Below are 55,445 nucleotides of genomic sequence, written 5' to 3'. Positions count from 1 at the left end.
CGGCCTGCACCACCTCGCCCGCGGTGAAGCTCAGGTTGGCGAGCGCCAGGACGTACCAGAAGCGCGCGTGCGCGGGGCGGTTGAGCCGGACGCCGAGCCCGATGGCGGCGACGCCGCCGAGCCCGATGCCCGTCCACCAGACGATCCGCTGGCCCGGATTGGCGTAGTAGATGCCGGTGAACAGCACCATCCAGAGCAGGTAACAGACCATCAGGCGTTGTCGCCGGCGTGTCAACGAGGCTACCTCCTCCACGACATCACCCCGCCGGTCGGGCGGGGGAGTTCGGGCGAGGGCGGCGCCGGGGCGCTCCGGGGCCTTCGGGTGGCCGGGGTCTCCGGGTGTGCCGGAACTCCGGTTCTCCTGGCGCCTCCGGGCGTTCCCCGGCGGGGGACTGGGCGCGTGTCCGCGCGAGGACCCGTCGCGTGTCCGTGCCCGGTGTCGGGCGCGTCCTCGCGCGGGTGTGCGGCGTCCGGTCGGGATGCGACCGGACGTTCTCGATGTGTCGTGAGTGCGTATAGTCGGAAATGTCGCACTCCCAAGCATTCTGCCGCCACAGCACGAGGTCAAGCCGGTGGACGACGCAGCAGACAGCGCACAGGGCGTACCAACGGATGCGAGGTCCGGGCGTCACGCCGTGGTACGCAACGAGAACGGTCAGTACGCGCTCTGGCCCGGGGACTTGACCGTCCCCGCCGGGTGGCACACGGTCCACGGGCCGGCCGGACGGGACGAGTGCCGGGCCTGGGTGGAGCGGGAATGGCGGCCCTCGGGGCTGGGATTCACCGGTGCCGGGGGCCTTTCGGGCCTCCCGGGAGACGGCGGTCCGGGCCTTCCGGGGGAAGGTGGTCCGGGGGCGGGCCCGGGGGGCGGCGGTGGTCGCGAAGCGCCGGCGGCCGGATTCGCGGACACCGTGCACGGGTTGTTCCGCACGCGGGCGGTGCATGACCCCGGGGCGCTCGCCGTCATCGCCGAGGACGCCACCCTGAGTTACCGCGAACTCGACCTGCTCAGCGACCGGTTGGCCGCCGAGCTGCAGGCGCGCGGCACGGGGCCGGAGCAGGTGGTACCGGTCTGCCTGGAACGCGGGACGGACCTGATCACCGCCTGGCTGGGCGTGCTCAAGACGGGAGGAGCCTTCCTGCCGCTCGACCCGGCGCACCCGCAGCGGCGGCTGGCCCGGCTGGTCGAGGACTGCGGGGCGCGGGTGGTGGTCACCGACGGTCACGAGTTTCCGGGGGTGGCGGTGGTGCGGCCGGACGGCGCCGGGGCGACGGCGGCCCCGCCCGATGCCGGCGCGGGCCGGGGTGGGTTTCGGTCCGACGACGGCGCGGGCCCGGGTGGGTTTCGGTCCGACGACGGCGCGGGCCCGGACGATCTCGCGTACCTGATCTACACCTCCGGGACGACCGGCCGGCCCAAGGGGGTCCCGGTCACCCACCGTGCGCTGGTGTTCACCCTCGACCGGATCGTCCACGCGTACCGGCTCGCGCCCGGCGAACGCGTCCTGCAACTGGCCGTGCTGGGCTCCGACACCGCCCTGGAGCAGGTCTTCGGCGCCCTGCTCGCGGGCGCGACGGTCGTCCTGGGCGGCGGCGGGACCGGCGGCGGCACCTGGGCGCCCACCGAACTGGTGCGTCGGCTGCCCGGGCTCGGCCTCGCCGCCGCCGACTTCACCCCCGCCTACGGGCACCACGTGCTCGACCTGCTCCCGCCCGGCGGGCCCGGCCCGGACGGCCTGCGGCTCGTGGTGGTCGGCGGGGACGTCGTGCACGCCGACGACTGCCGCACCTGCCTGGACCGGCTGCCCGGCACGCGGCTGCTCAACGCGTACGGGGTCACCGAGGCGGCCGTCACCTCCACGCTCTGCGAGGTCACGGCGGAACTGCTGGGGGACGGGGCCGGGGGAGGGAGCGGGGGCCCGGCCGCCCCCGTGCCGATCGGACGACCGCTGCCGGGCGTGCGGGTGCACGTGCTGGACGCGCGGCTGCGGCCGGTCCGGCCCGGGGAGAAGGGGCAGATCCACCTCGGTGGGCCCGGCCTCGCCCGGGGCTACTGGCGCAGCCCCGGCCTGACCGCGGAATCCTTCCTGCCCGACCCGTACGCCCCGCTGCCCGGCGAGCGGATGTACCGCACCGGCGACGCCGGACGCTGGCGGGAGGACGGGCAACTGGAGATCCTCGGCCGCTTCGACGACCAGGTCAAGGTCCGGGGCCACCGGGTCGACCCGGCCGAGATCGAGGCGGTGCTGGCCGCCCACCCGGACGTCCGGCAGGCGCGGGTCGCGGCCGACGGGGCGGCCGCGGACGGCAGCCGGGCGCTCACCGCCTACTACACGCTCGCCCCCGGGTCGGTCGGCGGCGCCGAGGCGATCCGGGCGTTCCTGGCCGAGCGACTGCCGGAGTACCTGGTGCCGGCCGCGTTCGTGCCGCTGGAGGCGATGCCGCTCACCGTGGCGGGGAAGATCGACCGGCGCCGGCTGCCGCACGCCTCGGTGCGGGCGGCGCTCCGGGCGGCGCCCGGGACGGCGGGTGAGGGCGAGACCCGGGGCGGGACCGGGACCGGCGGCAGGGAGGACGCCGAGGGCGGTGCCGGGGGAGCGCGGGACGCGGTCCAGGAGGCGGTCGGGCAGCTGTGGGCGGAACTGCTCGGTGCCGAGACCGTCGGCCCGGACGACGACTTCTTCGCGCTCGGCGGCACCTCGCTGCTGGCGATGGAGATGCTGGCACGCGCCCGGATCCTGTTCGGCATCGACGTCGGCCGGGTACGGACGCTCACCCGCACGCTGCTGCGCGAGCCCGTGCTTCGGGCCTTCGCGAGGGCGCTGCAGGAGGCCCGGGCCGACGGCGGGACCGGTACGGGCGGCGGGGCTCGTACGGGACCGGGCGGCGGTGCAGGTGTCGGCGCGGGTACTGACGTGGGCGCGGGTGCGGGCAGCGGGGAAGCGGCCGTCGACTGGTTCGCGGAGGCCCGGCTCACCGAGCCCGTCGGGCAGTCCTGGAGCCCGGCGCCCTCCCGGGCCGAACCCGCCGAGATCCTGCTCACCGGCGCCACCGGCTTCTGCGGCGCGCACCTGCTGCACGCGCTGCTCGCCACCACCCGGGCCCGGATCCACTGCCTGGTCCGGGCACCCGACGAGGAGCACGCGCTGGAACGGCTGCGGGCCACCCAGCAGCGCTTCCTGCGGCACGACCTCGCCGACAGCCGGGTGGTACCGCTGGTGGGCGACCTCACCCGGGCCCGGATCGGGCTGACGGAGCGGCAGTTCGACTGGCTGGCCGGCAACCTGGACGCGGTCTACCACCTCGGCGGGCAGGTCAACTTCCTCTACCCGTACCACCAGCTGCGCGACGCCAACGTGGGCGGCACCCGGGAGATCGTCCGGCTCGCCGGGCACAGCCGGGGCATACCCGTGCACTACCTCTCCACCCTCGCCGTGCTGGCCGGCTTCGGGGCGGCGGGCGTCGACAAGGTCACCGAGCGGACCCCGCTCGCCCACCCCGAACGGATCGGCGTCGGCTACGTCGAGAGCAAGTGGGTGGCCGAGCAACTGCTGCACAACGCGGCCGCCGCCGGACTGCCGGTCACGGTGCTGCGCACCAACGACGTCACCGGGGACCTGGCGAGCGGGGTGATGAACACCGGTACCGAGCTGTGCGCGCTGATCAAGTACCTGGCGGACAGCGGCAGCTGCCCCGACGTGCGGCTGCTGCTCGACTTCGTCCCGGCCGACCGCTTCACCGGCGCCATCGCCCACATCGCCGCGCACGCACCCGCCGACGGCGAGGTCTACCACCTCACCTCCCCGCGGCCGGGCGTCCTCGCCGATCTGGCGGACCGGCTGCGGGCGCGCGGCCACCGGATCGCCCAGCTGCCCTACGGGGAATGGGTGCAGGGACTGGTCCGCTTCGCCGCCGGGAACCCGACGCACCCGATCGCGCCGTTCGTCCCGCTGTTCGTCGACCGCGCGCCGGGGTCGGAACTGTCGATCAGCGAGATGTACTTCCGGCCGACGTTCCCGCTGTTCGACCGGGCCAACGCGGACGCGGCGCTGGCCGGGAGCGGGATCGAACTGCCGCCGGTGGACGCGGGGCTGATCGACCACTATCTGGCGGGGCTGGAAGGGGAAGGGTTCTTGGGGGTGGCGTCATGAGCAAGCCTCATGAGCGGCGACATGAGCGGGCTTCATGGGCCGGCGTCATGAGCAGGTCTCATGGGGTAGCGCGATGAGCAGGTCTCATGAGGGGGAGTGATGAGCAAGTCTCATGGGAGCGGCACGATGAGCGGAACTCATGGGCCGGTGCGATGAACACGTCTCATGCGGGCAGTGCGATGAGCAGCGCTCATGGGGCGGCGTCATGAGCTGGGCTCATGACGCCTTCGGCGCCTTCGGCGCACTGGACGTCCGGCATGGCCTCGCGGACGGCCCGGTGGCCTTCGGCGGCACGCTCGGGCCGCAGGAGCTGCTGGCGGCGTACCGGTGCGGGCTGTTCCCGCTGCCGGCAGGGGACGTGTACGCGAGCGCCTACAGCGAGGCGCTGTACGGGGACGCCGTCGAGGCGGGCGAGGTGGCACTGATGCCGGGCGGGGAGGATCCGTACGCGCTGGCGTGGTGGTCGCCCGATCCCCGGCCGGTGATCGCGCCCGACGGCGTGCGGCTCGGGAGCCGGCTCGCCCGGCGGCTGCGCAACCACTCGGAGTGGTGGACGAGCGCGGACCGGGCCTTCGGCAGGGTGCTGGCGGAGTGCGCCGACAGGCGCCGGACCGTCTGGCTCACCGAGGAGTTGTCGACGGCGCTGGAGCACCTGCACGTGCTCGGGGCGGCGCACAGCGTGGAGGTGTGGGAGGGGGAGGAGCTGGTCGGCGGGGTGTTCGGGGTCGCGGTCGGGCCCGTGCTGAGCCTCGACTCGATGTTCCACCGCCGTCCGGACGCCGCCCGGGTAGCCGTCGCCGACCTCGGCGCCCGGTTCGGTGCGGCGGGAGGTCGGCTGCTCGACGCGCAGTGGGACGGGCCGCACGTGCGCAGCCTCGGGGCCGAGCCGATGGCGCGCTCCCGGTACCTCGCCGAACTTTCCTCCGCGGCCGGGACGGGCCCGCTGTCGATGGAGAGGCTGCCGGCGTCGCGGCTGGGATGACCTGTGGTCGAGCCCGCGTCGGGCGTCCGCTTGGCCTGTCTTCGACAAACTTATTCCTCGTCAGTAACATGACGCCGCGTGTTCAAGAGCTCCATAGGCAGGGCCGCAGGCCCCGCCGTCCTCACCCTCATCCTCGCCGGGGCCGCCGCGTGCGGGCCGACCAGCCCCGGTACCTCCCAGAACGGCGCCGCCCCGGCGGCCGCCACCGTCGCCGACGCGAGCGCGACCGCCGCCGGGGGCAGCCCGGCCGCAGCCGCACCCGCCGGCGGCACCCCGCGCGCCAAGGCGGCCTCGCCCGCCACAGGCCGTCCGACCGCGGGCGCCGTGCCCGTCACCGCGGCGCCCGCCGACGACCGGCAGGCCGCGATCGGCAGCCCCGGCAAGGACGGCGGTGCCGTCACGGCGGCGACCAAGAGCCTGCAACTGACCGCCTACGACCCGGCGGGCGGCACGGCGGTCCTGACGGCGGCCGGCAGCCTGGCGGCCTCCCCGAGCGCGGCGCCGACCACCAAGCCGAGCGCCGCTCCAAGCGCCGCCCCGACCACCGCCGCCCCGACCACCACTGCCCCGACCACCACCGCCCCGACCACCACCGCCCCGAATGCCGCCGCTGCGGCCGTCCAGCCCGGGCAGCTGATCGCCAGCCCGCCGACCGCCGCCGCGCCGCAGGGTGCGCTGGTGGCCGTCACCGGCGTCCGCCCCGGCACGGGCAACACCGTCAACCTGACCACCCGCCCGGCCACCCTCGCCGAACTCCTCGGCGGTACCGAGGCCGACGGCAGCGTGCCCGTCGACCCGCACGGCATCACCGTGACGCCGCTGGTCAAGGACCTCAAGGCGACCGTCGGCGCGGACGGCAACGGCGTGCAGGCCGACGCCTCCGGCACCCTGGAGGTCGACCTCAAGGCCCCCGTGCCGCTGCCCGAGGGCGCCAGCCTGGACGCCTCCGGCTCGCTCCAGCTGCACCCGGCCGTCCACTTCGCCTACCACGGCGCCGCCGCGGGCAGCCCGCGCACCGCGTCCATCGGCTTCGACCTGGGCGCCCACGCCCAGTGGAAGGTCACCGGCGACGTGGCCCGCAACACCGGCGCGGCTCCCGTCCGGGTGCCCTTCGCCAAGCTGCAGGCCAGCCCGGTGCTGACCGTCGCCGGCCTGCCGGTGGTCGTCAACCTCGGTCTGACCTGCTACCTGGAGGTCAGCGCCGACGGCCAGGTCCACCTGGAGGCGGAGCAGGACGCCGCCGGCACCTGGGCCGTGCGCGCCGACTACACCGGCGGCAAGGGCTGGACACCGGTCACCAACGCCGAGACCAAGGTCAACCCGGTCCACGTCCGACTGAACGGCAAGGCGGGCGTGCGGGCCGCGCTCGGCGCCGAGATCAGTCTCGGCCTGTACGACACCGTCGGCGTGGAGACCACCGTCGCCCCCTACCTGAAGGCCCAGGTCGAGGGCTCGTTGGTCGCCGACTCCTCCGGCAACCCGCCGCAGGCGCAGGGCAGTTGGTCGCTGGTCGGCGGCGTGGACCTGAACGGCTCGCTGCTCGCCCACCTGAAGGTCTTCGGCACCCCGATCATCGAGGGCAAGCTGCCGCTGCCGCCGTTCCACCGCGAGTGGCCGCTGCTGGGCGGCTCGGCCGCGCTGCCGTCCCCGCGTCCGAGCAAGAGCTGACGCACAGTCACAAATGCCATCCTTGAGGCCCCTTGACCGGTTCTCCGGTCAAGGGGCCTTGTCATGGGTGGGCTCTGGTCCCGTCCGACGAGGGCGGGGTGAGGGACATCAGGCGGACCTTGGGCGTTCTGGCCGCGCCGCTCCTGCTCGTGTTCGCGCTGGCCAAGGTGGCCAAGGTGGCCGGCTGGGGGGCGGCGCTGGCGGGCCTGGCAGGCCTGACGGTGGGCCTGCTGGGGGCGGTGGCCCTGCTGTCGCTGGGCCGAAGCCGGGGGTGGCCTCGCGGTGCCCGCCGGGTTCGCGTCTACGGCAGCGGGCGTGATCCGATCCCCGTCCACGCAGGGGCGCGCACGCCGCAGGACGTCGAGATCTCGGAAGCCGAGTTGAACGGGACCGTCGTCGAGCTGGAGATGGGCGACGTCGGGAGCGCGATCGCACCCGCCCGGCGGCCCCGGGGCGCTGCGACCGCGCCCCGGCACCGTCAACTGCACGAGTGCGCCGATGATTCACTCACCCCCCCCCGGGCCGCCGCGAGCGTCGCCGACGGGCTGGAGCGGCTCTTCCTCCTCCTCGGCCCGCCCCCGGGCGCCGCCGGCCCCGGCCCCAGCCCCGGCGACCCCGTACCCACGCCCCGAGGTGACGACAGGCGACCACCTCCGAGGAGAGCCGCACCCGGCGTCCCGCGGCGCCGGAGATCGCCACCCAGTGGGCCCAACTCCCGCCCGAGCACCTGCGCGTGGCCCTGGAGCACCTCGAACTGGAACTCCAGCGCGAACACGCCCGCGAGACCGCCCGCTCGCGCCACCGGCTGAGCCTGGACACGGCCCGGATACGGGAGGAGCAGACGATCGAGCGGGCCCGGAGCGCCGCCCAGGAGCGCAAGGACGAGCGCGCCCACCAGCTCTACCTCGGAGGCCTCATCGCGGGCTTCGTCCTGGCCGCCGGAATGCTCGCCGGCTCGGTGGCCGTCGACCTCGACGGCCGTCAGTGGCTCGCCGGGCCGAGCCTGATCGCCCTGCCCGTGGTCTTCGTCCTACGCCGCACCGACCGCCCAGCCCCCACGCCCGCGTCACCCCGCCGCCGGACCGCCTGCCGCCGGACCAGCTGCCGGGCAGTCAAGCGGCTTAGCCGTGTGCCCGGCTCCTTCCGCCGCCGCCGCCCACCGGCATCCTCGATCCACAGCGGCCTGACGGGGTGGGGACGGTCGGCCCCGCCTCGGCCGCTCTGGTCGGGGCGGGTAGTCACCTGGCGGGGCAGCAGCCGGGGGAGACCGCGGACGTCCCGCGTCTCCGTGGACGCCATCTACGCAGAGCGGCCCCGGACGGACGGGCGGACCGGCGGATGGGCGGGTGCGGTGCGGGGCTGTTCGGGGGGCGGGCTGGCAGGATGGCGGCATGGAACGTGTGCTTGGAATCGGTGGGTACTTCCTGCGGGCTGCCGACCCGGCGGCGCTGAGTGCCTGGTACCGCGACCGGTTGGGGCTGGATGCCGACGAGTACGGCCTGTGGCGTCAGGAGGCCGGCCCGACGGTGTTCGCGGCGTTCGAGGCCGGGACGGAATACTTCGGGTCCCGCGCCCAGCAGACCATGCTCAACTTCCGGGTCCGCGACCTGGACGCGATGCTCGCCCAACTGCGGGCCGGGGGCGCGGACGTGGCGGAGGAGACGCAGGACATGGAGGGCGTCGGCCGGTTCGGCTGGGTCACCGATCCCGAGGGCAACCGGATTGAACTGTGGCAGCCCGTCTGAGTGCGCTAACGCCGGCGGCATGAGGGCCGCCGGCGGGCCGGGCGGCCGTCCGCAGGTCTGCACGCACGGTACGGCAGGACCAGTGTGACGGTATGTCAGTAGGGTGGGCGGCCATGAGCATCGAGGAGCCGGGCGGCCGAGTCGAGCGTGATCCGAGTCTGTTGCGTGTCTCGCACGCGGACCGCGACCGGATGGTGGAGATCCTGCGGGACGCGGCGGCGGACGGCCGGTTGGACGCCGACGAGTTGGAGGAGCGGGTGGAGCGGGCGCTCACCGCGCGCACCTTCGCGGATCTGGCGCCGCTCACCGAGGACCTCCCGGTCGCTCCGCCCGCTCCGCCGAGGGTCCTGCCGCCAGCCGTGCCGGTCGTGCCGATCGCGTCGGTCGTGCCGGATGGCGAGGTGGAGCGGTGGCAGGTCAGCGGCCAGCGGTTCCGCCGGGAGGGCGCGTGGGTGGTGCCGCGCGCCATCGAGCTCGGCATGTACGGCGGTTCGGCGCGGCTGGACTACACCGTGGCGCGGCTGCCAGAGGGCGGGCTGAGCGCGCTCCGGATCGCGATGTACGGCGGCAGCGTGCGGTTGACCCTGCCGCTGGGGGTGGCGGTGGACCTGAGCGGGCTCGCGACGCACGGCGGGCGGGTCCGCGACCACGCCTCGCGGCACACGGTGCCGGGGGTGGCGGTGACGCACGTGGTCACGGTGTCGGGGTTCACCCACGGGGGAAGCCTGCGGGTGGTCGCCTCTCGCGCGTGACCGCCGGGCGGGGTACGTCGTGTACGGCCCCTGGGACTACGCCTACACCGGCTCGGCCACCACCCGATCCGCGGCCGCGTCGACCAGCAGGTCGTCGAGGAGATCGGTGCCGGCGCCCGGCTGCTGGTCCTCGACGTGACGGATCCCGACGGCATCGCACGAGCCGTCGCGCAGGTGGACCGCCTGGACGTGCTGGTCAACAACGCCGACATCTCACCGTCGCTCGCTCCGCCGGCCGCCACCCCCGTCGAGTAGTACCGGCGTACCTACGAGACGAACGTGTTCGGGGTGGTGGCGGTGACGGATGCGTTCCTGCCCGCCCTGCGCCGGTCGCCGCGCCCGCGGATCGTCAACGTCTCCAGTGGCACCGCGTCGCCGACCTGGAGCACCCACCCCAATCCCCAGTTCACCGGCCCCACCGGCGGCTTCTTCGCCTGGGACGGGACGCCTGTGCTCTGGTGACGGGTGATCAGGCAGCCGGGCGATCAGGCGGCCAGGCGGATCAGGTGACGATCAGAGCGGCTTGAGGCGGGACTTGAGCAGGCAGAACTCGTTGCCCTCGGGGTCGGTCAGGACGTGCCAGGACTCCTCGCCGGTCTGGCCGATGTCGGCCGGGCGGGCACCGAGCGCCAGCAGGCGTTCGAGTTCGGCGTCCTGGTCGCGGTCGGTGGCGTTGACGTCGATGTGCAGCCGGGACTTGCCCTTCTCCGGCTCGTCCTGGCGGCTGAGGAAGATCGTCGGCTGTGCGCCGCCGAAGCCCTCGCGCGGCCCGATCTCCATCGAGCCGTCGTCCTCGCGACCGAGCACGACGAAGTCCAGGACCTCGCACCAGAACCGCGCCAGCACCTCGGGTTCGCGGCAATCGAGCACGAGTTCGCTGATTCGACACGCCATGAGGAAACCTGCTCTCAGCCTGGGGACTGCCGGACAACCCCGCGACCGTACCGGACGAGGCGAGCGTGGGCGAAGGGGATTTCGGGGCTGTCGAAGCGATGTCGGGCAACGGCGTTGATCGATTGTCTGCCGGGGGCTGGTCCACTTGCCGCACTGACCATTTCGGAATGTAGGAGGACCATCGTGATCAAGCGTGTCGTTGTGGGCGTCGCAGCAGCGGCCGTGGTGTTGGGCATCGGCGCGGGCTCGGCGTCCGCGGCCACCGGTGGGGGCGGATCCACGGACGCCTGGATCGGCCACGAGGAGCACCGCGTCCTGGCGGTCGGCGGCGGGGTGACCACGGACAGCTGGCTCGACAAGCCGCGGCCGGGCGAGCTCTGATCCCTCGGGAGCGCGTCGGAGTGGGAAGTCGGATCGGCCGACTTCCCACTCCGTTCCCGTTGTTACGGGGTGGTGGTGGGGGTTGCGTGGCCTTGGTCTTGGCCCTGGCTATGGCGGGGCTCAGACGGCATCGGGGGTGGTGAGGTCGATTTCGGCCCAGACCGTCTTGGAGTTGGGGTGGCGGGGGATGGTGCCCCAGCGGTCGGAGAGGGCGTCGATGAGGGTGAGGCCGCGCCCGGTCTGGGCGTTGGGGACGTGGACGGTGGGGAGGAGGGGAAGCCGGTCGCCGCGGGGGTCGGAGACCTCGATACGGAGGGTGGTGCCCCGGCGCGTGGTGGTGGTGAGGGAGAGGTGCAGCTCGAACCCGCGCCCCGCAATGCGTCCGTGCGTGATCGCGTTCGCGGCGAGCTCGGTGACGATGAGGAGCGCCGAGTAGAACGGCTCGGTGTGCGTGGAGTTCAGCTCCCAGGCGGTGAGTTGACGTCTGGCGACGCGTCGGCAGATCGCGGCGCCCTTGGGTGTGGCGGCCAGGATGGCGGTGTGGCTGCTGGGGTTGTCGAGGGGGATTTCGGTCGTCATGGGAGAAAGCGTGGTGGCGCGGACGTACCCTGACCATGCATTCGGCGAGTACGGAGAGTGCTTGTACCGGTGCGGACAGCTTTTTGTCTCGTGGCTCAATCACAAGCGGGGTGGTCGCGATGGGTGCGGCGCGTAACAGCGAGTCGGGCGAGGGCCGGACGGAACTGCCGGAGGACCTGACGGAGGTCTCGGACTTCTTCCGGGCGATCGGCAAGCAGATCAGGCTCCTGCGGGAGCAGGCCGGGCTGTCGCGGAAGGAACTCGGCGAGCGAGTCGGGTACGGGGAGCACCTGATCAGTGCGGTGGAGCGCGGGGTGCGGACGCCGCAGCCGGAGTTGCTGGTCGCGGTGGACAAGGTCCTCAATGCCGGCGGGCTGTTGGCGGTTGCGAAGGACGATGTGGTGAGCGCGCGGGCCAAGGCGAAGGTTCGGCACCCGGCCTGGTTCAGGGGCTACGCGGCCCTGGAAGTCGACTCGATCGAGATGCACGACTTGGCCACCCTCGACATCCCTGGACTGCTCCAGACCGAGGCACACGCGCGAGCGGTGTACGCGATGAGGCAGCCACCCTTGTCGGAGGAGGTAATCGAGATGCGGGTGGCATCGCGAATGGCGCGACAGGAGGTGCTGACCCGCTGGCCTCGCGGGATGTTCAGCTGGGTGATTGATGAGAGCGTGCTGCGGCGGCCGCTCGGCGGCTGGGACGTGCACGCTGCCCAGCTTCGTCACCTTCTGGAGGTCGGTCGGATGCGTGGAATGGTCATCCAGGTGCTTCCGCTGGACAGAACCGAGCATGCCGGGATGGGGGGACCGTTCATTCTGATCACTCCGAAGGGGCAGCCCCAGCACGCCTACATCGAGGTGCAGACGAGCAGTAGGCTGATCTCCGACCCGGATGAAGTCCGGATCATGAACGCGCGCTACAACATCCTCAGGGCGCAGGCCCTCGGCCCGGAAGAGTCCCTGGCCTTGATCGAGAAGATCCTGGGAGAACGATGAGCACCGAGCTGGCTTGGTTCAAGAGCAGCTACAGCGGCAACGAGGGCGGCGAATGCGTCGAGGTCGCCTGGCGCAAGAGCAGCTACAGCGGCAACGAAGGCGGCGCGTGCGTCGAGGTCGCTGAGACTCCCGGTGTCGTCCATGTCCGTGACTCCAAGGACAAGAGCGGTCCGCAGCTGGCCTTCGAGCCGACCGCCTGGCAGGCCTTCGTGTCGTTCGCCGCGACCGTCGAGGTCTGACCGCACCTTCCCCTACTCTTCCTCCATGCTCTCTGTGGTAGTGGCCCCTTGGGCGGGCGAGGCGGCGCCGGTTTTCGTCCGTAACCCGGACGAACTGCACGACGCCGCGAGCACGATGAAGGTCGCGGTGCTGGCCGCGCTGACCCGCGGCGGTGCGAACCTCGATGCGGAGGTTCCGGTGGTGAACCGCTTCGAGTCCGTCGTGGGCGGGGACTTCGGCAACGATCCGGACTGGGACAGTGATCCGCTCCCGTGGGAGCTCCTGGGCACCCACGTCCCGCTCCGCCTCCTCGCCGAGCGGATGATCACGCACTCCTCCAACCTCGCCACCAACCTCTGTCTGGCCCGCACCACTCCGCGGGCCGTCGCGGACGTGTGGCGGCACGCCGGGGCCACCCGCAGCGCCAGCCCGCGCGGGATCGAGGACTACGCCGCCCGCGCCGCCGGCATCCACAACCTGGTCAGCGCCCGCGACCTGGTCCGCCTCCTGCACTCGCTCGCCGGGGAGCCGGAGTTGCTGGACCTCCTGGAGCGCAACGACTTCCGGGTGGACCTCGCCGCGGGCCTCCCCCCGTCCACCCGGATCGCCTTCAAGAACGGTTGGGTCCCCGGCGCCCGCCACAGCGTGGGCCTCATTCACCCCCGGGACTGCCCGCCCTACCTCCTCGCCGTCTGCTACACCGGCCCGCTCGCCTCCGGCGCCGACCGCACCGACCCGGCGGCTCGCCTGCTGGCCCGGATCTCGGCGGCGGTCTGGACGCGGCGCCAGGAGATCAGCGGGGAGTCCAGCGGAGAGTTCAGCGGGGAGCTCGGCAGGAGCATCAGCACGGACATCAGCGGGCGAGGGCCGTCAGCCCTTCGAGCGCCGTTTCGTTCAGCAGGTTGATCCGTACGAACCCCTCGTGCCCGGTGAGTTCGAAGTGCCGTTGATCGAGCGCGAGCAGCCGGTCGGCAGGCGCTGCCACCCGCGCGAACAGGAAGTACCCGGTGTCCACCGGCGCGGACGCCCGTAGCGCACCGCTGTGGAACAGCCGCCGGTGGTTGGCGCGGATGTGGTCGACCAGGCGGCCGTTGCCCTCGCCGTCGAGCATCAGGTCGGCCGCCTGGTGGGCGAACAGCCGGTCGGCCACCGTGACGTCCCCGTGCAGGTTGAGGTGCAGCTCGGCGAGCGGTTCGCGCAGCCGCTCGGGGGCCAGCAGGTGGGCGCAGCGGTAACCGTGGACGGACAGGTACTTGGTGGGGCAGACCAGGCGCAGGGTGAGGTCGGCGGGCAGGGCGGCGCTCTCCTCGCGCCGGTCGCCGTCCCAGCGCAGGTACTGGAAGGTGCCGTCCACGAACACCAGTGACCCGGTGGCCCGTTGCCACTCGCCGATCCGCTTGAGGACGCCGGCCGGGACGGGCTGCCCGGCGTACCAGAGCGGGTCGGTGAGCAGCAGGACCGTCCGCTCGTCGGGCAACTCCGGGGCGAAGCCGGGCTGCTGGGCGTGCAGTTCGCTCACCCGGACCGGTTCGATGCCGAACTGCCGGAAGAAGTAGGCGAACTTGTAGTAGAGCGGCGGCAGGTAGTGGACGCGCCGCACGCCGTTCAGGTGCAGCCAGGTGCAGAAGGTGCCGAGCAGGCTGCTGGAGCCGCCGGCCGGGATCACCTGCCGGTGCCCGTACTCGACCTCGTCATACCGGCTGTGCAGTGCCGCGATCTTGGCCCTTAGCGCGCGGTCCTCGTCGATCGCCGAGTACCGGGTGACGTCGCCGAGCAGGTACGGCGGGGTGTCCGCGAGCGGGCCCAAGTAGTCGGCGACGTACGGGTGTCCGCCGTTGTAGTCGGAGACGAACAGCCGCCCGCCCGGGTGCTGCCGCTCGCGCTCCACGGCCTCGTGCAGGTCGAGCATGCGGAACAGGGACGACACCGTACCCCCAGGGCGTCGGTCGGTTCGGGACGGCCGCCAGCCTGCCCCGCGGTCGCGCGTGGACACAAGACCGTCTCCGTGTGCATGACGATCAATCAGAAGTGGTATGGACATGGAGCGTTCCGCTCATGCTGTCGGGGGATAGCTTTGGGGATGGGCTGAAGTGTCGTCACGCTTACGGATGTTCGCCAGACTGGTCACGGGGCTCGCCGTCCTGTCGGCCTACGTCGCCTTGCACCTGCTGATCAGCGTGGGCCTGGGCGAAGGGGCCGGCCCGAGCGCGATCGTGGCGCTGTGGTTCGGGGTGGCCGCCCTGGTGCTGCTCTGGCCCGCCCTGTGGCTGCGGCGCCGCCGGCTGTCCGGGGCCGCGGAACTCGTGGCCCTCGTCAGCCGGTTCGTCCCGCCCCAGGGGCGGTGGCGCAGGGCGCTCAGGCTGGCCAACAGCCTCGGCCTGATCCTGCTCGGCGGTGGGACCTACGCCGTCACCATGTCGGAGCAGCAAGGCCACAAGATGCCCCTGGAGCAGCAGCTCCTGCTGCTCCTCGGCGGCCTGGCATCCTTGGCGGTCGGCTTGCTCATCCTGCGCCGCACCCGCCCGTACGCGGCTCGGTCGGCGGCCCGGACGCTGCGGCTGGACGGTCGCAAACCCGTGCTCTACCTGCGCAGTTTCGGCGATGACGAGACCGCCGCCGAGGTCGACGACGGCGGGGAAGTCAATCTGCACACGCGTGAGGAGCAACTCGCGGCCGCGCTGGGCGCCGTCGGTCCCGTGATTGCGGTGGGACGGCCGGGGGAGCCCCTCCCACAGCTGGGCGCGTCCCGGTTCTACCTGCCGCCCGACGACTGGAAGCCCACCGTTCTGCGGCTGATGGAGATGTCCCAGCTCATCGTCCTGCGCCTGGGGCAGGGTGACGGGCTGTGGTGGGAGATCGAGCAGGCACGCACCACCCAGCCGGCGGCAAAGCTGATCCTGCTCGCTCCGGGCGGCTCGTTCGACCTGGCGGCCCGGCTGAACGAACACCTGCCGACCCCGATGACATCGGACGGGCTGGGCATGGGCGAGCACTGGATCTCCGCCGTCATCGTCTTCGACGACCTCTGGACCCCCGGGGTCTTTCCGGTGGGGCTCAGGCGCAAGGGGATGCTGGGCTGGGGGTGGCGCGTCCTGGCGGTGGAGACGTCCACCTCCCATGTGGCGCTGGCCATGAAATCCGCGCTTGCGTCCGTGGGGCGCCGACGGCGAACGATGATCTGGAGATCCCGATCCGCGACGAACGCGGCCGTGTTCGCGGGCTTCGGGATTGCGGCCGCGCTGGCCCTGGCGGGGTGGCTCGGCTATCGGGTACTGCAGTTGACCGGACTCTGGTGAACACGAACTCTGGGGGAGACATGGAGCATCCACAGCAACGCTCGTCCGTCGGCGCGGGCGCGGGCCGGGCCGGAGCGCAGCAGCACCGGTCCGTCTCCGGACTTGGCGTCGCCGCTTCCATCCTGATCGTGCTGGTGATGGTGTACGACGCGCTGCACACGGTGTCCGACTGGCGCGTCTACCGCGTCGTCGAGGACGTCCTCGCGGGGAAGGCGACGCTGGAGGACGTCCAGTCGGTCGACGACTTCGCGAGTTACTTCGACGGGCTGCAGGTCCTGCTGCTCCTGATCCCGGCCGGGGTGGTGTTCCTGGCCTGGCTGTGGCGGGCTCGGCTCAACGCCGAGTCCGCGGGTGGCCCGGGCAGCCAACGCCGGGCGCGCGGCTGGGTGGTAGGTTCCTGGATCGCCCCGGTGGTGAACCTGTGGATCCCGTACCAGGTCGTGACGGACATCCGGAAGGCCAGTGCGCCCCGGCGGACGCCTCCCGGTCCGCTGCTCGCCGTCTGGTGGGGGGCCTGGGTGATCGGGAGCTGCTTTGGCCGGGCCTACACCTACCAGGTCATGAAGGACACGGTCTCGGAGGACGATCTGCGCCAGGCCGTGTACCTGGGGACCGTCTCTTTCGCGCTGGACGTGCTGGCCGGTGTGCTCATCATCCACGTCATCCGTCAGATCAGCACCTGGCAGACCCAGCGGAGCGCCGAAGCGCTCCGCTGAGCCCACCGACCACCGACCACCGACCGCCGCGGCCGCCAGTAGGGCCGTCAGTACGGCTGGACGAGGGCGTGCGCCGCGCCCGGGATGCCGACCTTGAGGAGTTCGTCCTCCTCCGAGGTGGTCGGGGTGCCGGTCTCCTGCTTGAGGACCGCACGGGACAGGGACTGGACCCACATGGCGCGCGGGCGCCGCCTGGCCTCCCAGGCGGCGAGGGCGGCCGGGACGGTGTCGGCGGCGTCCAGGCTCTGGGCGAGGACGAGCGCGTCCTCGACGGCCATGGCGGCGCCCTGGGCCAGGTGCGGGGTGGAGGCGTGGGCGGCGTCGCCCGCCAGCACGATCCGGCCGACGTGCCAGGGCTCCTCGACGGTGACCTGGGAGATCCGGGTGTGGACCACGGCGGCCGGGTCGGTGACCTGCGCGAGTGCTGCGGCGATCGGGCCGCCGAAACCGGCCAGGCGCTCGCGGAGCTGCTCGTGGGCGCGCTCCGGGTCCGGGCGGAAGTCCTCGGCCTCGGCGAACACCGCGCCCAGGTACATCAGGTCCGCGCTGATCGGGGTCAGCAGGGCCTTCGCCTTGAGGTTGCCGGCGGACATCACCACGCCCCGTACCTCGGGCGAACGCGGCAGCGTCACGCGCCAGTTGGCGAAGCCGGTGTACTCGGGGGCGTACTTCACGCCGTACAGGTGCTTGCGCAGCGGCGAGCCGATGCCGTCGAAGCCGACCACCAGGTCGTAGCGGGCGGCGTGCCCGTCGGTGAGGGTGACGTCGACGCCCGCGCCGTCGTCCGCGATCGAGGCGATGGTGGTGCCGAAGCGGACCGTGGCGCCCGCCCGGACGGCCGCGTCGGCGAGGACGCGGGCGAGGGCGGGGCGCGGGATGCCGTTGTTGGCGGGGGCGTCGCCCATCCGGGGCTGCGGGATCTCGGCGAGGGTGGCGCCGGCCGGGTCGCAGATGGTCAGCACCTCCCACGCGAAGCCGGCCGCCAGGCAGTCCTCCAGGACGCCGATCTCGCGCATCACGTGCAGCGCGTTGGAGGGCTGGATGATGCCGACGCCGAGCGCCTCCAGCTGCTCGCGCAGCTCGGCGACGTCGACGTGGTGGCCCTGCCGGGCGAGGGCGGTGGCGAGGGTGAGGCCGCCGATGCCGCCGCCGTGGACGAGGACGCGCAGGGGTGGTGTGGTCATGGTGGTGCTCCCAGAGAAGTGCGGTTCGGCTGGGGGACGGGTCTGCTCGGGAGACCGGATTCAGCCGACGGGGGCGACGGCGGCGAGGTCCATCAGGTGGTCGACCAGGGCGAGCAGCAGGTCCCGGCCGAAGGCGCGTTCGCGCACGTCGCCGAGCAGCATCGGGACCTGCGGGTCGAGGTCGAGCGCGGTCCGGATCTCGTCGGGGGTGCGGGTGTTGGTGTTGTGGAAGCAGTTGATCGCCACCACGAAGGGGATGCCCCGGCTCTCGAAGAAGTCGATCGAGGCGAAGCTGGTGTCCAGTCGGCGGGTGTCGGCGATGACGATGCCGCCGAAGGCGCCGTTGACCAGGTCGTTCCACATGAACCAGAAACGTTCCTGCCCGGGCGTGCCGAACAGGTAGACGACCAGCTCCGGGCTGACGGTGATCCGGCCGAAGTCGAGGGCGACGGTGGTGGTGTCCTTCTGGTCGACGCCGGACAGGTCGTCGACGCCGATGCTGGCCCGGGTCAGGTACTCCTCGGTGCGCAGCGGGGTCACCTCGCTGACCGAGCCGACCAAGGTGGTCTTGCCGACGCCGAAACCGCCCGCGATCAGGATCTTGACGGCGGCCGGGGCGGTGGCCGGAGCTGCCGGGCCCGCGGGGTGGGTGGGGGTGGGGGTGGCGGAGTGGGGCGTTGCCATGTTCAGAGTCTCCGGAGTCCTTCGCGTACGGCCGTGAGCAGGCCGAGGTCCACGCCCCCGGCGGCCCGGGCCACCGAGAGCGGGGCCCGGGCCCGCAGCAGGCCCTGGGCGACCAGGTCGCCCAGCAGGATCTTGGTGACCGAGACCGGGAGGTCCAGGCCGGCCGACACCTCGGCGACGGCCGCCGGGCGACGGCAGCGTTCGAGGATCAGGCGGTGCTCGGGCTGCAGGCCGCGGGCACCGGCGCGGCTGCCCCGCGCCAGGGCCGCCCCGGCCTCCTCCTCGACCGTCGTGAGCACGGTGATGAGGGTGAGGTCGTCCCGCTCGGGCGCGGTCCGGCCACGGGTGATGGTGTACGGGCGGACCATGACGCCCGTCGCGTCCTCCGCGTCCGCGTCCTCCAGCTCGCTCCAGTGCGGGCCCACCTCGGTCAGCCCCGGTTCCGGGCGGCGAAGACGTCGAACGAGGCGGGGGCGGTCGGCGCGTTCTCGGCGCGGGCCGGGGTGGTGAGCTTCTGGCCGACCTGCTGCACCAGGGTGTGCATCGCGACGGACATCACCTCGGCGTCCACCTCCTGGGAGGCGACCACGGCCAGGTGGGTGCCCTGGGCGGCGGCGATGACGAACAGCCAGCACTCGGCCAGCTCGACGATCACCTGGTGCACCGGCCCGCCGTCGAAGAGCTGCCCGACCCCGCGCGCCAGGCTCTGCTGGCCGGTGGCGACGGCGGCCAGGCGCTCGGCGTCGGCCCGCTCGATGGTGCGGGAGTGGCTGACCACGAGCCCGTCGTCGGAGAGCAGGACGGCGTTCCTGGTCCCGGGCACCGAGTCGACGAGTCCGTCCAGCAGCCAGTCCAGGTCCTGGTGGGTGGCGATCGTGCGGTTCATCACTGGTCATCCGTTCGTGTGGTTCGGGGGTCCGCGGCAGGCAGGGCCCAGGGGGAGGGGCCGGGTGCGGGAGTCGGGGGACCGTCGGGGGTGGGGGAATCCGGTCGGGTCAGGGCCTGGGGCAGCCGGTGCTCGCCGCTGTCCTGGGCCCGGGCGGCCCGGGACTGGCGCTGGAAGGCGCCGATCGTGGCGCCCGAGCGCCGCACCGGGCGGTCGGGACGCTGGAACGGGCCCGCGGGCGGCGCGGCCTGGGACGCCTCGGCGGGACGCTCCACCCACTGCGGGGCGGTCGGCGGCACCCGCAGCTCGGCGGCCAGGCTGGCCTGCCGCACGCGCTGCGGAAGCGGCGGCTGCCCGCCCTCGGTCGGGCTGTACGGGACCGAGGTCGGGTACTCCCGGCTGCCGCGCCGCTCGGCCAGCCGGTAGTGGTCGGCCGGGCGGTACTGCTCGTCGGCGTACGGGGCCTCGGCCTCGGTGACCCGCGCGTAGGCGATGTCCGGGTAGGCCGGGGTGTCGTGCGCGGGCGCCGGGTCGGCCGGGGAGCTGTGCTCGATCGGCTGCTCGGGCTGGAGGGGCTGCCCGGTGTGCAGGGGTTGCCCGGTGGGGACGGGCTGCTCGGGGTGGAACGGCTCCTGGGCGGGTGGTGTCGGCGGCAGCGGCTGGACGGGCAGCGGCTCGGCGGGCGCCGGCAAGTAGGGCGCCTCCTGGAGCAGGGCCTCCTGGACCGGGGCCTCCGCCGGCATGGGCATTGGCATCGGCGCAGGAGCAGGAGCAGGAGCAGGAGCAGGCGCCGGCAGCGGCAGTGGCGCGGCCTGCGCCACGAAGTCGCCCTGCCCGAAGGACTCCACCGGCGCGACCGGCGGCCCGGCCGGTGCCTGGGCGGGCACGTCGTCGGAGGCCGAGCGCAGCGCCCGGCGCGAGCGGCGCACCAGCGGGATCGGCTCGGCGGCCGCGCCGGGGCCACCGTCCGGCAGCCCGGTGTCGCCCTCGATGACCAGCTCGTCCGGGACGAGCACGACCACCCTGGTGCCGCCGAAGGCGGACGGGCGGAACTCGATCTTCAGCCCGTGCAGCGAGGCGAGGCGGGCGACCACGTGGAAGCCGAGGCGGATGTCGTCGGCCCGGGCCAGCACGTCGGTGCGCGGCGGGCGGCTCATCAGCTCGTTGGCCGCGTCGTACTGTTCCGGGTCCATGCCCAGGCCGCGGTCCTCGATCTCGATCGCGAGCCCGCGGCCGACCATGGCGGCCCGGACATCGACCGGCGTGGGCGGCTTGGAGAAGGTGGTGGCGTTCTCCATCAGCTCGGCGATCACGTGCGCGACCGGGCCGACGGCCCGCTCGGACAGCCACGGGTGGCCCTCGACGTCGAGCATGATCCGGCGGTAGTCCTGCACCTCGCCCTGCGCGGACCGCAGCACGTCCAGCAGCGGGACGGGCTTGCGCCAGCGCCGCTGCGGCTGGCCGCCGGCCATGATGACCAGGTTCTCCTCGTAGCGGCGCAGCCGGGCGGTGAGGTGGTCGAGGTCGAACAGGCCCTCCAGGACCTCCGGGTCCTCGTGCTTGCGCTCCAACTCGTCCAGCTTGCGCAGCTGGCGGCCGATCAGCAGCTGGGTGCGGCGGGCGATGCGTTGCAGCAGGCGTTCGAAGCCGCGGTGCTGCTCGGCCTGGCCGACGGCGGCCTTGAGGGCGGAGGCGCGGGCCAGGTTGAGCGCCTGGCCGAGCCGGGCCAGCTCGTCGGTGCCGCTGCCGGTGCCGGTGCTGTTGTCGGTGCTGTTGCCGCTGTCGGTGCCGTTCGGGCCGGCGGTGATGGTGCGGGTCTCGGCCTCGACGTCCACCTGCTCGCCGCGCCCGAGGCGCTCGACCACCTCGGGCAGGGTGCGCTGCATCTCCTCGGCCTGGGTGTGCAGTTCCTTGATGCGGCGGCGCATCGAGCGGCTGAGCCGCCAGGAGGCGACGACCACCGCGATGACCGTGATCAGGCCGATGACGGTGGTCAGCACGACCCGGGTCAGCAGGCTCATGATGGTGCCCTTGCCGACCTCGACGACGCCGCTGGTGCGGGTCTCGATCGCCTTGACCAGCTGCGGGTTGAGCTGGTCAAGGGCCTGGCGCCACTGATCCTGGGAGGCGGGGAGCCTGACGGTGCCGTTGGCCTCGGCGGCGGTGGGCTTGGTCAGTTGCTGTTCGACGGCGGCCTTGGCCTGCCAGGCCGGGCTGTTCATCAGGTCGTGCCAGGCGGCGGCCTCGCCGTCCGGGACGTACGGGACGACCTGGACGGTGAGCAGGTGGTCCTGTGCGCCGATGGCCTGCTGGACGGCTTGGTAGTCGGCGGTGCTCAGGCGGCCGGTGGGCCAGCCGCGGGCCAGGACGGCGTCCTCGCGGGCCAGCATCTCCTTCGCCCAGAAGGCGTTCACCAGGGTCTTGGAGATCCAGGTGACCTCGCCGGTGCCCCCGTGGCTGAGCGCGGTGAACAGCCGCAGGTCCACCGCGATCAGGTCGGTGTAGTAGGTGAAGACGGTCTGCTGGTCGGCCGATCCGCGGTCCACGGCGGCGCGCTGCTCGGCGAGCTTTCCCATGGCCTGACGGGCCTCGGCGACCGAGGTGCGCACCTCGTCGGGCGCGTTGTCGGCGGTCTCGCCGGACAATGTCTGGAACTGGCGCACCGCGTCGTCGGTCGCCTGCCGTTGGCGGCGCAGCTGGTCGGTGTTGGCGCCGGGCCGGGCGAGCGCTTCGGCGCTGAGCCGGCGCTCCTCCTGGAGGTTGTAGTAGACGATGTTCGACGGCTGGCCGGCCTTCTGGGCCAGCAGGCCCTGGGCCGCCTGCTGCTGGAAGTCGAAGACGGTCTCGCCGCTGGTGACCGCCCAGAGGACGACGAGGGCGATGCTGGGGACGACGGCCAGGACGAGCAGCGCCGTCCGCAGGGACAGGCGTGACCGCCTGCGAGGGCCCTTCGGCGTCGGGGGCCGCCGATTCGCACGCGCGCGCAGAGCAGTCTCCTTGGGGATGGCGGCCGGCCGGTGAGGGGCGGGCCGTCCGGGCACGGGCTTTTGACGAAGCGATACTAGTCATACCGTGTGATTGCAGTGAAAGCCCGTTCGCTGCCCGGGTGGCGCTTGCACACGCATTGGACACAATGTCATTCAGCCATTGGGCGTTCGTATGCGGAGCAGGCGGTTCCGGACTCGCTCGACACAGTGTCAACGCGCCGCGCGGCCGCCGGATGGCCTCCGTGTGAAAACTGTGTGACGTCGTATCGGAGGTCGACCGGTCAGTCGCTCCACCGGACCCAACGGGCTCGGTGCCGCTCCGCGTTCATTCGCCCCGGCGTCGGTCATTCGCCCGGCGTCGGTCGGCCAGTCGGTCGGCCGGTCGGTTGGTCAGTCGGTCGGCCGGTCGGTCGGTCGGTCAGTCGGTTGGTCGGTCAGTCGGACAGGAGGCGGGAGCGGGTGGCCTCCAGCTCGGCGGTCAGGACCCGGCCGGCAGCCTCCGGGTCACCGTCGTGCACGGCGCGCACGAGGTCGGCGTGCGAGGCGTAGCCCTGGTTGGGATCCTCGGCGCGGATGCCGAACAGGCCCACCAGGAGGACCAGCTGCTCCCGCAGCACCGGGGCGAACTGGGCGAAGAGGTCGTCCAGGACGGGGTTGTGGGCGGCGGCCACCAGGGCGGTGTGCAGGGCGATGTCGGCGTCGACGAAGGCGGTGTCGTCGGCGCGGCCCGCCGCGTGGCGGGCCGCGAGGGCGGCGTCCAGCGCGGCCAGGTCCGCCTCCGTGCGGCGGGTGGCGGCGAGCCGGGCGGCCTGCACCTCGACCATCGTCCGCACCTCGTAGACGTGCGCCAGCTCGGCGCGGCGCAGCCGGGCGGGCCAGTCCTCGGCGCGGCGGTCGGCGGTGACGAACACCCCGGAGCCCTGGCGGCTGCGCACCATCCCGGCCGCGGCGAGCGTGCGCAGCGCCTCGCGAACGGTCGAGCGGCCGACGCCCAGTTCCTTGGCCAGCGCCACCTCGCCCGGCAGCTTCCCGCCCACCGGCCACTGGCCGCCCCGGATCCGCTCCTCGATCCGTGCGGCGGCCTGTTCGGCGAGGGGGGAGGGGCGCAGCGGGATCATCGGGCTCACCTGTCAGGTTGTCTGAGGACTTCGGTCATGGTTACTCTACCCGGCATGCAGCCGTGGATCCTCCCCGTGGGGGGCCTTCTTCTTGGTGGCCGCAGCGGGGCGTGACCGGACCGGCACCCCGCTGCGGGGCGCCGTCCTGCCGGTCACCGGTACAGCCGATGAGGAACTCTCATGCGATCCCCCGCACCCTTCCCCACCCTGCACCCCGATCTGCACGCCGATCTGCGCGCCGACCTGCACGCCCCCGCCGGGCCCGTCCCGGCCGGGGCCCCCGCCTGGAACCCGCAGCGCGGCGGTGCCATGCCCTCCCACCGCTACCGCCCCGCCCACGAGCGGGTCCACGTCCCCGCCCTGATGCGGCGCTGGCCCGGCCGGCGGATCGAGCGGGCGCCGCTGTGGGTGCCCGTCGACCTGCGCGACGGCAACCAGGCGCTCGCCGAACCGATGGACCCGGCGCGCAAGCAGCGGATGTTCGACCTCTTCCTCGCCATGGGGTTCAAGGAGATCGAGGTCGGCTACCCCTCCGCCAGCCGGACCGACTTCGACTTCGTCCGCCAACTGGCCACCACCCCCGGCGCGGTGCCCGAGGACGTCACCGTCGTCGTCTTCACCGCCGCCCGGGCCGACCTCATCGAGCGCACCTTCGAGGCCGTCGCCGGCCTGCCGCGGGTCGTCGTCCACCTCTACACCGCGACCGCGCCGCTGTGGCGGGAGGTCGTCCTGGGCAAGGAGCGGGTGGAGCTGCGCAAGCTGATCACCGAGGCCGCGACGCACATGGCCCGGCTCGGCGACGGACGGGACGGCCTGCGGTTCCAGTTCTCACCCGAGGTGTTCAACCTGACCGAGCCCGACTACGTGCTGGAGGTCTGCAACGGGCTGACCCGGCTGTGGGACGCGAGCCCGGACCGCCCGGTGGTCCACAACCTGCCGGCGACCGTCGAGATCGCCACACCGAACGTCTACGCCGACCAGATCGAGTACACCGACCGCCACCTGGAACGGCGGGACTCGGTGATCCTCTCCGTCCACCCGCACAACGACCGGGGCACCGGCGTCGCCTGCGCCGAACTGGCCGTGCTGGCCGGCGCGCAGCGGGTCGAGGGCTGCCTGTTCGGCAACGGCGAACGCACCGGGAACGTCGACCTGGTGACCCTGGCCCTCAACCTGCACACCCAGGGCGTCGACCCGATGCTCGACCTGTCCGACATCGACGGGATCCGGCGCACCGTCGAGCACTGCAACCGGCTGCCCGTCCACGAGCGGCACCCGTACGCCGGGGACCTGGTGCACACCGCCTTCTCGGGCACCCACCAGGACGCCATCCGCAAGGGCTTCGCCCGGCACGCCGAGACCGCGGCCGCACTGGGCCTGCCCGAGCGTGAAGCGCCCTGGTCGGTGCCGTACCTGCCGGTCGACCCGGCCGACCTCGGGCGGGACTACGAGGCGGTGATCCGGGTCAACAGCCAGTCCGGCAAGGGCGGGATCGCCTACCTGCTGCGGACCGAGGAAGGACTGGAGCTGCCCCGGCGGCTGCAGATCGAGTTCGCGCGGGTCGTGCAGGAGGCGGCGGACGACAGCGGCAAGGAGGTGACGGGCGAGGAACTGTACGGGCTGTTCCGGGCGGAGTACCTCGATGAGAGTTCCTCATGGGCCTGGCGAGTGGGTGACGACTGGGCCGAAGTCGACGGCCGGCGCGGCACCGGCGCCGGGCCACTGGACGCGGTGGCCGACGCCGTCGGAGCGGAGATCCTCACCTTCAGCGAGCACGCGGTGGGCTCCGGGCCGGACGCGGTCGCGTACGTGGAGGCGCGGGTCGACGGCCGGGTGGTGTGGGGCGCCGGACGGGACGCGTCCGTGCTCACGGCAGGCGTACGGGCAGTGCTCAGCGCCGCCGGTCGGGCCGCTGCCGGTCGTGCGGGCGGCATGAGCGGGTCTCATGGGCCGAGGTCATGAGCGGAACTCATGTGGACAAGGTCATGAGCGGAACTCATGGGGCAGGCCATGAGCGGGACTCATGGGGACAAGGTCATGAGCGGCCCTCATGGGGCAGACCATGAGCGGGACTCATGGGGACAAGGTCATGAGCGGCTTTCATGAGGCAGACCATGAGCGGACCTCATGGAGAAAGGGCATGAGCAGGGCTCATGAGCAAAGGCATGATGGGCCGATGACCTCCTCTTCCCTCCCCACTCGGAGCATGGCCGTCGCCGAGGCGCTGGCGGCAGCCGGTGTCCCCGGTGAGATCGTCGTCCTGCCCGACTCCGCCCGCACGGCGGCCGAGGCTGCGGCCGCCCTCGGCTGCGAGGTCGGGGCGATCGCCAACAGCCTGGTGTTCCGGTGCGACGGCGAGCCGCTGCTGGTGATGACCAGCGGCGCCCACCGGGTCGACACCGCCTACCTGGCCAGGCAGTTGGGCACGGGGGCGATCACCCGGGCGAGTGCCGCCCAGGTCCGCGAAGCGACCGGCCAGGCCATCGGCGGCGTCGCCCCCACCGGGCACCCGTCGCCGCTGCGCACGGTGGTCGACACCGCGCTGCAGCAGTACGAGGTGCTGTGGGCGGCCGCCGGGCACCCGCACACCGTCGTGCCGATGTCCTACGAGGAACTGCTGCGAGTCACCGCAGGAACGCCGTGCGCCGTCGAGCCGGACGGAGCCACCCAGGCAGGTCCCTGACAGCCCCGTCGGGTGCGGGAGTCGGGGCCACCCGGCACCCTTTCCGATCCGTGATCCTCTACGGCCCCCACCGGACCCCGCGGGCCGGTAGCGTCTGCTCCGACCTACCGATCCCCGAGGGAGTGCGGCCATGCAGCCACTGGGTCCTGACGACCCGACAAACCTGGGTGCGTACCGGCTGCTGCGGCAGCTCGGGGCGGGCGGAATGGGGCAGGTCTACCTGGGCCGGACCCCCGGCGGGCGGACCGTGGCCGTGAAGACCGTCCGCCCCGAGCTGGCCCGGGACGAGCAGTTCCGGGCCAGGTTCCGCCAGGAGGTCGCCGCCGCCCGGCGAGTCGGCGGCACATGGACCGCGCCGGTCCTGGACGCCGACACCGAGAGCCCCCAACCCTGGGTCGCCACCGGCTACGTGGCCGGCCCCTCCCTCTCGGCCGCCGTCCACGAACACGGCCCGCTCCCCGAACCCACCGTCCGCCTGCTCGGCGTCGGCCTCGCCGAAGCGCTCGCCCACGTCCACGGACTTGGCCTGGTCCACCGCGACGTCAAACCGTCGAACGTGCTGCTCACCCTCGACGGCCCCCGGCTGATCGACTTCGGCATCGCCCGCGCCCTGGACGCCACCACCGGCCTCACCCAGACCGGCCACGTGATCGGCTCGCCCGGCTACATGTCCCCCGAGCAGGCCCAGGGCCGCCCGGCCGGGCCCGCCGGCGACGTGTTCTCGCTCGGCGCCGTCCTCGCACTGGCCGCCACCGGGCGTCAGCCGTTCGGTGAGGCCGTCGGCAGCGCCGTCCTGCTCTACCGGGTGCTGCACGAGCAACCCGACCTGGTGGCGCTCGACCAGTCGCTGCGCTCCGTCATCCTCCGCTGCCTGGCGAAGGACCCGGCCGCCCGGCCCACCCCGCAGCAACTGCGCTCGCAACTCGACCCGGACGGCACGGCCGGCGCGCGGCTCGGGCGCAGCAGCTGGCTGTCCGCGGAACTGTCCGCGGCGGTCGGCCGGGCGGCGGTCCGGCTACTCGACCTGGAGTCGGACGTGCCGGACGCGCCCGCCGCCGCGGCTCCTCCGGTGGCGCCGCCCGCCCCGGTCACGCCGCCGACCCCTGCGCCGGTGGCGCCGCCGACCGCTGCCCCGGTGGCGCCTCCCGTTCCGAACGGGCACTACCAGCCGACCGTCACCGCCCCGGTCCCGCCCGGGCCGGCGCACTCGCAGCCCGTGCCGTACGTCCACCCCGTGCCGTACGCCCCCACCGGCCCCACCGGCCCGGCGGCCGCCACGGCCCCCACGGCCCCGAGCGGGCGGCGAGGGCGTGGCGCCCGGACGGTGGCGCTGGTGGTCGCCGGGGCCGTGGCGGTGGCGCTCGCGGGCTACGGGATAGCCAAGCTGGGCAACGGCAACAGCGACGGCGACGGCTCGTCCTCGGCGAACGGCGCCCGGGCGACGACCAACCCGCCCGCCGCGGTCGCGCCCGCGGTCGGTACGACACCCCCGGCGGCCGCGCCCGGCACCGGCGGACCGACGGCCCCGCCCGCAGCACAGTCGCCCTCCGACTCCCCCTCCCCGGAGCCCTCCCCGGAGCCCTCCGACTCCCCCTCCCCGGAGCCGTCCGACGGCTCGATGCCGCCGAGCGTCGTGCCGCCCGCCTTCCTCGGCACCTGGGAGGCCCAGCACGCGGGCGGCGACGGCAACGGGAAGCTCTCCGTGCTGGTCGGCGAGAGCTGGATCGGCTACTCCTTCGCCGCCCAGGTCAGGTTGGAGGGCTCCGGAGGCGGCTACTGCTCCGGGGCCTGGACCCTCACCGTCGTCGGCAAGACCCAACTCCGCTACACCTCACGGCTGATCAGCAGCAACAACATGCAGTGCGGCACCAACGGCGAGCGGGTCCTCGACCTCCAGCAGGACGGCAACCTCCGCTACTCGGTGACCGGCGGCAACGCGACACCGCTGGTGCTGCACAAGGTGAGTTGAGCCCTCGGGGCATCGGCCCGCAGGCCGGGGTCAGCGCGCGACCTCGGCCTGCGACCGGAGCCGGCGCAGGTCCTCGGCGGTCTTGGCGACGTCCATGCCGGAGAGGCCCTCGCTCTCGGAGAGCTCGATCATCGTGTTGGTGCCGATCGCCACGCACTGGACCGAGCTGAACCAGTAGTTCCCGAGGACGTCGGGCTGGCTGCGCTTCGAGTACGCCGTCGCGCACTGCGCGGTGCCGCCCAGCGGTCCGGGGTCGACGTCCTGGACCGGGCCGTAGGTGGTCCGCACATCGCTCATCGGGTCCGGGCGCCACAAACCGGCCAGCGTCTTCTGGCGCTCGGCCTCGCTGAACGGGTGGTCCACGCTGCCGCCGATGACGGTGGCGAACCGCTCCCCGAACTGGCCGCCCACGTAGACCGAGGCGTCGACGACCGCGGACGGGTCGTCGGCCTTCGCCGCTTGTTTGATCGCCGACAGGCCGGGAAAGCCGTTGTTCCTGCTCAGGCCCAGGAAGGAGGGTGGCAGCTGGACGCTCTGCAACGGTCGGGCCGCACTGCCGCCGCCGTTCCCGGCGCTCCCGTTCCCGCCACCGTTCCCGCCGCCGCTGCTCCCGCCGGTCGAACTCCCCTCTGCTGGTGCGGCGTTGGCCGCCGATCCGCCGCTGTTGCCGCCGGATGCGGGGCCGCCGGAGTCCGAGCCGGTCAGCGCGTAGACGCCGCCACCCACTGCCAGCGCGCCGACCAGGCCGAGGGCCACCCACAGGCCGGTGCGCGACGGCCGGGCGGCGGCCGGCGGACCGTAGGCGGGCGGTGGACCGAACCCGGGTGGCGGACCGAACCCGGGCGGCGCCGGCGGGTAGCCCGGTGGGGGAGGGGGAGGAGAGGTGGGCGGGGGAACCTGCCCGGGCGGGTCGGAGGGGGCGCCAGGCTGCTCGTTCATCGGAGAACTCCAGGGCGAGTGGCGAGTGGGCGGATTGTGTTGCCGCTGCGGACGGTTCGCGCTGTCGTTGTGAACGATGCCGATGCGCCGCCGCGCCTGCCTGGACTTCGCTGAGCCTGTTGCCGATCTGTAGCACAAGCCGCCTCGGAGCGCGCGGCCGGCTTGCTCCGCGCCAGGGGGTCGACGAGCCGGGATCAGGCCGGGTAGACGATCGAGCCCAGCGGCGGGCAGGGGATGAGCAGGGTGGAGACGCCCGGTCGTTCGACGAACGCCCGGGCTGCGGAGGCCTGGTGGCGATGGGACTCCAGCTCGTCGGCGCGCCAGGCGTCGCGGCGGGCAGCGGCGTAGTCCCACGAGTCGTCGACGAGGCTGAGGCTGACATTGCCGGAGCTGCGGCTCATGTCCGACTTCATGGCGGCCCGCTGGAGTGCGGTCTGCGCCGCGGCGAGTTCGACGCGGGCGATCAGGATGCCCGGGGTGTTCGGGACCCGGGTCGGCATGGGGGCCTGGGGGAGCAGCGACACCCCGGTGTCGTGGCGGTTGATGTTGTCGATGCTCGCCCGCGTGGCGTCCCGGGACATGATCAGCACCTCCCGGTGCAGCCACTGGAGTTCGTCCAGGTCCGCCAGGGTGATCCGCATCCGCTGGTACGCCGCGCGGAGTCGGGGGTCGTCGTGGAACGGCCGCAGGGCCGGCGAGTGCAGCCCCACGCAGTCGTTGTAGCCGGCCGTCACCGCGGCGTCGAGGTGGAAGAACGCCTGGTCGATCTGGCTCCGCTTGAAGGCCAGGCCGGCGAGGCCGCCGTGCCCGGCGGCGACCAGCCAGCCGGCGTCGGGGCCGAGTGCCAGGGCCCGCCCGATGACGTCGTGGAAGCCCGCGGTGAGGTCGACGCCCTGCGGGGTGCCCATGAGGGCACGGGCGAAGGTGGCGAGGGCGCCCTGTCCCGGGATGGCCGCCGCGGCCGGACTGGACAGGTGCGCCACCAGCAGGTCGTGGACCCGGGAAGCGAGCGAGCTGACGGTGTCGACCATGGATTTCCTCGGAGCTCGGTGGAGAACGGGAAACGGGGTACGTCGAGCCGGCGGCCACCGACCGTACGGGTGAGCCGACGTGGTCGGGATGACGCTAGCGCCTGCGGGCCGTCGGGCGGTAGCCGCGCGTGGCTACCGCCCGACGGCCGGCTCCGCCTGGGCCCCGGCTCAGTGCCCGAGTGCGGCGACGGTCTCCCGGGCCAGGTCCCGGGCCAGGTCGACGGTCTCGGCCAGCGCCGCGGCCGTCCCGCCCGGGGCGGCCAGCAGGGTGCGTACGCGTGGGCCGAAGTCGGCCGGTGCGCCCGGCAGTTGCTCGGCGACGGCGAGTGCGCCCTTCTCGTTGAGGCACCAGCGGCGGTCGTGGGCGTACAGCGCCTGCACCAGGACGCCGACGGCTCGGGACAGGCAGAGCGAGACGTGGAGGGTGTCCGCCCGGGCGGCGCCCTTCGCGGCGACGTCGAGCAGGAAGCCGGCCTCCCAGGCAGCCGCCGTCAGGGCCTCGCGGAGCGGTTCGGGGTACTGCGCGGTCTGCCGCTTCAGCTCCGTCAACTCCCCGGTGGGATCGGCCAGTAGCCGTCCGAGGGCGACCTCGCCCGGGTAGCAGGGCGACCAGAAGCCGAGCGGATGCCCCGGCTGCACGCCCACCTCGTACCGGCCCGCACGGCAGTCCGCCCACACCCGCTCGACCCGGTCCAGATCCCGTAGGATCCAGTCCACCGCGACGCCGTCGATCCGCAGCCACGCGCCGCCGTTCACCCACGGCCCCCAGTCGCCCGGCCCGGCCACCTCGACCCCCGGACCGGCCAACTCCCGTAGTGCGCCGAGGTCGAGGGCTCCCCGGTAGTAGACGCCGAGGTCCCAGTCCGAGCCGGGCCGGTGCTCGCCGCGCGCCCGGCTGCCCCCGAGCATCACGCCCACCACGCCCGGCACCCTTGCCAGTTGCCCGGCCATGTCCTCGATGATCGCTCGCATGCCGAGAGTCTGGCAGAGCGGAAGCGGGGAGGGAGGGGGAGGAGGGGTGGGCCGAGAAGGGGGGTGGGGAGGGGAGTTGGGGAGGTGTCCGCACTCCCCGCCACTCTCAACTTATAGCGCACGGGGGGCCTTGCGGCAAGGCCCCGGTGATGCCGCAGAATCACCGACTCAAGGACGGTACCTGGGGAAACGGGAGAATCACGACGTGCGAGTGGTGTTGTCGACGTATGGGTCGCGCGGGGACGTCGAACCGCTGGCCGCACTGGCGTTGCGGCTGCGGGAGTCGGGCGCGGAGGTGAAGGTCTGCGCGCCGCCGGACGAGGAGTTCGCGGCGCGGCTGGCCGAGGTCGGGGTGGAGACGGTGCCGGTCGGGCAGTCGGTGCGCGGGCTGGTGACCGGCCCGCGCAAGGGGCCGTCGGACTTCCCCCGGCGGGCGGCCGCACTGGTCGAGCAGTTCTACGAGGGGGTGCTCGCGGTGGCCGAGCCGGACGGCGTGGTGGCGGCGACCGGGCTGTTCCCGGCCGTGGCCGGTGCGCAGGCGGCAGCAGAGAGGCTGGGCGCCCGCTTCGCGTACGTCGCCCTGCAGCCGACCGTACTGCCGTCCCCGCACCACCCGCCGTTCGAGTACCCGTGGCAGCCGTACCCGGCGGGGGTGACCGACAACCGGGAGCTGTGGGAGCTCAACATCGGCACCATGAACGCGCTGTTCGGCGAGCCGGTCAACACCCACCGCACGGCGGTCGGGCTTCCGGCGGTCGACAACGTCCGCGACCACGTCCTCACCGACCGTCCGTGGCTGGCGACCGACCCGACGCTCGACCCGTGGCGGCGGCCCACCGACCGCGAGGTGGTGCAGACCGGCGCGTGGATCCTGCCGGACGAGCGTCCGCTGCCGGCTGACCTGGAAGCCTTCCTGACGGCCGGTGAGGCACCGGTCTACGTCGGCTTCGGCAGCATGCCGCTGGGCGACGCGGCCGGCGCCGCCCGGGTCGCCGTCGAGGCGGTCCGCGCCCAGGGCCGCCGGGTGCTACTCGGGCGCGGCTGGGCCGAACTGGCCGAGGCCGACGGCTCGGCCGACTGCTTCGCCGTCGGCGAGGTCAACCAGCAGGCGCTGTTCCCCCGGGTCGCCGCCGTCGTCCACCACGGCGGCGCGGGCACCACCACGACGGCCACCCGGGCCGGGGTGCCCCAGGTACTGGTGCCGCAGATCGTGGACCAGCCGTACTGGGCGTCCCGGGTGGCCGACCTGGGCATCGGCGTCGCCCACGACGGCCCCACCCCGACGGTCGACTCCCTCACCGCGGCCCTCCGGCAGGCCCTCACCCCGGAGACCGCCGAGCGGGCCGCCGCCGTCGCGGGCGAGGTCCGCACGGACGGCGCGGCGGTGGCGGCGGAGCTGGTGCTGGAGGCGGTGGCGGGGGCGGACGTGGCGGCGGGCTGAGGCTTGCCCCGGCGCGGCCTCGGCCTCGGCCTCGGCGCGGCCCGGCCTCGGCAGAGGAGTGGGAAGTCGGCGGGGCCGACGTCCCACTCCCGCCGGGTCGGCGAGGGAGTCACCCGACCGCCGTCGGGGCCGCGCTCAGGAGGCGGGCTCGGTGAGGTACTTGGCGCCCGCGTCCGGGAGCTTGTTCCCGTTGGTGTCGAAGAACTGCCAGGACTTCGCCCGCATCGCCCCCGGACGGGCGACCACCAGGTGGCGCGTCGGGGAATCCCCGACGGTGACGGGCTGGGGCTCGGTGGTCGTGCCGTCCGCCCAGGTCACCACCACCCGGCCGACGGCGGGGCCGATCGACAGGTGCACCACGTCCAGCGGGGCCACGGTGTCGCCCTTGCCCCGGTGGCCCTCCAGGCCGCCGCCGAACAGGTCCGCGGCCCGCGGGTCGAGCTTGCCCGGGGACGGGGTGATGCCCTCCGAATCGTGGCCGAGCCGCACGCCGTCCAGGGTGAAGTAGGTGTTGGTGACATCGGAGTCCGGGTCGTAGTAGTGCAGGACGAAGTCCTCCGTCGGCTTGGTGACGGCCGGGTCGTAGGGGGCGCGCTCCTGCCACACCGCCAGCGCCTGCTCGTACGCCCGCTCCTTCGGCGCCACCGGCCAGAGCGCCTGCCAGAGTTCCCAGGTCCTTCCGTTGACGACGCCCTGCCCCAGCCGTACCCGGACCGGGGTGAACGGGTCGCGCACACCGGGGGTGGCGGGGGCGGACGGGCCGGCCGTCGGGGCGGCCGCGGGGGCGACTGCCGCGCCGCCGGTGCCGGCGGGGGAGAGCCGGTGGGAGGCCGCCGGGGCCGGGCGCAGCTCCGCCAGCGCCCCGCCCGTCAGCGCCACCACCGAGGCCAGCGCCACCGCGCCGACCACCGTCCGGCGGCGGTGCCGCAGCCGCCGCCCGCCCGCCAGGATGTCCGCCACCGGCGCCGGGCCCACCTTCGCGCCGGCCGCCGCCTCGGCCAGACCGAAACCGACCCACAGGCCCGCGTCGTCGCTCCTGTTCGCGCTCGTGCCGTCCGCGTCCGGGTTCATGCCGCTCCTCCGATGTGTTCCGTGCCGCTGTGGGCTGTGCCGACGCGTTCCGTGCCGACGCGTTCCGTGCCGACACGTTCCGTGCCGGCGTGTTCCGTGTCCTTGAGGGCCACCAGCTCCGTGATCTGCCGCAACCGCGCGATGCCCTTCGCCGCGTGGCTGCGCACCGCGCCCACCGAGCACCCCATGGCCGTCGCCGTCTGGCTGTCGCTCAGGTCCTCCCAGTGCCGCAGCACCACCGCCTCGCGCTGACGCGGCGGCAGGGTGGCCAGCGCGGCCAGCAGGGCCCCGCGCTGGTCGGACCGGGCGAACCCGTCCTCCCACCCCGCCGCGTCCGGCACTGCCTCCACCAGCAGCTCCGGCGGGCGGCGCCGCCAACGGCGGGCGTGCTGGTTGACCAGGATCCGCCGCACGTAGGCGTACGGATCGTCCGCCCGCCGCACCTTCGACCAGGCCGCACAGGCCTTCTCCGCCGCCGACTGCACGAGGTCCTCCGCCGCGTACTGCTCGCCGGCCAGCAGGTACGCCGTCCGCACCAGGTGCGGCCAGACCCCGACGATGAACGCCTGGAACTCGTCGTCCCGCCCGCTCTTCGCTTCTCCCATGAGCACCTCCTCACCCACCCAGAGCCCGTCCGCGACCGGAAGCGCTTACTCCGGCCCCGGACCCCGCTCACCCGGTGCTACGGGCGGCGGGAGCGGCGAGGATCGGTGGGGGGCGATGGGGACCGGTGGGGGACCAGCGGGGACCGGTGAGCGTGGCAGGCGGAGGCGGTGCGGCCACGGAGAAAACGGCTTGGGGACCGGTGGTGAAGATCAGTACGATCGTCCGGATGATTCTTTCTCATGACGTATCAGGCAGCGGGCCCACCGTGGTGCTGCTGCACTCCGCGGTGTGCGACCGGCGGATGTGGGACGCGCAGTGGCAGCGGCTGGTGGACGCCGGGTACCGGGCCGTCCGGTGTGACTTCCGGGGGTTCGGCGACTCGCCGCTCGCGGACGCGCCGTACAGCGACGCCGGGGACGTGCTGGCGCTGCTCGACCACCTGGGCATCGAGTCCGCGGCGCTGGTCGGCTCCTCCCACGGCGGGCGGATCGCGCTGACGGTGGCCGCGCTGCGGCCGGAGGCCGTCACCGCGCTGGCCCTGCTCTGCCCGGGCAGGCCCGGCCACCAGCCCAGTGACACGCTGCGCGCCTTCGGGGCGCGCGAGGACGCGCTGATCGAGGCCGGGGACATCGCGGCGGCCGTGGACCTGAACGTCGAGACCTGGCTGGGGCCGGAGGCGGACGACGCGACCCGGGCGAGCGTCCGGCAGATGCAGCGGCACGCGTTCGACGTGCAGGCGGAGGCGACCGTCGGCCCGGACCGGGAGGACGTCGACCTCTCCCTGGTCGCGGCTCCCACCCTGGCCGTCGGCGGTGCGCACGACGTGCCGGACTTCCGCGAGATCGCCGCCGAGCTCCCCGCGCTCCTCCCGAACGCCCGGCACCTCGAACTGCCGTGGGCCGGCCACCTGCCGAGCCTGGAGCGGCCGGAGGAGACGACCGCGCTGGTGCTGGAGTTCCTGCGGGAGGCCGCGGCAGCCGGCTAGCGGGCGCCCTTTCGGGCCAGTTTTCAGGGAGTGGGAAGTCGGCCGGGCCGACTTCCCACTCCCCGTCTGTTTTCTCAGTGCCTTGCCGCTGTCGCAGCCGAGATCGAGCTGTCCGAATTGCCGGATGGTGGCGACTTTGCGCCGGATTCCTCGACATGGGCGGATTCCGGGTGTCGTCATATGTCAGTAAAACTTCGCAAAGAATTTCTCAATTCAACGAACTTGACGGGCACCTGACTCAACAGGATGTTGCAGCTCAGGGGCATGTCGGTGACCCTTCGTCGACTTTGCGTAACCCGCCGTGCCCGTTCACCTCCGCAATCCGCAGCGGTACGGTTCCGAAGGAATCGCCGGGGGCTGCTTCCCAGTACCCCGGCCGTACCGGAAATTGGTGCGAGGCATGGGTCAGGGAAACGACGAGGGGAACGGCGCGGCAGCCGTTCATCCGAGATCCGTGACGTTGGTCGCCGAAGTCCTGCGCAGCGTCGCACAGGTCGATTTCATGCCGTCCGTCGTGTGCGGACTCCTCTTCGCGGCCGCACTGTTCGCCGCCGGCCCGCGGTACGGCCTCTACGGTCTGCTCGGCAGCACAGTCTCCACCGCCGCAACCGTCCTGACCCCGGCGCTCGCGGCGGTCTCCGCGCCCTTCGGCGGCCACGCCTTCACCTGGCCGTTCGTTCTGACCACGATGCTGTTCCTGGCGGCGGTACCGGCCGTTCCCCGCCTGCGTCGGATCTGATTGTCCGTCAAATTTCCTTGCATTTCATCGGATACTCGGAAAGGAAGAGTGATTCCCGTGAATCTCTCGCCGCGTGAGATGGACAAGCTGTACATCTACGTCGTGGCCGATCTGGCCCGCAAGCGCCGCGACCGCGGCGTCAAGCTGAACTACAGTGAAGCCTGCGCGCTGATCAGCGAGGCGATCATGGAGGGCGCCCGGGACGGTCGCACCGTCGCCGAGTGCATGGAGATCGGCAAGCAGGTCGTCCGCAACGCGGACGTCATGCCGGGCGTGCGCGAGATGCTGCCGCTGCTCCAGGTCGAAGCCGCGTTCCTGGACGGCACCAAGCTGGTCTCCTGTCACGACCCGGTGGGTGCCTGAGCCATGGCACGACCTCAGGGCGGTGTCGCGGCCACGGGAACGGCCACTGCCACCGTGGTGCTGGCCGGCGGGCACGAGAGCGACGGCGCACGGGACCTGGCGGCGCTGGTCACGGCCGACCCGAGCCTGCGGGCCGGCGGGGCCACCACGCCCGCCGGGCCTGCCACGCCCGCCGGGCCTGCCGCGCCCGCCGGGCCCGCCGCGTTCGCCGTGCGCGCCGCCGCCCCGGCGGGCCGACAGCTCGTCGAGGCCGTACGGTCCGCGCTGGCCGCGGGCGACGGGCCGGTGTGCGTCGTCCCCATGACGCTCGGCCGCGACCCCGAGCTGGTGGCCGACACCGCCCGGGCGCTGCGCTGGCTGGCCGCCGGGGAAGGCCGGGGCCGGCTCGCCCTGACCGCGCCCTTCGGCGCCGCCGAACACCTCATCGGCTGGCTGCGCGCCGCTGCCGCCGCCGCCCCTGACGGCGCGGTACTGGTCACCGCACCGGCGGCCGGCCCCTTCGAGGACGCCGAGCTGTTCCGGATCGCCCGACTGGCCCGCCAGTACGGGCGGCACCGCTGGGTGGAGGTGGCCTTCGAGGGCGGCGACCCCGACCCGGCCGAGGGCGCCGAACGCTGCCGCCTGCTCGGCGCCCCGCAGGTGACGGCCGTCCCGGCCTCCTTCGGTCCGGCACTGCGCACCGCACTGCCCGGCGTACGGGACGGCGGCCCGCTGCTGCGGCCGTCCGCGATCGCCGGAGTGGTCGCCGCCCGGGTGGCGGCGGCGCTGCACCTGCTCGGGCACGGGGAGGACGGCATCCGGGCCGGCCTCGACGCCGAGCACGGGCACGGCTACGCGCACAGCCACGGGCCGGGCGGAGACCACCACCCGCACCCGCACGCGGACTTGCCCGAGGACTCGCACAGACACCCCCACGCACACACCCCCCACTGAACCGGCAGAGAGGAAGGCCAGCCATGTCTGGTGGCGCCGCATACCTGTACGGCGACGACCCGGTGGAGATCAACGCCGGCCGCGCCAAGGCCACCGTCACGGTCAGCAACACCGGCGACCGGGCGATCCAGGTCGGTTCCCACTACCACTTCTTCGAGGCCAACCGCGCCCTCGACTTCGACCGCAACGCCGCCTTCGGCAAGCACCTGGACATCCCGGCCGGCACCGCCGTCCGCTTCGAGCCCGGCGACACCAAGGACGTCACGCTCGCCGAGTTCGGCGGCCACCGCCGCCTGGTCGGCTTCAGCAACCTGGTGGACGGCGGCATCACCGCGCCCGACACCCGCGCCCGGGCCGTCGAACGGGCCATCGCCCGCGGCTTCAAGGGCACCAACCTCGACCACAAGGAAGACCGGCCCCGGGACTTCCGCACGGAGATCCACCCGGAAGGCGACCGCTGATGGCCATCCTCTCCCGCAAGCAGTACACCGACCTGTTCGGCCCGACCGTCGGCGACCGCTTCCACCTCGCCGACACCAACCTGGTGGTCGAGGTCGAGCAGGACTTCAACCAGGGCCACTACGGGGACGAGGCCGTCTACGGCGGCGGCAAGGGCATCCGCGACGGCATGGCCCAGGACCCGGCCGCCACCTCCGTCCAGGGCGCGCTCGACCTGGTCATCACCAACGTGGTCGTCATGGACGCGGTACTCGGCGTCGTCAAGGGCGACATCGGCGTCAAGGACGGCTTCATCACCGCCGTCGGCAAGGCCGGCAACCCGCACACCCAGAGCGGCGTGCACCCGAAGCTGGTCATCGGCCCCGGCACCGACGTGATCTCCGGCGAGCACCTGATCGCCACCGCCGGCGGTGTCGACACCCACATCCACTTCATCGCCCCGCAGCAGGTGCAGGAGGCGCTCAGCAACGGCATCACCACCCTGATCGGCGGCGGCACCGGGCCCTCCGACGGCACCAACGGCACCACCTGCACCCCCGGCCCGTGGAACATCCACCGGATGTACCAGGCGGTCGAGGACCTGCCGGTCAACGTCGGCCTGCTCGGCAAGGGCAACGGCGCGCTGCCCGGCGCCCTGCGCGAGCAGGTCGAGGCGGGCGTGTGCGGCCTCAAGGTGCACGAGGACTGGGGCAGCACCCCGGCCGCGATCGACAGCGCACTGAACGTCGCCGACGAGTACGACGTCCAGGTGGCCATCCACACGGACACCCTCAACGAGTCCGGCTACTTCGAGGACACCCTGTCCGCGATCGACGGCCGCACCATCCACACCTTCCACACCGAGGGCGCGGGCGGCGGCCACGCCCCCGACATCATGCGGATCGCCGGCGAGCCCAACGTCCTGCCCTCCTCCACCAATCCGACCCTGCCCTACACCGTCAACTCGGTGGACGAGCTGCTCGACATGGTGATGGTCTGCCACCACCTCAGCCACGACATCCCCGAGGACGTCTCCTTCGCCGACTCCCGGGTGCGCGCCGAGACCATCGCCGCCGAGACCGTGCTGCACGACGAGGGCGTCATCTCGATCTTCTCCTCCGACTCGCAGGCGATGGGCCGGATCGGGGAGACCTTCACCCGCGCCTTCCAGACCGCCCACCACTGCAAGGACCAGCGCGGCAAACTGGCCGGCGACAGCGAGCGCCACGACAACTTCCGGGTGCTGCGCTACCTCGCCAAGCTCACCATCAACCCGGCCGTCGCCTCCGGCACCGCCGACCACATCGGCTCGCTGGAGCCCGGCAAGCTCGCCGACATCGTGCTCTGGCCGATCAACTCCTTCGCCGCCAAGCCCAAGATGGTGATCAAGGGCGGGGTGATCAACTGGGCGCTGATGGGCGACCCGAACGCCTCGCTGCCCACCCCGCAACCGGTGTACTACCGGCCGATGTTCGGCGCGTACGGGCGGGCCCGGCAGGCCACCCGGGTCTCCTTCATGTCCCAGGCCGCGGTGGACCTCGGCGTCCCGGCCGAACTCGGGCTGGAGAGCCGGGTACTGCCGGTGCGGCGGTGCCGCTCGATCGGCAAGCAGCACATGGTGCGCAACGACGCGCTGCCGAAGATCGCGGTCGACCCGGAGACGTACAAGGTCACCCTGGACGGCGAGCCCGCCACCATCGAGCCGGCCCGCGAACTGCCGCTCAACCACCTGTTCTACCTCGCGTGATCACCGACACCGCGGCGGGTACGGCGGCCGACACCGCCACCGCCGCCGATGCCGCCGATACCGCCGCCGATTCCGGGTTGGACGCCCTGCTGGTCTGCCTCCAACTGACCGACTCCGCCTTCCCCAGCGGCTTCTACACCCTCTCGCACGGCCTGGAGGGCTACGCCCAGGCCAAGGCCGTCACCGCCGACACGATGCCCGCGCTGCTCACCGACCTGCTGCGGCACGGCGTCGGCCCCTCCGACGCCACCGCACTCGTCCTCGCCCACCGGGCCGCCACGGCGGGCGACTGGGAGCTGCTGGCCGAGACCGACCGTCGGCTGCACGCCACCAGGCTCAACCGCGAGCTGCGGCTGGCCGCCACCCGGACCGGACGCCAACTCCTGGACATCGCCCGGGAGTCGGTGGGCGGCGAGCCGCTGGAACGGTACGCGGAGCTGGTCGCGGACAAGCGCGCCCCCGGCTGCCAGGCGGTGGCCGCCGGGGTGGCGTACGCCTCGGCCGCCGTGCCCGTCGAACAGGCCGTCACCAGCGACCTGTTCGCGTTCTGCACGAGCTTCGTCGGCGCCGCGCTGCGGCTGCGGCTCACCGACCACCGCCGGGCACAGGTGGTGCTGCGAGCGGCCGCACCGGTGATCCGGGAGGTCGTCGCGGCAGCACTGGAACGGGACTTGGCGGACCTCGGCGGCTGCGTGCCGGTCGCGGACGCGATGTCCGGACGGCACGAGCGGGCCGAGGCCCGGCTGTTCGCGACCTGAAGACCCCGAAGACCCCATGAGTGGAGGACACCCCATGACCGAGAACGTGCTCCGCGTGGGCATCGGCGGGCCGGTCGGCTCCGGCAAGACGGCGCTGATCGAGGCGCTCGTCCCGGTGCTGATCGCGGGCGGCCACCGCCCCGCCGTCATCACCAACGACATCTACACCCAGGAGGACGCCGAGCACGTGCGCCGCACCCTCGCCGGGGTGCTCGACCCGGAGCGGGTGGTCGGCGTGGAGACCGGCGCCTGCCCGCACACCGCCGTCCGCGACGACCCGACGATGAACCTCGCGGCCGGCGCCGAGATGCTGGAGCGCTTCCCGGACGTCGACACCCTGCTGTACGAGTCCGGCGGCGACAACCTCACGCTGACCTTCAGCCCGGTGCTGGTGGACCTGTTCCTGTTCGTCCTCGACACCGCCGAGGGCGAGAAGATGCCCCGCAAGCGCGGCCCGGGCATCACCGAGTCCGACCTGCTGGTCATCAACAAGATCGACATCGCCCAGTACGTCCGCGCCGACCTCGGCATCATGGAGTCCGACGCCCGCCGGGTGCGCGAGGGCGGGCCGGTGGTGCTCACCAACTGCCTGACGGGGGAGGGGCTGGAGGAGATCGCCGCCTTCCTGGAGACCTTCCGGAAGGTGCCGGCGTGACGGCCTCCCCCGAGGCGGTGGAGGGCGTCGCACCGGCGGCAGTACCCCGGCTCGACCCCCGGCACTACGAACCGGCCCGCGTCCCGTACGAGGTCCGCCGGCACGCCGGGACGCCCGACACCCTCGGGGTCGGGCGCCCCGGCAAGGTCGGGCTGCTGGAGCTGGCCTTCGAGAACATCGGCGGGCGCACCGAACTCACCGGCCACTACCAGAAGTCGCCGCTGCAGATCATGCGCCCGCTGTACTACGACCCGGCCCGCCCCGACCTCGCCGTCACCTTCCTGATGTCCACCGGCGGCGGCATCCTGCAGGCCGACCGGCTGCGGACGGACGTGCGCTGCGGCGCCGACACGGCCGTCCACCTCACCACCCAGGCGGCCACCAAGGTCTACCGGATGGAATTCGACTACGCGACGCAGCTCCTCCACCTGGAGGCCGGCCCCGGCGCCTACGTCGAGTACCTGCCCGAGCCGGTGATCCCCTTCGTGGACTCCCGGCTCTACCAGCGCACCGTCCTGACCGTCGACCCGGGCGCGACCGTCCTGGCCGGTGAGACGGTGCTGGCCGGCCGCCTGGCCCGCGGCGAGCGCAATGCCTACCGGGTGTTCGCCTCGGACCTCGAAGTGCGGCGCCCGGACGGCGAGTTGGTGGCGGTCGACACCGTGCGGCTGGAGCCCTCCGGCCGTGGCGGCGGGGCCGGCGGCGGCGGAGTCACCGGCGGCGGAGTCACCGGGCCGGCCGTGCTCGCCGGACACGACGTGATGTCCAGCCTGTACGTCCTCAGCCCGCTCGCCCCGGCCGCCCGGATCGCGGACGCGCTGCACGAGGCCCTGGCCGACCGCGGCCTGCTCCACGGCGTCAGCGTGCTCCCGCAGGACAGCGGCGCCTGGCTGCGCCTGCTCGGCTCCGACACCCGCGCGTGCGCGGCCGCCCTCCGCGCGGCCTGGGACGCGGTGCGGCGGCTGCTGATCGGCGTCCCGGCACCGGAGCTGCGCAAGACGTAGCCGATCGGAACACCTGGGGCAGGCCTAGGGCAGGCGCTGGGAGTCCTCGCCCGCCAGGCGGGCGATCTGGCGGTGGCTGAGCTCCACCGTGCGGTTCATGTGCCGTAGCAGGAAGGCCAGTTCGGCCTCGCTGTCCTCGTCGAGGACCGCCGCCCAGTCGGCGCCGAGGCTGCGCCACACCTCCCCGAAGCGCTCCAGCGCCTCGGGGAGGACGGCGACCAGGACCCGGCGGCGGTCCGCGTCGTCCCGCTGGCGGGCGACCAGCCCGGCCTTCTCCAGGCGGTCGACCAGCCGGGTGGCGGAGCCGCTGGTGAGTCCGGTGAGTTCGGCGATCCGGCCGGTGGTGACCGGGCCGTCCTCCAGGGTGAGCAGGTTGAGGCACTGCACGTCGGTCGGGTGCATGCCGAGGTGGTCGGCGACGGCCTGGTTGAACAGCACGTAGGAGGCCAGGTAGCGGCGCGAGACCGGCCACAGCTGCGCCATCAGGGCATCGCGGGTCGTCATGGGGGAAGGGTAGCGGGCACCTCGATTAATAGTTGCGCTACGCAGGCATTTCTCTCTATGTTGTCTGCATGGCGCAGATATTCGAGCCTTCGCTTCCCGTCGCCGTCACCGGTGCCACCGGCGCCCAGGGCGGCGCCACCGCCCGCGCCCTGCTGCGCGCCGGCCGCCCGGTCCGCGCCCTCACCCGCGACACCGGCTCCCCGGCCGCCGCCGCACTCGCCGCACTCGGCGCAGAAGTGGTCCGCGCCGACTTCGACGAGCCCGCCTCGCTGGCGGCGGCGCTGGACGGCACCGGCGCACTGTTCGCGATGTCCACCCCGTTCGGCAGCGACCCGGGCACCGAGGTCCACCAGGGCACCACCCTGCTCGACGCCGCCCGCGCGAGCGGCAGCGTCCGGCACGTCGTCCTCGCCTCCGCCGCCAATGCCGACCGCCCGACCGGCATCCCCCACTTCGAGAGCAAGCGCCGCATCGAGCGGCACCTGGCCACCCTCGGCCTGCCCTGGACCGTCCTCGGCCCGGCCGCGTTCATGGAGAACTACGCCAACGGCTGGACGCTCCGATCGCTCCGGGACGGCGTCTTCCACCTCCCCATGCCCCCCGGAGTCCCCCTCCCGGTGATCGCCGCCGACACCATCGGCGCCTTCGCCGCCCACGTCCTCGCCCACCCCGAGGCCTACACCGGCCGGCGCATCGACATCGCCTCGCAGTGGCGCACCGGCGAGCAGATCGCCGCCGCCATCGGCGCGGCGAGCGGACGCGACATCCGCTTCGAGGAGGTGCCGCTCTCCGTCGCCGCCGGGTACTCGGAAGACCTGGCCGCGATGTTCCGCTACTTCCAGGCCCCCGGCCTTGACATCGACACCGACGCCCTGCATGCCGCCCACCCGGACATCGCGTGGCAGTCGTTGGAGTGCTGGGCGGCCGGCCGCAGCTGGGACATCTGAGGCGTGCCCGTCCGGGCCTTGTCGGTCGGGGTGCCCGTCGGTCGGGGGCGTACGGTGGCGGGATGGCCCCGAGGACACCGCGCAGGATCCACGTCGACGGCCGCGACTACCGGTGGATCATCCGTCCCCGTGACGCCTCGCACGTGGTGGTGCGCGCCTGGCTTGACACCGGCGGCCGCTCGGGCCGCCCGCTGGAGGTCGCCCGCTGCTTCGACGACCCCTGGCTCAACCACGGCATCCTGCTGACCGCCCCCGCCGACCGCATCGCCGAGGTCTTCCAACTCGCCCCGGTCACGCCCGCCTTGACCGCGGCCCTGATCCGCGCCGGCCTCGCCGCCGGCTGGCACCCCGAGGTGCCGGGCGCACCGCAGCGCTTCACCATGGACGGCGAACCGGCCGACTTCACCCTCCTCCCGGAGGAGTGAACCCCCGGGCAGAGCGAGGCCCGAACGGGCGCGCGCAGGAGCACCGTACAGGCCGGGTCCGTCCGCCGGGGCCGACCGGATACCGGGCGGCCCGTTCGGCCGCCTAGGCCAGCCGCTCGACGAACTTCCGTTGCCACGGCGTCTCGACGGCGTGCCGGCTGTAGTGCTCCCGTACGTAGGCGACCGCCTCCGCGGCCGGGACGCCGTCCAGGACGGCGATGCAGGCGAGCGCCGTGCCCGTACGTCCGCGCCCGCCCGCGCAGGCGAGTTCGACGCGTTCGGTCGCGGCGCGCTGCCAGGCCTCGCGGAAGGCGTCGGCCGCGTCCGCGCGGTCGCTCGGCAGCCGGAAATCGGGCCAGCGCAGCCAGCGGTGCTCCCACTCGATGTCCCTCGGCGGCCGGCCCAACAGGTAGAGGCCGAAGGCGGGTCGGGGTCCGGGCGGCAGCGGACGGATCAGGCCGCGGCCGCGCAGGAGGCGGCCGGAGGGCAGCCGCAGGAGGCCGGGGGTCTCGGGATCCCAGGTGGTCGGCCGGTCGGTCATGTCGCCCCTCTCCGATGGACGTCGTCAGTTGCCACCGTAGGTCAGCACGCCGACCAGCTCCTCGACGAGCAGGTCGTCGAACTCCTGCCCGGTGGCCAGCAGCCGGTACCAGACGACGCCGAACACCAGGTCGATGCCGGTGCCGACGGACAGGCCGGGCGGGAGTTCGCCGCGCAGCCGGGCCCGGTCGAGCAGGGCGCCGAGCGCGTCGCGGCGCGGCTGCAGGAAGGACGCGCGGAACCGCTCGCCGAACGCGGGGTCGATCTGCGCCTCCGCCATGAGCGCGCGCAGTCCGGCGGCGACCTCGGGGCGGCGGCCCAGCACCATGCTGGCGCGCAGGAACTCGCGTAGGTCGGCCGGGTGGCTGCCGGTGTCGGGCACCGCCACGTACAGGTCGGCCTTGGTGGCCAACGCGTCCATCAGGACGTCGGCCTTGGCGGGCCACCAGCGGTAGATGGTCTGCTTCCCGGTGCCCGAGCGGGTCGCGATGCCCTCGATCGTGAGGGCGGCGTAGCCGACCTCGCCGAGGAGTTGGAAGGCGGCGGTCAGGATCGCCAGCCGGCTCTCCTCGCTGCGCTTGCGGCCGGGGCGGGGGAGATCTTCTCGTTGCTCGGTCACGCTTGCCACGCTACCGCAATTCGAGACGAGACGTCACGGTTTGAAATTGACTCCGGCGTCGGGCCGGGAGTTTTTCCATCGGGGAGATGAGAGTTCGTGAGCAAGCACACCGCACTGGTCGTCGGCGGGACCTCCGGCATCGGGCTGGCCACCGCGCGTCGGCTGCACGGCCTCGGCGCCGACGTCCACGTCGTCGGCCGCGACCCGGAGAAGCTGGCTGCCGTCGCCGGCACCGACCCGGAGCTGACCGGCCACCGGGCCGACGGCGGCGACCGGGCACAGATCACCGGGGTGATCGAGTCGATCGGGCGGATCGACTGGCTGGTCGTCACGCTCGCCGGCAGCGAGGGGCCCGGCCCGATCGCCGACCTGGACCTCACCATGCTGCGCCGCGCCTTCGACGCCAAGTTCTGGGGGCACCTCACCACCGTCCAGGCCGCCCTGCCGCACCTCGCGCCCACCGGGTCGATAACCCTGCTCGGTGCGACCACCGCCCGCTCCGGCATCCCCGGCACGGCCGGCATCGCGGCGATCAACGGCGCCGTCGAAGCCCTGGTCAAGCCGCTCGCGGCGGAGCTGGCGCCGATCCGGGTCAACGGCGTCTCCCCGGGGCTGGTCGACACGCCCTGGTGGAACGGGCTGCCCGCGGAGGCGCGGAAGGCCTACTTCGCCCAGGCCGCCGAGCAGCTGCCCGCCCGGCGGGTCGCCACCGCCGAGGACATCGCGGACGTGGTGGTGCTGGCGGCGACCAACCGCAACCTCACCGGCACCGTCATCGAGGCGGACGGCGGGGCCCGGCTGGTCACCTTGGGCTGAACTCCGTCCGGGTGTCGGCGGGGCTCAGGGCGCCACGTGCAGCCCGACCGTGCCGGCCGGCATCCCGGCACGGTGGGCCAGGGCCGCGGCCTCGCCGCGTGAGGCCACGCCCAGCTTCGCCAGGATGTTGGCGACGTGGAACTTCACCGTCGACTCGCTGATGTGCAGCGCCGCGGCGATGTCGCGGTTGCGGCGGCCCTGGGCGAGCTGGTCGAGGACCTCCGACTCCCGTGGCTGGAGGCCGTCCAGCGGGTCGGTGGCGAGGGACGGCTCGGGGAGGCTGAGCGGCAGGTCGACCGTCACCGTGGTGCCCCAACCGGGGACGGCCTCGACGGTGCAGCGGCCGCCGAGGGCGGCGATGCGGTCCGTGGTGCGGTGGACGGCGAGGGCGTCGACGGCCAGCACGCCGAGGCCGTCACCGCGGACCACCGCCCGCAGGGCGTCCTCCGGGGTGAACTGCCAACTCACGTGCAGGCGGGTCGGCTTCTCCTGCTCCAGCATCAGCAGGACCGCCGCCCGGACGGCATCGCGGGCGGTGTGCGCGGCGTCGGCCGGGACGGAGCGGGTGGCCTCGGCGGGCGGCGCCGAGTCCAGCCGGACCCGGGTGTGCCGCAGCAGCGGGCGCAGCTCCCGGGCGAGCCGGGCGAACGCGGCCCCGGCGGGCTCCTCGCTGAGCGTACGGTCCAGGTCGGCGCCCTGGCGCAGGTCGAGCAGGGCGGTGACGGCCAGCTCGGTGGCGCTGCGGCGCGCGGTCGCGTCGTCCAGGTCGGCCGAGCGCAGCGGCGCCAGGATCGCGCTGAGCGCGGCGCTGTGCGTGCCGGTGAACTCGGCGATCGCCCGGGCGCGGGCGTTGGCGGAGGCGCGGGACGCGGCCGCGTGCTTGGGTGCGGCGTCGGTGGCGCGGTGGTCGGAGTGGGCGACGACCAGCTCCCACAGCTGCTGCAGCACGGCGAGCGCCCCCGGGGCCACGGGGGTGGCGTCCGCCCGGACGAGGACGAGGACGGCTCCGTTGACGGAGCTGGTCGGTACGTCGCTGGTCGGCGCGGCGTCGTCGGTCGGTGTGGCGCCGCCCGATGCGGCCGAGACGACCACCACCGGCCGGGTGCGGCCCGCGAGATCGGCCTCGCCCTGCCAGGGGCGGCCGGTCGCGATGGTCGCGGTGGCGCGCTCGGCCAACCGGGACAGCTCCAGGCCGCTGATGCCGTCGGCCAGCTCGGGCAGGCCGTGGGCGTGCGTGGGGGAGTAGGTGCAGACGCCGCTGAGCTGGGCGACCGCCACGTGCGGCACGAGGGTGGCGAGGGTGCGGGAGAGGCGGGGCAGGATGTCCGGCCGCGGTGCGCGCAGCACCTCCACGGCCCGCGCCAGGGCGTCCTCGGGGCGGGCCCAGGCCTCCTGCCACCGTCCGTTCGCGCCGCTCGCGCTGGTCGTGCTCTTTGCGCCATTCGCGTTGCCCGCGTTGCCCGCGTTGCCCGCGTTGCTCGTCCCAGTCACGCCGTCCGCACCGTCCATTCCGTCGAGTCTAGTCCGGTCGGGCCCGGCACTGCCTGGCCGTTCGGACAGGTCGAACCGGCCGAAAGCCCAGGGGCCCTGACCGTGGCCCCGGACCAGGATGGAAACCGTCGGAGGTGCCAACTCCACGCAATCCCAAGGAGCTTCCATGACCAAGGCGATGGCCTTCAACGAGTACGGCGACGCGGACGTGCTGCGCCCGATCGACATCGAGCTGCCCGCCCCCGGGCCCGGCCAGGTGCGGGTGGCGGTCCGCGCGGTGGGCGTCAACCCGCTCGACCACAAGGTGCGCAGCGGCGCGATGGTCGACATGTTCCCGGTGGCCTTCCCTGCCGTGCCCGGCTACGAGCTGGCCGGCGTGGTGGAGGCCGTCGGCGAGGACGTGAGCGGTCTCGCCCCCGGCGACGAGGTGTTCGGCGCCGTGATGGGCGGCGCGTACGCCGAGCAGGTGCTGGTGCCCGCCGGGCAGCTGAGCCGCAAGCCCGCCTCGCTCGGCTGGGAGGAGGCCGCGGCGCTCCCGGTGGCGGCCGAGACCGCCGAACGGGCCCTCGACGTCCTCGGCGTGCAGCCGGGCGAGACCCTGCTGGTGCACGGCGCGGCGGGCGGGGTCGGCACCGTGCTGCTGCAGTTCGCCCGGGCGCGCGGGATCACCGTGATCGGCACCGCGAGCGAGGCCAACCACGACCACCTGCGCGCGCTCGGCGCGATCCCGGTGGCGTACGGCGACGGCCTGGCCGAGCGGGTGCGCGCGGTCGCCCCGGACGGGGTGGACCGGGCCCTGGACGCGGTCGGGCAGGGCGGGGTGCTGCCGCTGTCGGTCGAGCTGACGGGCGGCGCGGACCGGGTCCTGACCATCGCCGACTTCGTGGGCGCGGAGCAGTACGGCATCCGCTTCACCGGCGGCACCGAGGGCGCGTCCTACCACCAGCGCGCCTACGCCACCGCGCTCGCCCTGCACGAGGCCGGCACCCTGCGGCTGCCGCTGCACCGGGTGCTGCCGCTGGCGGAGGCGGCCGAGGGGCAGCGGATCAGTGAGGGCGGGCACCTGCGCGGCAAGGTCGTCCTCACCGTCTGACGGCGCGTCCGCCGTCTCCGCGGCGGCGGGCACACCGGGCACCGTACGGGCGCGCCCCGGCCGCTTCTGCGACCGGGGCGCCGCAACCGCCTTGGCCCGTACGGCCGTTGTCCTCCCGGCCGGACCGTCCCCCGGGCACGCCCCACCCCGCCGACGCGCCGACCGCGGGTTGTCGGCGGAAGCCCGACCTCCGCCCGCCCGGTCGGTAGAGTCGCGCCCATGGTGACGACGAACGCGGCGGGAACTCCGGCGACCGGTCGACTGGCAGGCCGTTCCTGCGTGGTGACGGGCGCGGCCAGCGGCATCGGACGGGCCGTCGCCGAGCGCTTCGTCCGCGAGGGCGCGTCGGTGGTCGCCACCGACATCGACGCCGACGGGCTGAGCCGCCTGGCCGACCGTTTCCCGGGCGCCGTCAGCACGGTGGTCGGCGACGTGGCCGACGACGCGGACGCCCGCCGGATGATCGATGCCGCCGCCGAACGGCACGGGCGGCTGGACGTCCTGGTGGCCAACGCCGGGGTGCTCCCGCTGATGGAGGTCACCGAGGCCACGGCCGAGGACTGGGACCACGTGATGGCCGTGGACGGCCGCGGCATGTTCTTGACCTGCAAGTACGCGATCCAGGCGATGACCGCCCAGGAACGGCCCGGCGGCTCGATCGTCTGCCTCTCCTCCATCTCCGGCGAGGCCGGCCAGCGCGGCCAGGCCGTCTACGGGCCCGCCAAGTTCGTCGCCTCCGGCCTCACCAAACACCTCGCCGTGGAATGGGCCGACCGCGGCATCCGGGTCAACGCCGTCGCCCCCGGCACCATCACCACCGAGCGGGTCGCCCGCCTCAGCGACGAACCCGGCGGCCCCGAATACCTCGCGGCGATCGAGAAGCTCCACCCGATGGGCCGCCTCGGCGCCCCGGCCGAGGTCGCCGCCGCCGTCCTCTTCCTCGCCTCCGACGACGCCTCCTTCATCACCGGCGCCGTACTGCCGGTCGACGGCGGCTACTTGGCGCAGTAGCCCCGCAGGAGCGGACGAAGAAAATCCGGATGACCCGGGGCCGTGGACGTTCCTACACTCACTCCCCATGGCCGTCGACCCGCACCCGCACCTGCTGAACGTGATCGATGTCGAAGCGACCTGCTGGGAGGGGCAGCTGCCACCCGGGCAGGTCAGCGAGATCATCGAGATCGGACTCACCGTCGTCGATCTGCGCGCGGGTGAACGCCTCGCCAAGCACCGGCTGCTGGTGCGCCCGGCCCGGTCGAAGGTGAGCCCCTTCTGCACGGAGCTGACGGGGCTGACACAGGCCGAGGTGGACGGCGGCCTCCCCTTCGGCGAGGCCTGCCGGGAACTGGCGGCCCACCACCGTACGGGCTCGATCCCGTGGGCCAGTTGGGGCGACTACGACCGCAACCAGTTCACCCGCCAGTGCCGTCACACCAACACGGAATACCCCTTCGGCGACCGCCACACCAACGCGAAGATCGCCTTCACCGCCTCCTACGGCCTGCGCCGACGCCCCGGCATGGCCGAGGCGCTGACCGTGGCCGGCCTCCCCCTGGAAGGCCGCCACCACCGGGGCGACGACGACTCCTGGAACATCGCCGCCCTGGTGCTGGACCTGGCCGGGCGGGGGGACTGGCCGGCCGACCGGAACTCGTGAGGCGGTGTCGCTCCCGCGGCGGCCCCTGCCGTCGTTTCGACGGTTGGGACTCGGCTTCGACGGTTGGCTCGGTTTCGACGGTTGGGACTCGGTTTCGGCGGTGGGGACTCGCGCCGTCCGGCCTCAGGCGGAGAGCAGTTCGACCAGGGAGGACACCCCGTCCGGGCCGTGACCGGCCGTGACCGCCCGCCGGGTGAGGGCGAGCGCGGCGTCCAGGACGGAGGTGTCCAGGCCGCGGGCCCGGGCGGTGTGTGTGACGTGCGCCAGCCCGGCTGCGGCGGAGGCCACGCTGCTGCGGTCGCCCGGGTGGTGACGGTCGTCCGCGCGGCGGGCGAAGTCCTCGATCAGCGGGGGCAGCAGGCGCGACAACCCCTGGGCGTACGGCGCGAGTTCGGCGCCGCCGATGCCCTCTGCGCGGGCGAGGGCCAGGGCGTGGACCCAGCCGTGCACGGTGGTCCAGAACAGATCGAGCAGGGCCGCGTCGAAGGCCGCCGCCCGGCCCGGGTCCGCGCCCACGTGGCGTACGGTGCCCAGGGCCCGGAGCGTCCCGGCGTGCGCGGCGAAGGCCTCGGGATCGCCGCTGAGCAGGACGGTGCCCTCCGGGCGGCCGATGGTCGGGGTGGGGGTGAGGATCGCGGCGTCGAGGAGGCGGACGCCGAGGGCTTGGGCGTCGGCGGCGTTCGCGCGCGCGTCGTCCGGGCCGATCGAGGTGGCGTTGACGACGGTGCGGCCGGTCAGGGCGGGCCCGGCGGTGTCCAGCACGGCCCGGGCGGCGGCGTGGTCGCGGACGCAGAGCAGGACGAGCGGCGCGTCCGCCACCGCCGCGGCGGCGCTCCCGGCCGACCGTGCCCCGAGGGCGAGCGGTTCGGCGTCCCGGCCCGGCGTGCGGTTCCAGACGGTGACCGGATGGCCGGCCGCCAGCAGCGCCCCGGCCAGCGCCCGGCCCATCGGGCCCAGGCCCAGCACGGCAACGGCGTTACGGGAAGGGCCGGTTGAGGAAGATCGTCGGTTCGGCATGGCGGTTACGCTAGACCTTCACGCCGGCGGCAGAGTCAAGGCGGAGGCCCACCCAGGAGGTGCCCGCGATGCGGATCGGAGAACTCGCCCGGCGGACCGGGGTCACCCCCCGTGCCCTGCGCTACTACGAGGAACAGGGCCTGCTCACCCCCGAGCGCCGCCCCAGCGGCTACCGCGAGTACGGCGAGCGGGACGTGGACGCCGTCCACGGCATCCGCACCCTCCTCGCGGCCGGTCTCAACAGCGCCGCCATCGCCGAGATCCTCCCCGGCCTGCCGTCCCCGGGGCACCGCCGGCCCGGCCCGACCTGCCCGGAACTGCGTGCCGGCCTGGCCGTGGAACGCGCCCGGATCACCCGGCGGATCGACGAACTCGCGGCCGCGCGCGACGTGTTGGACGCCATCATGGGCGCGGAGGCGCCGAGCGAGGTGATCCGCGCTGGCCGGCCGTCCGGCCGCTAGTCTGGTCGCTAGTCCGGCTGGCCGCCGGACCCGCTGTCCGACCGGCCGGGGTCTGGTCGGGGGTCCGGCCTCGGGACCGGTCGTCGGGTGCACCGGAGGCGGCCGGACGGAAAGTCGATGGCGCTCGTTCCCGCGCCGTGCTGGAGTGAGCGGATGGATCATGACGAAGTGCTCGCCCTGTTCGACGACCGGATCCGGCGCAACGCGCAGCCGGACGGCCCCGGCGTCCGCGTCGAGCGGGACGGTGCGGTGGTGCGGCAGGTGGGTTCGGAGGACTCCTGGAACGGCGTGGTGTGGTCCGGCCTGGACGAGGCCGGGGCGGACGCGGCGATCGCGGCGCAGGTGCGGCACTTCGCCGCTCTGGGCCTGGAGTTCGAGTGGAAGGCGTACTCCCACGACCGTCCCGCCGACCTCGGGAAGCGGCTGCTGGCGGCCGGGTTCACGCCCGAACCGGTCGAGGCCCTGATGATCGCCCGGATCGAGGACCTGCCCACCGACGTGGTCCTGCCCGAGGGCGTCCGGCTGCAGCCGGTGACCGACCCGGCCGGCGTGGACCTGCTGGTGCAGGCCCACGAGCAGGCCTTCGGCACGGAGGCGCCCCGCCTGCGCGAGCGGATCCTCGACCACCTCCGGCACGGCACCGACACGCTCAGCATGGTCGTCGCGATGGCCGGCGACCGCCCGATCTCCGGGGCCCGGATGGAACTGAACCCGGGCACCGGATTCGCCGGCCTCTGGGGCGGCGGCACCGCACCCGAGTGGCGCGGCCGGGGCATCTACCGCGCCCTCGTCGCCCACCGGGCCCGCCTCGCCGCCGACCTCGGCTACCGGTACCTGCAGGTCGACGCGAGCGACCAGAGCCGCCCCATCCTCCAGCGGCTCGGCTTCGCCTGGGTGAGCACCACGACGCCGTACGTGCGCGGCCTGGCGTGACACCCGTGTCCTCCCCTGCCGATCGGCAGGGGAGGACACGGCGCTTACTGCTCAGGGTTGTGCCGTTCGGTACATGCGCGGGGTGGGGTGGCGGGGTCAGGGTTGAGGCACTTGCGAACGGGGGTCGTCAGGGCCCCCGGGAAGGGAGCCGCACCGTGATCCGCATCCGTCTCCGCCGCCCTCGCGTGGCTGCCGTCGCGTTCGCCCTCCTCGGGCTCGGGCTCGGGCTTGGGCTCGCGTTCGGGCTCGGGCTCGGGCTTGCGCGCGGGCTTGCGTTCGCGCGTGCTCCCGGGCGGCGGCGATCAGGTCCGGAGCCGTGCCACCCGGACGGTGGCAGGATCGGTCGCGCCCGTGGTCCCGCCCAGCCCGAAGCAGGTGCTTCGCTGCGCCCCGGTGTCGTGCGCGGCGGTCTGTGCGAGGGCGTACTGGAGTGGCACGCCGATCGCCGCCACCGGCAGCAGTACGCACACCAGAGCGTGCCCGAGGCCGAGCCGGAACGTCCTGCGCCGGACGGCGGTGACGAGTTGCCAGCCGCCCCACACCACCGCGCCGACACCCAGCACCAGCCCCGCCCAGGCGAGCGGCAGCACATGGGCCGGGGCGCCGGGGCTGTCGTGGCAACGGCTCACGAGCCCGTGGATGGAGTCGTCCGCGGCGAGCGTCGGCACACTGCACACCCACCCCAGGCACCCGAGCAGCAGCGGGCCGCCTGCCCGGAGCCACCAGGGGGAGCGCTGGTTCGCCCGGGCGTGGATGTGGCTCACGGTTCGTTCCCCCTGCCCAGCTGTGCCGACTGGAATCGACATGAGCGATCGACATGAGCGATCGACAGGTGCGGTCGACATGTGCGGTCGGCACGGGTGCGGCCATCGTAGCGACCGGAACGGAAGGAAAGGGTCAACTGGAAGCAACGGGACCGTAGTCGGGCGGATGCCAGGAGCTTTCCTCCCAGTCGGGTCACGCTGACGCGGTCGGCCGGTCGGCCACCTCCCCCGGCTCGCCCGAGAAGACCACCTCGCCCCGGTGCAGCACGTGCACCACCGCCGCCCCGGCGAGGGTGCGGGGCAGCGACTGGGCCGCGACCACGACCGTACGGCCGCCGGTGGCGCCGGCCAGCAGATTGGCGTGCAGCCGGGCGGCGACGGCGGGGGCCAGGCCGCGTTCGGGCTCGTCGAGCAGGAGGAGGGTGGGCCCGGCCGCCAAGGCCCGCCCGACGGCGACCAGTTGCTGCTGGCCGCCGGAGAGGGTGCCCGCCCGGCGATTCAGCAGGGCGGTCAACTCGGGGAACAGTTCGAGCGCCTCGTCCCTCCCCGGGCCGCCCAGGCTCAGGTTCTCGGCGACGGTCAGCGACCCGAACACCCCGCGCTCTGCGGGCACCAGGGCCAGCCCCCGCCGTACGCGCTGGTGCACCGACAGCCCGCCGATGTCCCGGCCCCGCCAGATCGCCCGGCCGCCCGACAGCGGGACGACCCCGGCGAGGGCGTGCAACGCGCTCGTCCGCCCGGCGCCGTTGCGGCCGAGCAGGACGGTGACGGCGGCCGAGGGGAAGGCCAGGTCGACCCCGTGCAGCGCCTCCAACGGGCCGTACCGGACCCGGGCGGCGCGCAGCGCGGCTTCGACGGGCATCAGCTCACCCCTCCCCAGGCCCGGGAGACACGGGGGTCGGCGAGGACGGCCGAGGTCGGACCGCCCGCGACCATCCGGCCCTCGGCCATCGCGTAGACGGAGTCGGCGAGTTCGGCGACCAACTCGGCGTCGTGCTCGACCAGCAGCAACGCCATTCCGCGCTCGGCGAGCCCCCGCAGCACCGACACCAGACGGGCCGTCTGCGCGGCGTCGAGCCCCGCCGCCGGCTCGTCCAGCAGCAGCACCCTGGGCCCACCCGCCAACGCCCGCGCCAACTCCACCAACCGCAGTACGCCGGAGGGCTGCGCCCCGGCCGGCTCGGCGGCGACAGCCTGCAGCCCGAACAGCCGCAACGCCCGGGCAGTCCGCTCGGCCACGGCCCGGGCGTCGGACCGCCCGGCCCGCCTGCTCTGCTGCTCGGCACCCACCCGGACGTTGTCGGCCACCGAGAGGGTCGGGAAGACGGCGATCTGCTGGAAGGTCCGCGCCAACCCGAGCCGCACCCGCCGATGCGCGGGCAGCCGGGTGACATCCCGCCCGCCGAGCAGCACCCGCCCCGCATCGGGCCGGACGGTGCCGGCCAGGCAGTCGAACAGCGTGCTCTTGCCCGCCCCGTTCGGCCCGATCAACGCGGTGATCCGCCCCGGCAAGGCCACCAGATCCACCCCGGCCACCGCCTCGATCCCCCCGTAGCGTCGAACGACACCCCGAGCGGTCAGGCGCGCGGCGCCATGAGCGTCGCTCATGACTGCCCGCCCGGTGTCTTGAGGGCAGTTCGGCGCACCGGGGCGACTCCGATGCCAGGAGGGCCGGTGAGGCGGCATACGCGATGAGTGTTGCTCATGGCCGACCGTTCCGCGCCGCGATCGCCTCCCGTATCCGGGGCTCCGACGGGCCGCTTCGTCCCGCCGGCGCGCCCGGTGACATGTGTGATGCTCATGGCCGCCTCCCCTGCCCCCGCGCTGTCGCCCGCAGCCCGCCCGGTTGGAGTACGGCGCCCTGCCGGGGCGGCGGGATGAGCGGTGCTCATGGCTGTTCCCCTCTCTGCTGTCCAGCCCGCCGCCGGCCCCGGGACCGTCCGGTTGCGGCGGCGGCCCACCCGGTCGGGTGATGAGCGCTGCTCATGACGATCCCGTCTCGCCGAGGGGCCGCGGGTGGCTGGGAACCGGCCGTTGTCGCGAGGCGCGCTCGGGTGATGAGTGCGGCTCAGGGCGATTGCCTGGTGGCTCGGGCCGCCTGCCCGTACCTGCTGGCCTGTTGGCGCTGAGGGGGGCCACTCGGATGGGTGATGAGTGGTGCTCATGGGTGGCTCCGTCTCCCCGGGGCTCGCTGGTATCCGGCACCGTTGCGTTGCCGTGGGGCCCGCTCGGGTGATGAGCGGTGCTTATGGCGACCTCGTCCCGGCCGGGGGTGGCCCGCATCCGGGCAGGATCGCGCTGCCGCGGGGCCCACTCGGTTGGGTGATGAGTGGCGTTCATGACGGGTTGCCCGGTGGCTTGGGCGGCCTGCCCGTACCTGCTGGCATGGCGCCGCGGCAGGGGCCCACTCGGATGGGGGATAAGGGTTGCTCATGGCAGCCTCCGCCCCGGCCCGGGCCGGCCCGCATCCGGTGGGATCGGGCTGCCGTGACAGCCACTCGAACAGGGCATGAGCGTCGCTCATGGCCGGCCCTCCCGGGCTGTGATGGCATCGCGGATGCGGCGGCCCGCTGGGGTGAGGCGGGAGGGTGGCAGGGCTGGGGT

General features: G+C 73.6%; 55 protein-coding genes and 2 pseudogenes (1 of these 57 running past the window's edge). 34 read left to right on the top strand and 23 right to left on the bottom strand.

The window, feature by feature from the left end; all coding sequences use genetic code 11:
- Nucleotides 1-235 carry the start of a putative bifunctional diguanylate cyclase/phosphodiesterase gene (locus OP86_RS09595; RefSeq protein ID WP_157849706.1) on the bottom strand. 2,933 nt of this gene lie to the left of the window's left edge, so only the first 235 of its 3,168 coding nucleotides appear in the window; the start codon lies at nt 233-235; its stop codon lies off the left edge, out of view.
- Nucleotides 236-509: 274 nt separating this feature from the next.
- Between OP86_RS09595 and OP86_RS39140 the strand changes: the two are divergent.
- The 7 genes and pseudogenes from OP86_RS39140 to OP86_RS32860 form a co-directional block, all read left to right on the top strand.
- Nucleotides 510-740: pseudogene (locus OP86_RS39140) on the top strand (MbtH family NRPS accessory protein); the annotation flags it as partial.
- Nucleotides 741-920: 180 nt separating this feature from the next.
- Nucleotides 921-4,151 (top strand): non-ribosomal peptide synthetase, encoded by a 3,231-nt coding sequence (locus OP86_RS09590; protein WP_030254705.1) that lies wholly within the window; start codon nt 921-923, stop codon nt 4,149-4,151.
- Nucleotides 4,152-4,356: 205 nt separating this feature from the next.
- Nucleotides 4,357-5,133 carry a leucyl/phenylalanyl-tRNA--protein transferase gene (locus OP86_RS09585; protein WP_030057209.1) on the top strand — a complete coding sequence of 259 codons (777 nt, stop codon included), beginning with the start codon at nt 4,357-4,359 and terminating at the stop codon, nt 5,131-5,133.
- Nucleotides 5,134-5,211: 78 nt separating this feature from the next.
- Nucleotides 5,212-6,801, top strand: a complete 1,590-nt coding sequence (locus tag OP86_RS09580; protein WP_051829898.1) for a hypothetical protein — start codon at nt 5,212-5,214, stop codon at nt 6,799-6,801.
- Between the two features lie 1,391 nt (nt 6,802-8,192).
- Nucleotides 8,193-8,546 (top strand): VOC family protein, encoded by a 354-nt coding sequence (locus tag OP86_RS09570; RefSeq protein WP_030057213.1) that lies wholly within the window; start codon nt 8,193-8,195, stop codon nt 8,544-8,546.
- Nucleotides 8,547-8,659: 113 nt separating this feature from the next.
- On the top strand, nt 8,660-9,298 hold the full coding sequence (locus OP86_RS09565; protein WP_051829897.1) for a DUF1707 SHOCT-like domain-containing protein: 639 nt from the start codon (nt 8,660-8,662) through the stop codon (nt 9,296-9,298).
- 84 nt (nt 9,299-9,382) lie between these two features.
- A pseudogene (locus OP86_RS32860) lies at nt 9,383-9,736 on the top strand (SDR family NAD(P)-dependent oxidoreductase); the annotation flags it as partial.
- Nucleotides 9,737-9,811: 75 nt separating this feature from the next.
- On the opposite strand, the gene OP86_RS09555 reads toward OP86_RS32860, so the two are convergent.
- Complete coding sequence (locus OP86_RS09555; RefSeq protein ID WP_030057215.1) at nt 9,812-10,192, bottom strand: VOC family protein; 381 nt, start codon at nt 10,190-10,192, stop codon at nt 9,812-9,814.
- A 183-nt stretch (nt 10,193-10,375) separates the two neighbouring features.
- Between OP86_RS09555 and OP86_RS09550 the strand changes: the two genes are divergently transcribed.
- Entirely contained in the window at nt 10,376-10,573 is a 198-nt protein-coding gene (locus OP86_RS09550; protein ID WP_030254699.1) for a hypothetical protein, read from the top strand.
- Between the two features lie 120 nt (nt 10,574-10,693).
- On the opposite strand, the gene OP86_RS09545 is transcribed toward OP86_RS09550, so the two are convergent.
- A complete protein-coding gene (locus OP86_RS09545; protein WP_030254696.1) occupies nt 10,694-11,152 on the bottom strand; it encodes an ATP-binding protein in 459 nt (152 codons plus the stop codon).
- Between the two features lie 119 nt (nt 11,153-11,271).
- Here OP86_RS09545 and OP86_RS09540 point away from each other — a divergent pair, with 119 nt between their 5' ends.
- From OP86_RS09540 to OP86_RS09530, 3 genes are read left to right on the top strand one after another with little or no spacing between them, the layout of a single operon-like run.
- Entirely contained in the window at nt 11,272-12,150 is an 879-nt protein-coding gene (locus OP86_RS09540; RefSeq protein ID WP_033331482.1) for a helix-turn-helix domain-containing protein, read from the top strand.
- The gene (locus OP86_RS09535) at nt 12,147-12,389 is read left to right on the top strand and encodes a DUF397 domain-containing protein (RefSeq protein WP_030057219.1); all 243 of its coding nucleotides are present in this window, start codon (nt 12,147-12,149) and stop codon (nt 12,387-12,389) included. Before OP86_RS09540 ends, OP86_RS09535 begins: the two co-directional genes overlap by 4 nt.
- Nucleotides 12,390-12,414: 25 nt before the next feature.
- A complete protein-coding gene (locus OP86_RS09530; RefSeq protein WP_078588355.1) occupies nt 12,415-13,275 on the top strand; it encodes a serine hydrolase in 861 nt (286 codons plus the stop codon).
- On the opposite strand, the gene OP86_RS09525 is transcribed toward OP86_RS09530, so the two are convergent.
- Nucleotides 13,223-14,278 (bottom strand): aminotransferase class I/II-fold pyridoxal phosphate-dependent enzyme, encoded by a 1,056-nt coding sequence (locus OP86_RS09525; RefSeq protein ID WP_030254692.1) that lies wholly within the window; start codon nt 14,276-14,278, stop codon nt 13,223-13,225. The two genes, OP86_RS09530 and OP86_RS09525, sit on opposite strands and share 53 nt — an antisense overlap.
- 199 nt (nt 14,279-14,477) lie before the next feature.
- Between OP86_RS09525 and OP86_RS09520 the strand changes: the two genes are divergently transcribed.
- Nucleotides 14,478-15,665: a hypothetical protein gene (locus tag OP86_RS09520; RefSeq protein WP_051829896.1), complete on the top strand. Its 1,188-nt coding sequence runs from the start codon at nt 14,478-14,480 to the stop codon at nt 15,663-15,665.
- Nucleotides 15,666-15,685: 20 nt separating this feature from the next.
- A complete protein-coding gene (locus OP86_RS09515) occupies nt 15,686-16,381 on the top strand; it encodes a DUF4328 domain-containing protein (protein WP_030057223.1) in 696 nt (231 codons plus the stop codon).
- A gap of 47 nt (nt 16,382-16,428) precedes the next feature.
- Here the strand turns inward: OP86_RS09515 and OP86_RS09510 are convergent, their stop codons facing one another.
- The 6 genes from OP86_RS09510 to OP86_RS09485 form a co-directional block, all read right to left on the bottom strand.
- Complete coding sequence (locus tag OP86_RS09510; protein ID WP_030057224.1) at nt 16,429-17,565, bottom strand: FAD-dependent monooxygenase; 1,137 nt, start codon at nt 17,563-17,565, stop codon at nt 16,429-16,431.
- A 60-nt stretch (nt 17,566-17,625) separates the two neighbouring features.
- On the bottom strand, nt 17,626-18,249 hold the full coding sequence (locus tag OP86_RS09505) for a GTP-binding protein (RefSeq protein WP_030254688.1): 624 nt from the start codon (nt 18,247-18,249) through the stop codon (nt 17,626-17,628).
- A gap of 2 nt (nt 18,250-18,251) precedes the next feature.
- Nucleotides 18,252-18,674, bottom strand: coding sequence for a DUF742 domain-containing protein (locus tag OP86_RS09500; RefSeq protein ID WP_030057226.1), 423 nt, complete (start codon nt 18,672-18,674; stop codon nt 18,252-18,254).
- Nucleotides 18,675-18,679: 5 nt separating this feature from the next.
- Nucleotides 18,680-19,135: a roadblock/LC7 domain-containing protein gene (locus OP86_RS09495; RefSeq protein ID WP_051829895.1), complete on the bottom strand. Its 456-nt coding sequence runs from the start codon at nt 19,133-19,135 to the stop codon at nt 18,680-18,682.
- Nucleotides 19,135-22,176: a sensor histidine kinase gene (locus tag OP86_RS09490; RefSeq protein WP_063832333.1), complete on the bottom strand. Its 3,042-nt coding sequence runs from the start codon at nt 22,174-22,176 to the stop codon at nt 19,135-19,137. The genes OP86_RS09495 and OP86_RS09490 overlap by 1 nt, the downstream gene beginning before the upstream one ends.
- A 380-nt stretch (nt 22,177-22,556) precedes the next feature.
- On the bottom strand, nt 22,557-23,240 hold the full coding sequence (locus tag OP86_RS09485; protein WP_030057229.1) for a FadR/GntR family transcriptional regulator: 684 nt from the start codon (nt 23,238-23,240) through the stop codon (nt 22,557-22,559).
- Between the two features lie 180 nt (nt 23,241-23,420).
- Between OP86_RS09485 and OP86_RS09480 the strand changes: the two genes are divergently transcribed.
- The 3 genes from OP86_RS09480 (at nt 23,421) to OP86_RS09470 (ending at nt 27,892) form a co-directional block, all read left to right on the top strand.
- On the top strand, nt 23,421-25,202 hold the full coding sequence (locus OP86_RS09480; protein WP_051829894.1) for a 2-isopropylmalate synthase: 1,782 nt from the start codon (nt 23,421-23,423) through the stop codon (nt 25,200-25,202).
- A 214-nt stretch (nt 25,203-25,416) separates the two neighbouring features.
- The gene (locus tag OP86_RS09475) at nt 25,417-25,923 is read left to right on the top strand and encodes a YbaK/EbsC family protein (protein ID WP_030057231.1); all 507 of its coding nucleotides are present in this window, start codon (nt 25,417-25,419) and stop codon (nt 25,921-25,923) included.
- 130 nt (nt 25,924-26,053) lie between these two features.
- Nucleotides 26,054-27,892 (top strand): serine/threonine-protein kinase, encoded by a 1,839-nt coding sequence (locus OP86_RS09470; RefSeq protein ID WP_051829893.1) that lies wholly within the window; start codon nt 26,054-26,056, stop codon nt 27,890-27,892.
- 30 nt (nt 27,893-27,922) lie between these two features.
- Here OP86_RS09470 and OP86_RS32855 read toward each other — a convergent pair whose 3' ends face one another.
- The 3 genes from OP86_RS32855 to OP86_RS09455 all read right to left on the bottom strand — a co-directional run bounded on the left by OP86_RS32855 (nt 27,923) and on the right by OP86_RS09455 (nt 30,834).
- Complete coding sequence (locus tag OP86_RS32855) at nt 27,923-28,831, bottom strand: hypothetical protein (protein ID WP_037777844.1); 909 nt, start codon at nt 28,829-28,831, stop codon at nt 27,923-27,925.
- Between the two features lie 194 nt (nt 28,832-29,025).
- The gene (locus OP86_RS09460; RefSeq protein WP_030057234.1) at nt 29,026-29,862 is read right to left on the bottom strand and encodes a hypothetical protein; all 837 of its coding nucleotides are present in this window, start codon (nt 29,860-29,862) and stop codon (nt 29,026-29,028) included.
- A gap of 168 nt (nt 29,863-30,030) precedes the next feature.
- Nucleotides 30,031-30,834 (bottom strand): nucleotidyltransferase domain-containing protein, encoded by an 804-nt coding sequence (locus tag OP86_RS09455; protein ID WP_030057235.1) that lies wholly within the window; start codon nt 30,832-30,834, stop codon nt 30,031-30,033.
- Nucleotides 30,835-31,039: 205 nt separating this feature from the next.
- Between OP86_RS09455 and OP86_RS09450 the strand changes: the two genes are divergently transcribed.
- Nucleotides 31,040-32,275, top strand: a complete 1,236-nt coding sequence (locus tag OP86_RS09450; protein ID WP_030254674.1) for a glycosyltransferase — start codon at nt 31,040-31,042, stop codon at nt 32,273-32,275.
- A gap of 135 nt (nt 32,276-32,410) precedes the next feature.
- Here OP86_RS09450 and OP86_RS09445 read toward each other — a convergent pair whose 3' ends face one another.
- Both OP86_RS09445 and OP86_RS09440 read right to left on the bottom strand, forming a co-directional pair.
- A complete protein-coding gene (locus tag OP86_RS09445) occupies nt 32,411-33,346 on the bottom strand; it encodes a hypothetical protein (protein WP_030254672.1) in 936 nt (311 codons plus the stop codon).
- Complete coding sequence (locus OP86_RS09440) at nt 33,343-33,951, bottom strand: SigE family RNA polymerase sigma factor (protein WP_078588354.1); 609 nt, start codon at nt 33,949-33,951, stop codon at nt 33,343-33,345. Before OP86_RS09440 ends, OP86_RS09445 begins: the two co-directional genes overlap by 4 nt.
- A 227-nt stretch (nt 33,952-34,178) precedes the next feature.
- On the opposite strand from OP86_RS09440, the gene OP86_RS09435 reads away from it, so the two are divergent.
- The 9 genes from OP86_RS09435 (at nt 34,179) to OP86_RS09395 (ending at nt 41,574) form a co-directional block, all read left to right on the top strand.
- Nucleotides 34,179-34,937: an alpha/beta fold hydrolase gene (locus OP86_RS09435; RefSeq protein WP_030057241.1), complete on the top strand. Its 759-nt coding sequence runs from the start codon at nt 34,179-34,181 to the stop codon at nt 34,935-34,937.
- Nucleotides 34,938-35,391: 454 nt separating this feature from the next.
- A complete protein-coding gene (locus OP86_RS38715) occupies nt 35,392-35,676 on the top strand; it encodes an urea transporter (protein WP_030057242.1) in 285 nt (94 codons plus the stop codon).
- A gap of 57 nt (nt 35,677-35,733) precedes the next feature.
- Nucleotides 35,734-36,039, top strand: a complete 306-nt coding sequence (locus OP86_RS09425; RefSeq protein WP_030057243.1) for an urease subunit gamma — start codon at nt 35,734-35,736, stop codon at nt 36,037-36,039.
- Between the two features lie 3 nt (nt 36,040-36,042).
- Nucleotides 36,043-36,972 carry a sirohydrochlorin chelatase gene (locus OP86_RS09420; protein WP_157849705.1) on the top strand — a complete coding sequence of 310 codons (930 nt, stop codon included), beginning with the start codon at nt 36,043-36,045 and terminating at the stop codon, nt 36,970-36,972.
- 23 nt (nt 36,973-36,995) lie between these two features.
- A complete protein-coding gene (locus tag OP86_RS09415; RefSeq protein ID WP_078588350.1) occupies nt 36,996-37,433 on the top strand; it encodes an urease subunit beta in 438 nt (145 codons plus the stop codon).
- A complete protein-coding gene (ureC, locus tag OP86_RS09410; RefSeq protein WP_030057247.1) occupies nt 37,433-39,157 on the top strand; it encodes an urease subunit alpha in 1,725 nt (574 codons plus the stop codon). Before OP86_RS09415 ends, ureC begins: the two co-directional genes overlap by 1 nt.
- On the top strand, nt 39,154-39,915 hold the full coding sequence (locus OP86_RS09405; protein WP_418952573.1) for an urease accessory protein UreF: 762 nt from the start codon (nt 39,154-39,156) through the stop codon (nt 39,913-39,915). The genes ureC and OP86_RS09405 overlap by 4 nt, the downstream gene beginning before the upstream one ends.
- Nucleotides 39,916-39,949: 34 nt before the next feature.
- On the top strand, nt 39,950-40,570 hold the full coding sequence (gene ureG / locus OP86_RS09400; protein WP_030057249.1) for an urease accessory protein UreG: 621 nt from the start codon (nt 39,950-39,952) through the stop codon (nt 40,568-40,570).
- Nucleotides 40,567-41,574 (top strand): urease accessory protein UreD, encoded by a 1,008-nt coding sequence (locus OP86_RS09395; protein WP_418952572.1) that lies wholly within the window; start codon nt 40,567-40,569, stop codon nt 41,572-41,574. Before ureG ends, OP86_RS09395 begins: the two co-directional genes overlap by 4 nt.
- A gap of 24 nt (nt 41,575-41,598) precedes the next feature.
- Here OP86_RS09395 and OP86_RS09390 read toward each other — a convergent pair whose 3' ends face one another.
- Complete coding sequence (locus OP86_RS09390; RefSeq protein ID WP_030057251.1) at nt 41,599-42,078, bottom strand: MarR family winged helix-turn-helix transcriptional regulator; 480 nt, start codon at nt 42,076-42,078, stop codon at nt 41,599-41,601.
- A gap of 68 nt (nt 42,079-42,146) precedes the next feature.
- On the opposite strand from OP86_RS09390, the gene OP86_RS09385 reads away from it, so the two are divergent.
- Both OP86_RS09385 and OP86_RS09380 read left to right on the top strand, forming a co-directional pair.
- The gene (locus OP86_RS09385; RefSeq protein WP_030057252.1) at nt 42,147-43,025 is read left to right on the top strand and encodes an NmrA/HSCARG family protein; all 879 of its coding nucleotides are present in this window, start codon (nt 42,147-42,149) and stop codon (nt 43,023-43,025) included.
- 62 nt (nt 43,026-43,087) lie between these two features.
- The gene (locus OP86_RS09380) at nt 43,088-43,450 is read left to right on the top strand and encodes a hypothetical protein (RefSeq protein WP_030057253.1); all 363 of its coding nucleotides are present in this window, start codon (nt 43,088-43,090) and stop codon (nt 43,448-43,450) included.
- Nucleotides 43,451-43,553: 103 nt separating this feature from the next.
- Here the strand turns inward: OP86_RS09380 and OP86_RS09375 are convergent, their stop codons facing one another.
- Together OP86_RS09375 and OP86_RS09370 are read right to left on the bottom strand one after the other, a co-directional pair.
- Nucleotides 43,554-43,991 (bottom strand): protein-tyrosine phosphatase family protein, encoded by a 438-nt coding sequence (locus OP86_RS09375; RefSeq protein ID WP_030057254.1) that lies wholly within the window; start codon nt 43,989-43,991, stop codon nt 43,554-43,556.
- Nucleotides 43,992-44,015: 24 nt separating this feature from the next.
- On the bottom strand, nt 44,016-44,609 hold the full coding sequence (locus tag OP86_RS09370) for a TetR/AcrR family transcriptional regulator (protein ID WP_030057255.1): 594 nt from the start codon (nt 44,607-44,609) through the stop codon (nt 44,016-44,018).
- A 96-nt stretch (nt 44,610-44,705) separates the two neighbouring features.
- Here OP86_RS09370 and OP86_RS09365 point away from each other — a divergent pair, with 96 nt between their 5' ends.
- Nucleotides 44,706-45,425 carry an SDR family oxidoreductase gene (locus tag OP86_RS09365; protein WP_030057256.1) on the top strand — a complete coding sequence of 240 codons (720 nt, stop codon included), beginning with the start codon at nt 44,706-44,708 and terminating at the stop codon, nt 45,423-45,425.
- Nucleotides 45,426-45,449: 24 nt separating this feature from the next.
- On the opposite strand, the gene OP86_RS38710 is transcribed toward OP86_RS09365, so the two are convergent.
- Complete coding sequence (locus OP86_RS38710) at nt 45,450-46,934, bottom strand: helix-turn-helix transcriptional regulator (protein WP_078588349.1); 1,485 nt, start codon at nt 46,932-46,934, stop codon at nt 45,450-45,452.
- A 148-nt stretch (nt 46,935-47,082) separates the two neighbouring features.
- On the opposite strand from OP86_RS38710, the gene OP86_RS09355 reads away from it, so the two are divergent.
- From OP86_RS09355 to OP86_RS09345, 3 genes are all read left to right on the top strand, one after another.
- On the top strand, nt 47,083-48,009 hold the full coding sequence (locus OP86_RS09355) for an NADP-dependent oxidoreductase (RefSeq protein WP_030254652.1): 927 nt from the start codon (nt 47,083-47,085) through the stop codon (nt 48,007-48,009).
- Between the two features lie 219 nt (nt 48,010-48,228).
- Complete coding sequence (locus OP86_RS09350) at nt 48,229-49,020, top strand: SDR family NAD(P)-dependent oxidoreductase (protein WP_051829891.1); 792 nt, start codon at nt 48,229-48,231, stop codon at nt 49,018-49,020.
- Nucleotides 49,021-49,087: 67 nt separating this feature from the next.
- Nucleotides 49,088-49,666 (top strand): 3'-5' exonuclease, encoded by a 579-nt coding sequence (locus OP86_RS09345; RefSeq protein ID WP_030057260.1) that lies wholly within the window; start codon nt 49,088-49,090, stop codon nt 49,664-49,666.
- Nucleotides 49,667-49,789: 123 nt separating this feature from the next.
- On the opposite strand, the gene OP86_RS09340 is transcribed toward OP86_RS09345, so the two are convergent.
- Nucleotides 49,790-50,683: an imine reductase family protein gene (locus OP86_RS09340; protein WP_030057261.1), complete on the bottom strand. Its 894-nt coding sequence runs from the start codon at nt 50,681-50,683 to the stop codon at nt 49,790-49,792.
- A gap of 68 nt (nt 50,684-50,751) precedes the next feature.
- Between OP86_RS09340 and OP86_RS09335 the strand changes: the two genes are divergently transcribed.
- Nucleotides 50,752-51,144 (top strand): MerR family transcriptional regulator, encoded by a 393-nt coding sequence (locus tag OP86_RS09335; protein ID WP_030057262.1) that lies wholly within the window; start codon nt 50,752-50,754, stop codon nt 51,142-51,144.
- Between the two features lie 153 nt (nt 51,145-51,297).
- Nucleotides 51,298-52,077, top strand: coding sequence for a GNAT family N-acetyltransferase (locus OP86_RS09330; protein WP_030057263.1), 780 nt, complete (start codon nt 51,298-51,300; stop codon nt 52,075-52,077).
- Between the two features lie 302 nt (nt 52,078-52,379).
- Here the strand turns inward: OP86_RS09330 and OP86_RS09325 are convergent, their stop codons facing one another.
- The 3 genes from OP86_RS09325 to OP86_RS32850 all read right to left on the bottom strand — a co-directional run bounded on the left by OP86_RS09325 (nt 52,380) and on the right by OP86_RS32850 (nt 54,377).
- A complete protein-coding gene (locus tag OP86_RS09325) occupies nt 52,380-52,841 on the bottom strand; it encodes a hypothetical protein (RefSeq protein WP_030055159.1) in 462 nt (153 codons plus the stop codon).
- 193 nt (nt 52,842-53,034) lie between these two features.
- Nucleotides 53,035-53,703, bottom strand: coding sequence for an ABC transporter ATP-binding protein (locus OP86_RS09320; protein WP_030055160.1), 669 nt, complete (start codon nt 53,701-53,703; stop codon nt 53,035-53,037).
- Nucleotides 53,703-54,377: an ABC transporter ATP-binding protein gene (locus OP86_RS32850; protein ID WP_425337752.1), complete on the bottom strand. Its 675-nt coding sequence runs from the start codon at nt 54,375-54,377 to the stop codon at nt 53,703-53,705. Before OP86_RS32850 ends, OP86_RS09320 begins: the two co-directional genes overlap by 1 nt.
- Nucleotides 54,378-55,445 lie beyond the last annotated feature (1,068 nt).

The sequence above is a fragment of the Streptomyces novaecaesareae genome, assembly GCF_000716875.1.
Lineage (GTDB): Bacteria > Actinomycetota > Actinomycetes > Streptomycetales > Streptomycetaceae > Kitasatospora > Kitasatospora novaecaesareae.
The sequence above is the reverse complement of the archived record's forward strand: the minus strand, read 5'-3'. Positions and strand labels throughout refer to the sequence as shown.

Coding starts and splice junctions, on each gene's coding strand:
- OP86_RS09585 (WP_030057209.1), top strand. CDS start 4,357: ATGAGCTGGGCTCATGACGCCTTCGGCGCCTTCGGCGCACTGGACGTC.
- OP86_RS09555 (WP_030057215.1), bottom strand. CDS start 10,192: ATGGCGTGTCGAATCAGCGAACTCGTGCTCGATTGCCGCGAACCCGAG.
- OP86_RS32855 (WP_037777844.1), bottom strand. CDS start 28,831: ATGAACGAGCAGCCTGGCGCCCCCTCCGACCCGCCCGGGCAGGTTCCC.
- OP86_RS09510 (WP_030057224.1), bottom strand. CDS start 17,565: ATGACCACACCACCCCTGCGCGTCCTCGTCCACGGCGGCGGCATCGGC.
- OP86_RS09535 (WP_030057219.1), top strand. CDS start 12,147: ATGAGCACCGAGCTGGCTTGGTTCAAGAGCAGCTACAGCGGCAACGAG.
- OP86_RS09505 (WP_030254688.1), bottom strand. CDS start 18,249: ATGGCAACGCCCCACTCCGCCACCCCCACCCCCACCCACCCCGCGGGC.
- OP86_RS09570 (WP_030057213.1), top strand. CDS start 8,193: ATGGAACGTGTGCTTGGAATCGGTGGGTACTTCCTGCGGGCTGCCGAC.
- OP86_RS38710 (WP_078588349.1), bottom strand. CDS start 46,934: ATGGACGGTGCGGACGGCGTGACTGGGACGAGCAACGCGGGCAACGCG.
- OP86_RS09380 (WP_030057253.1), top strand. CDS start 43,088: ATGGCCCCGAGGACACCGCGCAGGATCCACGTCGACGGCCGCGACTAC.
- OP86_RS09495 (WP_051829895.1), bottom strand. CDS start 19,135: ATGAACCGCACGATCGCCACCCACCAGGACCTGGACTGGCTGCTGGAC.
- OP86_RS09335 (WP_030057262.1), top strand. CDS start 50,752: ATGCGGATCGGAGAACTCGCCCGGCGGACCGGGGTCACCCCCCGTGCC.
- OP86_RS09485 (WP_030057229.1), bottom strand. CDS start 23,240: ATGATCCCGCTGCGCCCCTCCCCCCTCGCCGAACAGGCCGCCGCACGG.
- OP86_RS09435 (WP_030057241.1), top strand. CDS start 34,179: ATGATTCTTTCTCATGACGTATCAGGCAGCGGGCCCACCGTGGTGCTG.
- OP86_RS09320 (WP_030055160.1), bottom strand. CDS start 53,703: ATGCCCGTCGAAGCCGCGCTGCGCGCCGCCCGGGTCCGGTACGGCCCG.
- OP86_RS09385 (WP_030057252.1), top strand. CDS start 42,147: ATGGCGCAGATATTCGAGCCTTCGCTTCCCGTCGCCGTCACCGGTGCC.
- OP86_RS09545 (WP_030254696.1), bottom strand. CDS start 11,152: ATGACGACCGAAATCCCCCTCGACAACCCCAGCAGCCACACCGCCATC.
- ureG (WP_030057249.1), top strand. CDS start 39,950: ATGACCGAGAACGTGCTCCGCGTGGGCATCGGCGGGCCGGTCGGCTCC.
- OP86_RS09390 (WP_030057251.1), bottom strand. CDS start 42,078: ATGACGACCCGCGATGCCCTGATGGCGCAGCTGTGGCCGGTCTCGCGC.
- OP86_RS09540 (WP_033331482.1), top strand. CDS start 11,272: ATGGGTGCGGCGCGTAACAGCGAGTCGGGCGAGGGCCGGACGGAACTG.
- OP86_RS09520 (WP_051829896.1), top strand. CDS start 14,478: ATGTTCGCCAGACTGGTCACGGGGCTCGCCGTCCTGTCGGCCTACGTC.
- OP86_RS09445 (WP_030254672.1), bottom strand. CDS start 33,346: ATGAACCCGGACGCGGACGGCACGAGCGCGAACAGGAGCGACGACGCG.
- OP86_RS09455 (WP_030057235.1), bottom strand. CDS start 30,834: ATGCGAGCGATCATCGAGGACATGGCCGGGCAACTGGCAAGGGTGCCG.
- OP86_RS09440 (WP_078588354.1), bottom strand. CDS start 33,951: ATGGGAGAAGCGAAGAGCGGGCGGGACGACGAGTTCCAGGCGTTCATC.
- OP86_RS09530 (WP_078588355.1), top strand. CDS start 12,415: ATGCTCTCTGTGGTAGTGGCCCCTTGGGCGGGCGAGGCGGCGCCGGTT.
- OP86_RS09480 (WP_051829894.1), top strand. CDS start 23,421: ATGCGATCCCCCGCACCCTTCCCCACCCTGCACCCCGATCTGCACGCC.
- OP86_RS09525 (WP_030254692.1), bottom strand. CDS start 14,278: ATGCTCGACCTGCACGAGGCCGTGGAGCGCGAGCGGCAGCACCCGGGC.
- OP86_RS09420 (WP_157849705.1), top strand. CDS start 36,043: ATGGCACGACCTCAGGGCGGTGTCGCGGCCACGGGAACGGCCACTGCC.
- OP86_RS09470 (WP_051829893.1), top strand. CDS start 26,054: ATGCAGCCACTGGGTCCTGACGACCCGACAAACCTGGGTGCGTACCGG.
- ureC (WP_030057247.1), top strand. CDS start 37,433: ATGGCCATCCTCTCCCGCAAGCAGTACACCGACCTGTTCGGCCCGACC.
- OP86_RS09345 (WP_030057260.1), top strand. CDS start 49,088: ATGGCCGTCGACCCGCACCCGCACCTGCTGAACGTGATCGATGTCGAA.
- OP86_RS09515 (WP_030057223.1), top strand. CDS start 15,686: ATGGAGCATCCACAGCAACGCTCGTCCGTCGGCGCGGGCGCGGGCCGG.
- OP86_RS09340 (WP_030057261.1), bottom strand. CDS start 50,683: ATGCCGAACCGACGATCTTCCTCAACCGGCCCTTCCCGTAACGCCGTT.
- OP86_RS09375 (WP_030057254.1), bottom strand. CDS start 43,991: ATGACCGACCGGCCGACCACCTGGGATCCCGAGACCCCCGGCCTCCTG.
- OP86_RS09350 (WP_051829891.1), top strand. CDS start 48,229: ATGGTGACGACGAACGCGGCGGGAACTCCGGCGACCGGTCGACTGGCA.
- OP86_RS09415 (WP_078588350.1), top strand. CDS start 36,996: ATGTCTGGTGGCGCCGCATACCTGTACGGCGACGACCCGGTGGAGATC.
- OP86_RS09460 (WP_030057234.1), bottom strand. CDS start 29,862: ATGGTCGACACCGTCAGCTCGCTCGCTTCCCGGGTCCACGACCTGCTG.
- OP86_RS09565 (WP_051829897.1), top strand. CDS start 8,660: ATGAGCATCGAGGAGCCGGGCGGCCGAGTCGAGCGTGATCCGAGTCTG.
- OP86_RS09355 (WP_030254652.1), top strand. CDS start 47,083: ATGACCAAGGCGATGGCCTTCAACGAGTACGGCGACGCGGACGTGCTG.
- OP86_RS09330 (WP_030057263.1), top strand. CDS start 51,298: ATGGATCATGACGAAGTGCTCGCCCTGTTCGACGACCGGATCCGGCGC.
- OP86_RS09475 (WP_030057231.1), top strand. CDS start 25,417: ATGACCTCCTCTTCCCTCCCCACTCGGAGCATGGCCGTCGCCGAGGCG.